Origin of the sequence: Mycobacterium europaeum, assembly GCF_034555895.2 — a bacterium.
In the GTDB taxonomy this organism is placed as follows: domain Bacteria; phylum Actinomycetota; class Actinomycetes; order Mycobacteriales; family Mycobacteriaceae; genus Mycobacterium; species Mycobacterium europaeum.
On the sequence record NZ_CP157315.1, the window covers coordinates 2,862,351 to 2,917,797 of the forward strand.

General features: G+C 66.2%; 58 protein-coding genes, 4 tRNA genes, 1 other RNA gene and 2 pseudogenes (2 of these 65 only partly in view). 32 read left to right on the top strand and 33 right to left on the bottom strand.

Features of this window, described 5'->3' with window-relative positions; translation table 11 throughout:
- The 5 genes from U8D42_RS12675 to U8D42_RS12695 all read left to right on the top strand — a co-directional run.
- Nucleotides 1-753 carry the 3' portion of a DUF1942 domain-containing protein gene (locus U8D42_RS12675; protein WP_348636952.1) on the top strand. Its footprint begins 534 nt before the window's first position, so the window shows 753 of its 1,287 coding nt (coding positions 535-1,287); its start codon lies off the left edge, out of view; its stop codon occupies nt 751-753.
- Between the two features lie 589 nt (nt 754-1,342).
- Entirely contained in the window at nt 1,343-1,597 is a 255-nt protein-coding gene (locus tag U8D42_RS12680; protein WP_348636953.1) for an MMPL family transporter, read from the top strand.
- Complete coding sequence (locus tag U8D42_RS12685; protein ID WP_322860119.1) at nt 1,576-2,886, top strand: ATP-grasp domain-containing protein; 1,311 nt, start codon at nt 1,576-1,578, stop codon at nt 2,884-2,886. Before U8D42_RS12680 ends, U8D42_RS12685 begins: the two co-directional genes overlap by 22 nt.
- A 148-nt stretch (nt 2,887-3,034) precedes the next feature.
- Nucleotides 3,035-4,669, top strand: coding sequence for a DHA2 family efflux MFS transporter permease subunit (locus tag U8D42_RS12690; protein ID WP_431523871.1), 1,635 nt, complete (start codon nt 3,035-3,037; stop codon nt 4,667-4,669).
- 192 nt (nt 4,670-4,861) lie between these two features.
- Nucleotides 4,862-5,674 (top strand): sulfotransferase family protein, encoded by an 813-nt coding sequence (locus tag U8D42_RS12695; protein ID WP_322860117.1) that lies wholly within the window; start codon nt 4,862-4,864, stop codon nt 5,672-5,674.
- Between the two features lie 201 nt (nt 5,675-5,875).
- On the opposite strand, the gene U8D42_RS12700 is transcribed toward U8D42_RS12695, so the two are convergent.
- From U8D42_RS12700 to U8D42_RS12715, 4 genes and pseudogenes are all read right to left on the bottom strand, one after another.
- The gene (locus U8D42_RS12700) at nt 5,876-6,343 is read right to left on the bottom strand and encodes a cupin domain-containing protein (RefSeq protein ID WP_322860116.1); all 468 of its coding nucleotides are present in this window, start codon (nt 6,341-6,343) and stop codon (nt 5,876-5,878) included.
- Nucleotides 6,344-6,474: 131 nt separating this feature from the next.
- Nucleotides 6,475-7,261: pseudogene (locus U8D42_RS12705) on the bottom strand (integrase core domain-containing protein).
- A gap of 79 nt (nt 7,262-7,340) precedes the next feature.
- Nucleotides 7,341-10,610 (bottom strand): protein kinase domain-containing protein, encoded by a 3,270-nt coding sequence (locus U8D42_RS12710; RefSeq protein WP_322860115.1) that lies wholly within the window; start codon nt 10,608-10,610, stop codon nt 7,341-7,343.
- A 134-nt stretch (nt 10,611-10,744) separates the two neighbouring features.
- Nucleotides 10,745-10,819: transfer RNA gene (locus U8D42_RS12715), tRNA-Val, on the bottom strand.
- Between the two features lie 182 nt (nt 10,820-11,001).
- Here U8D42_RS12715 and U8D42_RS12720 point away from each other — a divergent pair.
- The 5 genes from U8D42_RS12720 (at nt 11,002) to U8D42_RS12740 (ending at nt 12,609) form a co-directional block, all read left to right on the top strand.
- A tRNA-Gly gene (locus tag U8D42_RS12720) sits at nt 11,002-11,074 on the top strand.
- Nucleotides 11,075-11,102: 28 nt separating this feature from the next.
- A tRNA-Cys gene (locus U8D42_RS12725) sits at nt 11,103-11,176 on the top strand.
- Between the two features lie 13 nt (nt 11,177-11,189).
- Nucleotides 11,190-11,264 (top strand) — tRNA-Val (locus U8D42_RS12730).
- 116 nt (nt 11,265-11,380) lie between these two features.
- A complete protein-coding gene (locus tag U8D42_RS12735) occupies nt 11,381-11,662 on the top strand; it encodes a hypothetical protein (RefSeq protein ID WP_322860114.1) in 282 nt (93 codons plus the stop codon).
- A gap of 50 nt (nt 11,663-11,712) precedes the next feature.
- Complete coding sequence (locus tag U8D42_RS12740) at nt 11,713-12,609, top strand: hypothetical protein (protein WP_322860113.1); 897 nt, start codon at nt 11,713-11,715, stop codon at nt 12,607-12,609.
- 52 nt (nt 12,610-12,661) lie between these two features.
- Here the strand turns inward: U8D42_RS12740 and U8D42_RS12745 are convergent, their stop codons facing one another.
- The 10 genes from U8D42_RS12745 to U8D42_RS12790 all read right to left on the bottom strand — a co-directional run bounded on the left by U8D42_RS12745 (nt 12,662) and on the right by U8D42_RS12790 (nt 20,979).
- Entirely contained in the window at nt 12,662-13,411 is a 750-nt protein-coding gene (locus U8D42_RS12745) for a hypothetical protein (RefSeq protein ID WP_322860112.1), read from the bottom strand.
- Nucleotides 13,381-13,917, bottom strand: coding sequence for a hypothetical protein (locus tag U8D42_RS12750; RefSeq protein ID WP_322860111.1), 537 nt, complete (start codon nt 13,915-13,917; stop codon nt 13,381-13,383). The genes U8D42_RS12745 and U8D42_RS12750 overlap by 31 nt, the downstream gene beginning before the upstream one ends.
- 270 nt (nt 13,918-14,187) lie before the next feature.
- A complete protein-coding gene (locus U8D42_RS12755) occupies nt 14,188-14,595 on the bottom strand; it encodes a hypothetical protein (RefSeq protein ID WP_322860110.1) in 408 nt (135 codons plus the stop codon).
- A 152-nt stretch (nt 14,596-14,747) separates the two neighbouring features.
- Nucleotides 14,748-14,999: a hypothetical protein gene (locus U8D42_RS12760; RefSeq protein ID WP_322860109.1), complete on the bottom strand. Its 252-nt coding sequence runs from the start codon at nt 14,997-14,999 to the stop codon at nt 14,748-14,750.
- Between the two features lie 21 nt (nt 15,000-15,020).
- Complete coding sequence (locus U8D42_RS12765; protein WP_322860108.1) at nt 15,021-16,202, bottom strand: phage major capsid protein; 1,182 nt, start codon at nt 16,200-16,202, stop codon at nt 15,021-15,023.
- 565 nt (nt 16,203-16,767) lie between these two features.
- On the bottom strand, nt 16,768-17,067 hold the full coding sequence (locus U8D42_RS12770) for a hypothetical protein (RefSeq protein WP_322860107.1): 300 nt from the start codon (nt 17,065-17,067) through the stop codon (nt 16,768-16,770).
- Between the two features lie 537 nt (nt 17,068-17,604).
- A complete protein-coding gene (locus U8D42_RS12775) occupies nt 17,605-18,741 on the bottom strand; it encodes an AAA family ATPase (protein ID WP_322860106.1) in 1,137 nt (378 codons plus the stop codon).
- Between the two features lie 403 nt (nt 18,742-19,144).
- Nucleotides 19,145-19,342, bottom strand: a complete 198-nt coding sequence (locus tag U8D42_RS12780) for an excisionase family DNA-binding protein (protein WP_322860105.1) — start codon at nt 19,340-19,342, stop codon at nt 19,145-19,147.
- Between the two features lie 63 nt (nt 19,343-19,405).
- Complete coding sequence (locus U8D42_RS12785; RefSeq protein ID WP_322860104.1) at nt 19,406-19,855, bottom strand: hypothetical protein; 450 nt, start codon at nt 19,853-19,855, stop codon at nt 19,406-19,408.
- A complete protein-coding gene (locus U8D42_RS12790; protein ID WP_322860103.1) occupies nt 19,855-20,979 on the bottom strand; it encodes a tyrosine-type recombinase/integrase in 1,125 nt (374 codons plus the stop codon). The genes U8D42_RS12785 and U8D42_RS12790 overlap by 1 nt, the downstream gene beginning before the upstream one ends.
- Nucleotides 20,980-21,233: 254 nt before the next feature.
- Between U8D42_RS12790 and U8D42_RS12795 the strand changes: the two genes are divergently transcribed.
- The 5 genes from U8D42_RS12795 (at nt 21,234) to U8D42_RS12815 (ending at nt 24,239) form a co-directional block, all read left to right on the top strand.
- Entirely contained in the window at nt 21,234-21,632 is a 399-nt protein-coding gene (locus U8D42_RS12795; protein WP_322860102.1) for a hypothetical protein, read from the top strand.
- 234 nt (nt 21,633-21,866) lie between these two features.
- Nucleotides 21,867-21,930: hammerhead ribozyme type II (locus U8D42_RS12800), an RNA gene on the top strand.
- A gap of 344 nt (nt 21,931-22,274) precedes the next feature.
- Entirely contained in the window at nt 22,275-22,571 is a 297-nt protein-coding gene (locus U8D42_RS12805) for a hypothetical protein (RefSeq protein ID WP_322860101.1), read from the top strand.
- Complete coding sequence (locus U8D42_RS12810; RefSeq protein ID WP_322860100.1) at nt 22,571-23,782, top strand: hypothetical protein; 1,212 nt, start codon at nt 22,571-22,573, stop codon at nt 23,780-23,782. The genes U8D42_RS12805 and U8D42_RS12810 overlap by 1 nt, the downstream gene beginning before the upstream one ends.
- A gap of 31 nt (nt 23,783-23,813) precedes the next feature.
- Nucleotides 23,814-24,239 carry a hypothetical protein gene (locus tag U8D42_RS12815; RefSeq protein ID WP_322860192.1) on the top strand — a complete coding sequence of 142 codons (426 nt, stop codon included), beginning with the start codon at nt 23,814-23,816 and terminating at the stop codon, nt 24,237-24,239.
- Between the two features lie 1,437 nt (nt 24,240-25,676).
- On the opposite strand, the pseudogene U8D42_RS12820 reads toward U8D42_RS12815, so the two are convergent.
- Nucleotides 25,677-26,096: pseudogene (locus U8D42_RS12820) on the bottom strand (alpha/beta hydrolase); the annotation flags it as partial.
- A 348-nt stretch (nt 26,097-26,444) separates the two neighbouring features.
- Between U8D42_RS12820 and U8D42_RS12825 the strand changes: the two are divergent.
- Both U8D42_RS12825 and U8D42_RS12830 read left to right on the top strand, forming a co-directional pair.
- Nucleotides 26,445-28,214: an alpha/beta hydrolase gene (locus U8D42_RS12825; protein ID WP_322860099.1), complete on the top strand. Its 1,770-nt coding sequence runs from the start codon at nt 26,445-26,447 to the stop codon at nt 28,212-28,214.
- A 163-nt stretch (nt 28,215-28,377) separates the two neighbouring features.
- A complete protein-coding gene (locus U8D42_RS12830; protein ID WP_249025845.1) occupies nt 28,378-28,869 on the top strand; it encodes a hypothetical protein in 492 nt (163 codons plus the stop codon).
- Between the two features lie 278 nt (nt 28,870-29,147).
- Here the strand turns inward: U8D42_RS12830 and U8D42_RS12835 are convergent, their stop codons facing one another.
- The 8 genes from U8D42_RS12835 to U8D42_RS12870 all read right to left on the bottom strand — a co-directional run bounded on the left by U8D42_RS12835 (nt 29,148) and on the right by U8D42_RS12870 (nt 33,447).
- Complete coding sequence (locus tag U8D42_RS12835) at nt 29,148-30,026, bottom strand: FkbM family methyltransferase (protein WP_348636955.1); 879 nt, start codon at nt 30,024-30,026, stop codon at nt 29,148-29,150.
- A 192-nt stretch (nt 30,027-30,218) separates the two neighbouring features.
- Nucleotides 30,219-30,827 (bottom strand): hypothetical protein, encoded by a 609-nt coding sequence (locus U8D42_RS12840; protein ID WP_244275430.1) that lies wholly within the window; start codon nt 30,825-30,827, stop codon nt 30,219-30,221.
- Entirely contained in the window at nt 30,796-30,987 is a 192-nt protein-coding gene (locus U8D42_RS12845) for a hypothetical protein (RefSeq protein ID WP_322860098.1), read from the bottom strand. Before U8D42_RS12845 ends, U8D42_RS12840 begins: the two co-directional genes overlap by 32 nt.
- 121 nt (nt 30,988-31,108) lie before the next feature.
- Entirely contained in the window at nt 31,109-31,441 is a 333-nt protein-coding gene (locus U8D42_RS12850; RefSeq protein ID WP_085240057.1) for a hypothetical protein, read from the bottom strand.
- Nucleotides 31,442-31,592: 151 nt separating this feature from the next.
- A complete protein-coding gene (locus U8D42_RS12855) occupies nt 31,593-31,871 on the bottom strand; it encodes a hypothetical protein (RefSeq protein ID WP_085240056.1) in 279 nt (92 codons plus the stop codon).
- Nucleotides 31,872-31,995: 124 nt separating this feature from the next.
- The gene (locus U8D42_RS12860; protein ID WP_085240055.1) at nt 31,996-32,226 is read right to left on the bottom strand and encodes a hypothetical protein; all 231 of its coding nucleotides are present in this window, start codon (nt 32,224-32,226) and stop codon (nt 31,996-31,998) included.
- A gap of 33 nt (nt 32,227-32,259) precedes the next feature.
- Nucleotides 32,260-33,003 (bottom strand): hypothetical protein, encoded by a 744-nt coding sequence (locus tag U8D42_RS12865; RefSeq protein ID WP_322860097.1) that lies wholly within the window; start codon nt 33,001-33,003, stop codon nt 32,260-32,262.
- A 96-nt stretch (nt 33,004-33,099) separates the two neighbouring features.
- Nucleotides 33,100-33,447: a DUF732 domain-containing protein gene (locus tag U8D42_RS12870; RefSeq protein WP_090423095.1), complete on the bottom strand. Its 348-nt coding sequence runs from the start codon at nt 33,445-33,447 to the stop codon at nt 33,100-33,102.
- A 390-nt stretch (nt 33,448-33,837) separates the two neighbouring features.
- Between U8D42_RS12870 and U8D42_RS12875 the strand changes: the two genes are divergently transcribed.
- Both U8D42_RS12875 and U8D42_RS12880 read left to right on the top strand, forming a co-directional pair.
- On the top strand, nt 33,838-34,050 hold the full coding sequence (locus U8D42_RS12875; RefSeq protein WP_085240052.1) for a hypothetical protein: 213 nt from the start codon (nt 33,838-33,840) through the stop codon (nt 34,048-34,050).
- Nucleotides 34,051-34,171: 121 nt separating this feature from the next.
- Nucleotides 34,172-35,092 carry a cation diffusion facilitator family transporter gene (locus U8D42_RS12880; RefSeq protein WP_322860096.1) on the top strand — a complete coding sequence of 307 codons (921 nt, stop codon included), beginning with the start codon at nt 34,172-34,174 and terminating at the stop codon, nt 35,090-35,092.
- 15 nt (nt 35,093-35,107) lie between these two features.
- Here U8D42_RS12880 and U8D42_RS12885 read toward each other — a convergent pair whose 3' ends face one another.
- From U8D42_RS12885 to U8D42_RS12900, 4 genes are all read right to left on the bottom strand, one after another.
- Nucleotides 35,108-36,046 (bottom strand): cytochrome c oxidase assembly protein, encoded by a 939-nt coding sequence (locus U8D42_RS12885; protein WP_322860095.1) that lies wholly within the window; start codon nt 36,044-36,046, stop codon nt 35,108-35,110.
- A 42-nt stretch (nt 36,047-36,088) separates the two neighbouring features.
- The gene (locus U8D42_RS12890; protein ID WP_085240049.1) at nt 36,089-36,433 is read right to left on the bottom strand and encodes a DUF732 domain-containing protein; all 345 of its coding nucleotides are present in this window, start codon (nt 36,431-36,433) and stop codon (nt 36,089-36,091) included.
- Nucleotides 36,434-36,509: 76 nt separating this feature from the next.
- On the bottom strand, nt 36,510-38,018 hold the full coding sequence (locus tag U8D42_RS12895; RefSeq protein ID WP_322860094.1) for an alanine/glycine:cation symporter family protein: 1,509 nt from the start codon (nt 38,016-38,018) through the stop codon (nt 36,510-36,512).
- 252 nt (nt 38,019-38,270) lie between these two features.
- Nucleotides 38,271-38,654, bottom strand: a complete 384-nt coding sequence (locus tag U8D42_RS12900) for a DUF732 domain-containing protein (RefSeq protein ID WP_322860093.1) — start codon at nt 38,652-38,654, stop codon at nt 38,271-38,273.
- Nucleotides 38,655-38,714: 60 nt separating this feature from the next.
- Here U8D42_RS12900 and U8D42_RS12905 point away from each other — a divergent pair, with 60 nt between their 5' ends.
- From U8D42_RS12905 to U8D42_RS12915, 3 genes are all read left to right on the top strand, one after another.
- Nucleotides 38,715-39,461, top strand: a complete 747-nt coding sequence (locus tag U8D42_RS12905) for a Clp protease N-terminal domain-containing protein (protein ID WP_090423093.1) — start codon at nt 38,715-38,717, stop codon at nt 39,459-39,461.
- A gap of 87 nt (nt 39,462-39,548) precedes the next feature.
- On the top strand, nt 39,549-40,082 hold the full coding sequence (locus tag U8D42_RS12910; protein ID WP_322860092.1) for a hypothetical protein: 534 nt from the start codon (nt 39,549-39,551) through the stop codon (nt 40,080-40,082).
- Nucleotides 40,070-40,585 carry a GNAT family N-acetyltransferase gene (locus tag U8D42_RS12915; RefSeq protein WP_322860091.1) on the top strand — a complete coding sequence of 172 codons (516 nt, stop codon included), beginning with the start codon at nt 40,070-40,072 and terminating at the stop codon, nt 40,583-40,585. Before U8D42_RS12910 ends, U8D42_RS12915 begins: the two co-directional genes overlap by 13 nt.
- Here the strand turns inward: U8D42_RS12915 and zapE are convergent.
- Entirely contained in the window at nt 40,563-41,654 is a 1,092-nt protein-coding gene (gene zapE / locus U8D42_RS12920; protein ID WP_322860090.1) for a cell division protein ZapE, read from the bottom strand. The genes U8D42_RS12915 and zapE overlap by 23 nt on opposite strands.
- Here zapE and U8D42_RS12925 point away from each other — a divergent pair.
- From U8D42_RS12925 to msrB, 4 genes are all read left to right on the top strand, one after another.
- A complete protein-coding gene (locus U8D42_RS12925; protein ID WP_085240043.1) occupies nt 41,653-42,414 on the top strand; it encodes a pyrimidine reductase family protein in 762 nt (253 codons plus the stop codon). The two genes, zapE and U8D42_RS12925, sit on opposite strands and share 2 nt — an antisense overlap.
- 14 nt (nt 42,415-42,428) lie before the next feature.
- Entirely contained in the window at nt 42,429-43,988 is a 1,560-nt protein-coding gene (locus tag U8D42_RS12930; protein WP_322860089.1) for an alpha/beta hydrolase, read from the top strand.
- Between the two features lie 18 nt (nt 43,989-44,006).
- Nucleotides 44,007-45,308: an arabinofuranan 3-O-arabinosyltransferase gene (aftC, locus tag U8D42_RS12935; protein ID WP_085240041.1), complete on the top strand. Its 1,302-nt coding sequence runs from the start codon at nt 44,007-44,009 to the stop codon at nt 45,306-45,308.
- 82 nt (nt 45,309-45,390) lie between these two features.
- Nucleotides 45,391-45,801: a peptide-methionine (R)-S-oxide reductase MsrB gene (gene msrB / locus U8D42_RS12940; protein WP_085240040.1), complete on the top strand. Its 411-nt coding sequence runs from the start codon at nt 45,391-45,393 to the stop codon at nt 45,799-45,801.
- A gap of 19 nt (nt 45,802-45,820) precedes the next feature.
- Here the strand turns inward: msrB and U8D42_RS12945 are convergent, their stop codons facing one another.
- From U8D42_RS12945 to hemE, 4 genes are read right to left on the bottom strand one after another with little or no spacing between them, the layout of a single operon-like run.
- Nucleotides 45,821-46,591 (bottom strand): class I SAM-dependent methyltransferase, encoded by a 771-nt coding sequence (locus U8D42_RS12945; RefSeq protein ID WP_322860088.1) that lies wholly within the window; start codon nt 46,589-46,591, stop codon nt 45,821-45,823.
- Nucleotides 46,588-47,283 (bottom strand): hydrogen peroxide-dependent heme synthase, encoded by a 696-nt coding sequence (hemQ, locus tag U8D42_RS12950; protein WP_085240037.1) that lies wholly within the window; start codon nt 47,281-47,283, stop codon nt 46,588-46,590. Before hemQ ends, U8D42_RS12945 begins: the two co-directional genes overlap by 4 nt.
- Nucleotides 47,284-47,288: 5 nt before the next feature.
- On the bottom strand, nt 47,289-48,644 hold the full coding sequence (locus tag U8D42_RS12955) for a protoporphyrinogen oxidase (RefSeq protein WP_322860087.1): 1,356 nt from the start codon (nt 48,642-48,644) through the stop codon (nt 47,289-47,291).
- Entirely contained in the window at nt 48,641-49,690 is a 1,050-nt protein-coding gene (gene hemE, locus U8D42_RS12960) for a uroporphyrinogen decarboxylase (RefSeq protein ID WP_090423087.1), read from the bottom strand. Before hemE ends, U8D42_RS12955 begins: the two co-directional genes overlap by 4 nt.
- A gap of 47 nt (nt 49,691-49,737) precedes the next feature.
- Between hemE and U8D42_RS12965 the strand changes: the two genes are divergently transcribed.
- From U8D42_RS12965 to U8D42_RS12990, 6 genes are all read left to right on the top strand, one after another.
- Nucleotides 49,738-50,571, top strand: a complete 834-nt coding sequence (locus tag U8D42_RS12965; RefSeq protein ID WP_322860086.1) for an enoyl-CoA hydratase/isomerase family protein — start codon at nt 49,738-49,740, stop codon at nt 50,569-50,571.
- A gap of 161 nt (nt 50,572-50,732) precedes the next feature.
- Nucleotides 50,733-51,368 (top strand): DUF3000 domain-containing protein, encoded by a 636-nt coding sequence (locus tag U8D42_RS12970; RefSeq protein ID WP_322860085.1) that lies wholly within the window; start codon nt 50,733-50,735, stop codon nt 51,366-51,368.
- A 1-nt stretch (nt 51,369) separates the two neighbouring features.
- On the top strand, nt 51,370-52,656 hold the full coding sequence (locus tag U8D42_RS12975) for a ribonuclease D (RefSeq protein WP_322860084.1): 1,287 nt from the start codon (nt 51,370-51,372) through the stop codon (nt 52,654-52,656).
- 184 nt (nt 52,657-52,840) lie between these two features.
- Nucleotides 52,841-54,100: an EspA/EspE family type VII secretion system effector gene (locus tag U8D42_RS12980; protein ID WP_322860083.1), complete on the top strand. Its 1,260-nt coding sequence runs from the start codon at nt 52,841-52,843 to the stop codon at nt 54,098-54,100.
- 56 nt (nt 54,101-54,156) lie between these two features.
- Complete coding sequence (locus tag U8D42_RS12985; protein WP_085240030.1) at nt 54,157-54,474, top strand: type VII secretion target; 318 nt, start codon at nt 54,157-54,159, stop codon at nt 54,472-54,474.
- Nucleotides 54,475-54,570: 96 nt separating this feature from the next.
- Complete coding sequence (locus U8D42_RS12990) at nt 54,571-55,104, top strand: hypothetical protein (protein ID WP_322860082.1); 534 nt, start codon at nt 54,571-54,573, stop codon at nt 55,102-55,104.
- 47 nt (nt 55,105-55,151) lie between these two features.
- On the opposite strand, the gene U8D42_RS12995 is transcribed toward U8D42_RS12990, so the two are convergent.
- On the bottom strand, nt 55,152-55,447 hold the 3' portion of the coding sequence (locus tag U8D42_RS12995; RefSeq protein ID WP_322860081.1) for a YbaB/EbfC family nucleoid-associated protein. The gene runs 52 nt beyond the window's last position; only the last 296 of its 348 coding nucleotides appear in the window; the start codon falls outside the window, past its right edge — the gene reads right to left on this strand; the stop codon is at nt 55,152-55,154.

A 55,447-nucleotide genomic window follows, 5' to 3' on the forward strand; every position in this document is an offset into this window, starting at 1 on the left:
GTCGTCAAGCCAGCGACACCCGCCCCCGTGGCCGACCAAGGGACACCCGCTACTGGTAGGCAGGGGATACCTATGCCGGTGAACAGCCCGACACCCGCCCCAGAGGCCGGTCCGGCGACGCCCCCGCCTGCGGGCGGTCCGGAGACGGCCGCCCCTGCAAGTCCCCCGGCGGCCACCGGTCCCGCAAACAGCCAAGGATCAGCCGGCAGCCCGGCAACACCCGCACCCGACGCCGGCCCCGCGACACCCACTCCCGCGAGCCCCCCGCCAGCCACCGGTCCCGCAAACAGCCAAGGATCAGCCGGCAGCCCGGCAACACCCGCACCCGACGCCGGCCCCGCGACACCCGCACCCGCGAGCCCCCCGCCAGCCACCGGTCCCGCAAACAGCCAAGGATCAGCCGGCAGCCCGGCAACACCCGCACCCGACGCCGGCCCCGCGACACCCGCACCCGCGAGCCCCCCGCCAGCCACCGGTCCCGCAAACAGCCAAGGATCAGCCGGCAGCCCGGCAACACCCGCACCCGACGCCGGCCCCGCGACACCCACTCCCGCGAGCCCCCCGCCAGCCACCGGTCCCGCAAACAGCCAAGGATCAGCCGGCAGCCCGGCAACACCCGCACCCGACGCCGGCCCCGCGACACCCACTCCCGCGAGCCCCCCGCCAGCCACCGGTCCCGCAAACAGCCAAGGATCAGCCGGCAGCCCGGCGACACCCGCACCCGACGCCGGCCCGGCCACACCTAACCCTTAAGGTCCCCGTCACGGCGCAAATGGGTGCCATCGAGACGCGCTGTCGCTATGCGCACATGATGTTCAACCATTCCACCATGGCCACCGCCGCCGTCCCGTGACGAGCTTCACCGGACTTCCACGGCACCGGTGAACAGCCGGCGCCACGATCCACGTGGATCGAATTCCAGATTCCGCAACGCTTTCGGCACAAACCGTTGCTTCGCCCCGCCCTCGCGCCGCGCATCATAGCCTCGCGCTGTGGACGTCTCGCTTCAACGCCGGGCAACCGTGCTGTACCGCAGCTCTTTTGGTGCACATCGGCGGAACGCTGGGAAATGGCCGCCCATTCGGGTCTAACCGCTGTCGGGCTGCCCGCGGTCGACCAGCAACACTTTCGTCGAATGTCGCTCCGTCAAGGCGCGGCCGCCACTTCGGATTACAACATCGGATTACTGCTTCGGTAAAGTTCACGAACTCGCAATAGCACGTATCCCATCGCTTACCGCGCGGCCGGATAAAGTACCTAATCCGCAGCGATACTAGCTGTATCATCGCGAGGACAAAGAAGCACACCGGGACGGGGCAGCGATGGATGGGCTACCGCGATCGTGAATGTTGCTTTGTCAGGAACGCGGTCCACGGAAGAAATCGGGGCCGGTTTGAAGACACGCGTCATCAGATCCTTTGGGGGCACGAACGGAGTCGTCACGACCGGGGGCCTGATGTTCGCCTTCACTATGGCGCCGTTGGGCGTCAATGGCCTGCGCCCGATTGCCCAGGGCGACAACGCCCCCGGCTGCCTGCGCCTGCTGATCCGAGATCGGCCAGATGGGTGGCGCACATGGTCAAGGCCGCGCCGATGAAGACCTGCGCCATCGTCGATGGAGTGTCATCGGGCAGCCTGCTGGCAGCGGAGTTCAGTCGGCGAGGATTCCGGGTCATTAACGTGCGCAGCCATGAGTACGCGTCGCTCGTGGCGCACAGCTTTCACCGCGAGGATTACGTTTTCGACATCCCCGCAATGGCTCTCGAGCACCAGGCTCGGATTCTTCGCGACCATGGCGTGCGTTTCATCATCGCCGGCGCCGAGTGCGGGGTGGAGCGGGCTGACCTCCTCAACGCTCGGCTGGGCCGGCCAGGAAATGACGCGAACTCCTGGGCGGACCGCCGCCACAAGTACGAGATGGTGGAGGCAGTACGGCGCGCGGGGCTACCCGCCCCACGGCAAATCAAGACGGCCGACGTTCGCGAAGCGCTCGCCTTCGCGGCGGGTCTGTCGCATCATCGGGTGATTCTCAAACCGCAACGCAGCTCGGGATCCCACCTGGTGTTCGCCGCCGACACCGCCACCCGGATACGCGATGCCTTTGCCCAAATTCTTTCGCGAACCACCATGTTCGGTGAGCACAACAGCGAAGTGTGTGTCCAGGAGTTTATTGAAGGGCGCGAGTACATAATCGATACCGTTTCGCGAGACGGTGCAGTGGTGGTCACCGATATGTGGGAGTACCACTTTGCCGATCGTAACGGTGTACCGTTCCTCTACGATCGCACCGAGCTTCTGGCTTCCGATCATCCGCATGGGGGCGAGCTCGAGGACTACGCGATGCGGGTCGTCGACGCATTGGGAATCCGCTGGGGCCCAGCGCATTGCGAAGTGATGCTGACTGATGCCGGACCCAAAGTTATCGAAGTGGGCGCGAGGCTTGCCGGTGCTGCGATTCCCAGGTATGCACACGCCGCCGGCGAAATGAGTCAAGCCGCCGTGACCGCCGACGCCTACACCGATTCGGCGGCCTTTGCCGCGGCGCGGTCATATCGTCCTCCTCATGACCAGACGTGCTATGTGGTTCAGCTGACTTCACCGACGAATGGTGTCTTCTTCGGCCATTCCCGATTATCGGAAATCGAGCGGCTCCCCTCCTTCTTCGCTGCCGACCTCTGGCTGGAGGACGGGGACCCTGTCTGCCGCACAGTCGATCTCGTCACCTCCCCGGGGCACATCGCGCTCATCCACCCCGATCCGAACGTTCTCGTGGAGGACTACGCGGCGATACGGCGCTGGGAGATGTCAGGCGTCTATGGCACTGTTGATGACCGCTCCCCCACGGCGGACTTGAGTCTCACGGCGTTGGAGCACAATAGATCATGAAGATATCGCACGCGTTTGGTTTGCTCGTGCATTGTCAGACCCGTGCATCGGCGTCGGGGTTTAGAAGCTGATGGCGTTGCTGCGCCGTATGGGCGGTCACCCACGAGAATTGGCGATGGAGATGCCGATCGATCGAAAGCCCGCCAGGATGGAATCGGCGACGTCACCCGGCTTCCCTAGCCCGCAGTTGAGCTCAAAACAATGCAGCGATCCGGACAAGCTCGACGCCTCGATACTGCGAATCACCGCCGTATGTGTCCTGAGCATGATGATGCCCTTATGCGACGTCACCGTTGTCATTGTCGCCCAACGCACTTGGATCACTGCGTTCGACACCACCCCGGCGGTCGTCGCCTGGACGATGACCGGCTACACGCTGGCGTTGGCCGCGGTGATCCCCCTGGCCGGATGGGCAGCCGACCGATTCGGCACCAAACGGCTTTTCATGGGCTCGGTCGTCGCATTCACACTCGGATCGCTATTGTGCGCGATAGCGCCCAACATCGCACTGCTGATCGCGTTTCGGCTGGTCCAGGGCCTCGGCAGCGGCATGCTGATACCGCTGGTCACCATCATCTTGACCCGCGAGGCAGGTGCGAAGCGGCTGGGCCGGATCCTGTCTGTGCTGGGTGTGCCGACGCTGCTGGCCCCGCTCTTCGGTCTCGTACTGGGCGGATGGCTCATCGACACCAACGGCTGGCCGTCGATCTTTTGGATCAACCTGCCGATCGGGCTGATCGCCTGCATCCTCGCCGCGATCGTGTTCCCCAACGATCATCCGGCGCCCTCAGAAACCTTCGACTTCAAAGGCATGATGCTGCTGCTGCCCGGGCTGGCAGCATTCCTCTACGGGGTTTCGCTCATCCCCAGCTGTGGCAGCCTCGCGAAGCCCCGCGTGTGGATACCGGTGATCATCGGCTTGGTGTTGATCACGGCGTTCGCCTTTCACGCTCTTGGCCGCACGCAACATCCGCTGATCGATCTGCGGCTGTTCACTAACCGGGTGGTTGTGCTGGCCAATGCGGCGACGCTTTTGTTCTACCCCTCGTGCGTGGGCGTATTGGTCCTCCTTCCCAGCTATTTCCAAGAGGTGCTGCACGAAACACCTTCACAGGCCGGGATGAGCATGGCTCCCCGTGCGCTCGGTGCCATGCTGACCATGGCGCTGGCCGGAGCGTTGATTGACAAACGCGGGCCGGGCAAGGTCCTGCTGTTGGGTAACGCGCTGCTGGCTGCGGGCTTGGCCATCTTCGCCTATGGGGTGGCGGAGCGGGCCGACTACCTGCCCACCTTGTTGGGGGGGCTCACCATCATGGGCCTGGGCGCCGGCTGCGCCATACCGTCGTTGTCTGCATCGGCGATGTATGCCCTGACCCCGCATCAGATCGCGCGTGGCTCAACGCTTTTCAACGTGAATCAGCATGTAGCCGCCTCGCTGGGTACCGTGCTGATGTCGGTGATCCTGACCAGCCAGTTCAACCGCACGAGCATGTTCGCCAACGAAAAGATCGCGAGCCTGCAACACGAAGCGGCCCGGCACGGGGCGTCGATCGACACCGCGGCGGTACGGCAACGGAGCCTTCACCCCGATTTCCCCGTCAATCCGCTGCACGCCCTTGCGCACGCGTACACCGTCGCGCTGGGCGTTGCGGTCGTGTTGATGGTGTTGGCTATCCTGCCCTCGGTATTTCTGCCGTACAGGCCGTCGGCGTCAGCGAGGAATGCGGGCAGCGACGAGCGCCAGACCGCGAACTTTGGACGAGAAGTATCGCCGCGCAGATGATACAGTTTGTATCGGCGCGGCTGTTTACGACGAATCAGTGGTGAGCGAAGTGGAAGCACTCGGCGTACGCGAACCTGAAACGACGTCAGTTGCGGCGATCGCCGCGATTCAGAGCCGTGAGGGTCAAGACAAACCAACGCACGTGACTGCTTAAGATCTAAGAGTTTTCTCGCATTCCTGAGAGGGAATCCCGTGCCGCCTCGCTTCCATTTCATCTCCGGGTTGCCGCGCTCTGGATCGACGTTGCTGGGCGCGATCCTCACGCAGAACCCGCGCTTTCACGCTGGAATGAGCAGTCCGCTTGGGGGGATGTTCGAGCGAATGCTCGAAGAGATGAGTGCGAAGAATGAGTTCTCGGTCGGTTTCGATGACGGTGCCCGCCAACGTGTGCTGCGCGGCTTGTTCGAGAACTACTACGCCGACCGCCACGCCGAGATAGTTTTCGACACGAACCGAATTTGGTGCGCTCAGATGCCCGCGCTGGCGGAAATATTTCCGGAGAGCTGCGTGATCGCCTGCGTGCGCGATCTGCCGTGGGTGCTAGACAGCATTGAACGGGTGGTCACACGAAACAGCCTTAGCCCGTCATCGATCTTCAACTATGTGGCCCAAGGCACCGTATATACCCGCGCGACCGGGTTGATGAGCAGTAGTGGCTTGATCGGCTACGCCTACGATGCATTGAAGCAGGCCTATTTCGGCGAACAGGCGCACCGGCTGATCCTTGTGCAGTACGAGACGTTGGTCCGCGACCCGGCCCACAGCCTCAGGGCGATTTACGACTTCCTCGATGAGGAGTACTTCGGGCACGACTTCCAACACGTCGAGTTCGACGACCACGGCTTCGACGTGAACATCGGCACGCCGGGTCTGCATCGCGTACGACCACGCGTGTCCCCTCATACGCGTCCAACATTGCTGCCTCCTGACTTGTTCGATCTTTTCGAAAACCGGTCGTTCTGGCGCGATCCACAAAGCAATCGGGGCAGCGTGCGCATCGTTTGAGTCCACATCGGGGCGCCTTCTTGCCATCTTGAACCGTCCCGGGTTTGATGCCGGCTTCATTGTTGTAGACATCGCCGGCTGGGACGTCTGAGCTTGAGCGTAGTAGGCGGCTTCGTATTCGTCGGGCGTGACGTGGGTGCTTTGGCTGCGTTGCGGAAATCCGGTCACGTTTTGAAGGTTCTGCCGAAGCCATTGGGTCGGTCAGCGCGGTGGACCGAGGATAATTTGCCCGTACTGTCGTGATGCTTCGGTGAGACGTTCCGGCGGGATCTCAAAGCCTTCCGGGCGCGGTGCTGACTTATCACGACCCGCGTAGCGGAACATGCCTTCGATTCCCGCCGGGGTATTAATCATCAGCAGATCAGCCTTACGAGAAGTGATGCGGTACGCGTGTGGAATATCCTTGGGTAAGTAAATGATTCCGCCCTCGGACAGCTCCATTTCCTGGTCATCGCACCAGACCAGAGCGGTGCCTTTGATCAGCATGAACACCTCATCCTCGCGCGTGTGCTTGTGGTAGGGCGGCGCTTCGCCCTCGCTGACATCGAAGCGTCCGATCATCAACTGGCCATTGGTTGCCTTGCCGTCGAGAAGGATCGCGAGTGTGCTGCCATCGAGCCATTCCAGTTGTTGCTGCTGCGCTGGTTGCGCGAGATAGGCCATGCTCATAGTCGTTCTCTTTTCGTGTTCGAGGTCGGCGTTCTTGAGTCTGCCGTGTCGAGGACGACGATGCGCGGCACCCTAGAAACACTTGACCTCGCCGTGCGCCGATGATGCTGGCTTCATTGAGGCGTCGCCCACTAGGACCTCAGGTGGTGAGCGTAGTGGGCGGCCTCGTGTTCATCGGGTGGGATGTAGTTGAGCTGGCTGTGTAGGCGGCGGTTGTTGTACCAGTCGACCCATTCCATGGTCACGTATTCGACGTCGTCGATCGTTTTCAGCGGCCCGGTGAGGAATGGGCTGTGCCGGCCGACGGCTTCGGGTTTGAACAGGCCGATCGTTGTCTCAGCCAAGGCGTTATCGTAGGCATCGCCGATGCTGCCAATTGATGCCGCAATCCTTTCGAGCACAAGGGTTTCCGCGAAGGCGATCGACGTGTACTGCGCGCCGGCGCACGTCGGTCAGATGGGCGTCAGCCATCGTACGTGCCGACGGGGCGGCGGTCTTCCCGTTGCGGTACGTGCGTGGGGCGACCTGCACACCCTGCTCACAGAGCAACGTGGCAGACCGACTCCCGAAAACCGCGGGCCCGCATCTGGTCGATGAATCCGCAGATCAGCGGTGGCGCGGGTCGAGTTCCCGCGCGAAGAAAATCGAGGTTGCCTTCAGGATCTCGTTGGCCTCCTTGAGATCTCGAACCTCGCGTTCGAGGTCTTTGATCCGCTGCTGCTCAGCACTCGTGACGCCCGGGCGCTGGCTGGCATCCACCTGGGCCTGCAGCACCCACCGGCGCAGCGACTCCGCACCAACCCCGACTTTCGGCCCAATCACCCGGCAGGCCGCATACACCGATCGATACTCACCAAGGTGATCAAGGACCATCTTCACCGCGCGCTCACGGTGCTCCACCGGGTAGTGCTTCGTCATGATCCGCATCCTTCTGACAGAAGGAAGCGGCATCAAACCCAGGACGGTTCATCTTCACCATCCTGGGCGCGTTCCGCCCTCAACCGAGGCCGGCGTCGATCAGCAGCCGCGGCAAGCCGTGTTCGGTGCACAGGGCGCGAACCGCCGCGATGTCGTCGTGCGCGTCGGCGGCGCGTCGCGCGGCGGTGAGCGTTTCGACGAGCAGCAGGCGGGCCTGCAGGGCGGCCAACGACCGGGTGGCCGGGTCAATTCCGGCTAGCAGGGCGCCGGCACGCCGGCACGCCTCGTCCCGGTCTTCGCTGGCGTGGCTGCGGGCGAGCAGCCGGATGCCCGAGGCGGCGTCGAGCTCGGCGGTGAGGATCGCGATGCCGTCGGCGCCGTGGGGAATATCGCCTCCGGCCCGCAGCCGGTCGGCCTCCGCGGGGTCGATGGGTAGCCCCAGCCTGATCCGCTCGTGGGTGATGGCGGCCGCCAGGCGCGGCAACCGCAGCCTGTCGGCCACCGCCATGCCCGCGTCGAGGCGGTCGACCGCCGCCTCTCGATCGCCCTGCACGGCTTTGATTTTGGCGCCGACGACGTAGCGCGCCACCAGGTAGTCGACCCCGCCGCCCTCGGGCCCCAGGTGATAGCTCTCCTCGAGCAGTTCGGCGGCCTCGTCCAACTCGTCCGTCTCGTAAAGCATTTCGCCGAGCACCGCCCCGGCGATGCGCGCTGCATACGAGTGCGCTCCCGCCGCGGTGCCGGTCTCGAAGGCCTCGCGGAACCTGCGCAACGCGTGCGGGATGTCGAGCTGCTGGCGGGCGGCGATGCCCGCCCAGCTGCGGGCGTAGACGGCGCCGACCGCGCCGACCTGCTCGTTGAAGGGCTCGGCCCATTCCAAAAGTCTTTGCGCGGTGGGGAAGTCGAAGCGGTGTATCGCCGCGAACGCCAGGGCGGTGGCGGCCGCCTGCGGCAGCACCGGACGCAGTTCGTGCGCCCGCGACATCACCTCGGCCAGCAGGTCCTCGAGGCCTTCGATCCGGTCGGCGTAGATCTCGGCCACCGCCCGCACCACGCTGGATTCCAGGCTCAGCTCCGCGCGGCGCGCCTCCGGCAGGTCGGCCTTGGCGATGGCGGCGGCGAAGCGGTCGAGCGCCACCTCGGTGGCCTGGGTGCGGTGCAGGAGAATATTGGCCCACGACATCGCCAGTTGCAGCAGCGGTCTGGTGGTCACCAGCTGTGGGGGCAGCTTCTCGACCAGGCCGAGAAAGGTCGTCATGCGCGACTGGTTGATCAGGGACCTGGTCTCGATGTCCTCGACCAGGTCGACCGCCCGGGCGGTCTCCCCCGCCGCCAGGGCGTGGTCGACGGCCTCGCTGATGTAGCCGTGTTCGGCGAACCACACCGACGCGGCGCGGTGCAGGTCGTGGTGGCGGCCGGGGTTGTCGCGTTCGAGCCGGCGCCCGAGGAATCCGGCGAACATCTGGTGGTAGCGAAACCACTGCGGCTCATGGTCGATGTGGCGCAGGAACAGGCCGCGGCGCTCGATGTCTTCCAGCATGGCGTGTCCGCCGTCGACGCCGGCCAACACCGATGCCAGCTCGCCGCAGATGCGCTCGGTGATCGAGGTCGCCATCATGAAGTCGACCAGCTGCGGGTCGAGGATGTCGAGGACGTTCTCGGCCAGGAATTCGCCGACCTCCTCGCTCTCGCCCGACATCCGACTCACCAAAGCGCCCGGATCACCGCCGCCGCGCAGGGACAGCTTGGCCATCTGCAGGCCGGCGACCCACCCGTCCGTCGACGCGGTCAGGGCCGCCACATCGCTGCCCGCCAACTGCAGCCCGACGGTCTCGTTGAGCAGCGACCGCGCCTCGTCGGCGTCGAACCGCAGCTTCTCGCAATCGATTTCGACCAGCTCATCGCGAACTCGTAACTTGCTCACCGGCAATCCAGCGCGCGACCAGCTGGTCACGATGATCTGCAGGTGATCGCCACCATGGCCGATCAAAAACCGCAGGGCATCGCCGGTTTGGGCATCCGAGACCCGCTGCCAGTCGTCGATGACCAGCGTGACGGGTTCGCCGGCCTCGTCGATCGCGTCGATCAGCGAGGTCAACACGTAGCGGGTTGCCTCGTCGCCGCGCTGCTCGACGATCTGCTCGAGCGGTTCGGCGAGGGCGGGACGCACCCGCCGGATGGCCGCGAGCAGGTGGGCCAGGAACCACACCACGTTGTTGTCGTCGTCGTCGACGGTCAGCCAGGCCACCGCCACGCCGGAGGCGGTCAGTTCCGCGCGCCATTGGGCCACCAGGGTGGTCTTGCCGTACCCCGACGGCGCGTACAACAGGATCAACCGCCGCCGCCCGGCCGCGCGCAGCAGCGCCATCAACCGGTCGCGTGGGACCAGCGATTGAATCGACGCGGGGGGACGGTATTTCGTCGACGGCGCCGGGGGTGTCGTGGTGGCCTCGCGCCGGTGATCCGAGGACGCTGCTGGCGGCGAGCCCGCCCGCTTGAGCTCGACCGGCACCACCATGTCGTCGACCGGCAGGTGGTGGCGGCGCTGGACCTCGCGCAGCTGCTCGCCGTATTCGAGAGCCGAGGTCGGCCGGCGGGAGGGATCGCGGGTCATGGCGGTTTCGATGACGGCGATGACGTCGTCGGGCACGCCGCGCTGGGCCAGCATCTCGTGGACCGACCGGCCCATCGGCGGGTTGCCGGTCAGTCCGCAGAACAGCGTCGCTCCCAGCGAGTAGACGTCGGATCCGGTTGTGGGCGTTGCGCCTTCGAGCAGTTCGGGGGCGATGAACGCCGGTGAACCGATGACCACACCCGAGCGGGTCTCGAAGCTGCCGGAGATGCGGGCCAGCCCGAAGTCGGTCAGCTGCGGTTCCCCGTAATCGGTCAGCAGGACGTTGCCCGGTTTGACATCGCGGTGCAGGATGCCGGCCCGATGCGCGGCCTCCAGCGCACCGGCGAGCTTGACGCCGATGCTGAGCGCCTCGCGCCAATCCAGGGGCCCCTGCCCGCTGACCAGCCCCCACAGCGACCCTTTGCCGTGGTAGGGCATCACGATGAAGGGCCGGCCGCCGCGGGTGGTGCCGACCTGCAGGACGGTGACGATGTGCGGGTGTCCGGAGAGCCGGCCCATCGCGCGCTGCTCGCGCAGGAATCGGTCCAGGTTTTCGGGGTCGAGGTCGTTGGTCAGGACCTTGACGGCCACCCTGCGGTCCAGCTGAGGCTGCGCGCACCGGTAGACCACCCCGAACCCGCCGCGCCCGATCTGCTCGACGCCCGCGAAGTCGAGTGCCGCGGCGACCCCGGCGATCAGATCCTGCTGGATCGCCTCTGCATCCACGTCGGCCATCGACGGTCACTGTCCTCGCGCGTAAAGAGGGTGGCCAACCCACCGGTCGTGTCACCATAGCGCGGAATGACCTGGGCCGATGGCGGTATTTTCTTGCATCCGGGCTAGTCGACGGATGCTTGGCTGCCACGATGTGGTGGTCCCGGCTGGGATCGAACCAGCGACCTTCCGCGTGTGAAGCGGACGCTCTCCCACTGAGCCACGGGACCGGCGCCGAGAGGCGAACGACGTCGAAGACTAGCACGAGCCTGGCCTCGACAGTACCGGCCGCCTGCGGGTCGCCGATACGCCGCGCTAGCCTGGACACGGCTCGTACCGAGAAATTTGTATGTGCCCGCTCACGTGGACTATCGTCGTGCTTCGCACCGGGCGACGATCTCGTCCGAGGCGCGCGGATGTAGCGCAGTTGGTAGCGCATCACCTTGCCAAGGTGAGGGTCGCGGGTTCGAATCCCGTCATCCGCTCGAAGGTGCAAGTGGCATCAATCCCAGCGGTGGAGTGGCCGAGTGGTGAGGCAACGGCCTGCAAAGCCGTGCACACGGGTTCGATTCCCGTCTCCACCTCCAGCTTTGGACCCCGGCGCGATTAGCTCAGCGGGAGAGCGCTTCCCTGACACGGAAGAGGTCACTGGTTCAATCCCAGTATCGCGCACCAGAGTTATTCCAGCTCAGAGGCTATTTTTTAGAATCTGAGCGGGCCTCGTGCCCAATACGTGCCCAACTGGTCAGGCAGCTCGGCATCGCGAATCGCGATACGAAAGGTTTGCCAGCATGGCTGCACCCATTCCCCCTGACTGCCCCATACCCGCCGGCGCCGTCGCCGGCGACTGGTTCGACGTCGGTGATCCCGACGCCCACCGTATGCTCACCTGGTCGCGCCATGACGTCATTCAGGTGCGCATCACCGTCGAAGGCACCCAGTACGTTGACGGCCGGGTCGAGCGCCGAGTAACGCTCTACCCCAACAGCTCTGACGTCGACCTCACCGCAGCCGGCGCCCGCCAGCTGGCCGCCGCCTTGCTCAACGCCGCCGACGCCCTCGACATGCTGTAATGCTCGCTGCACCATAAGGTAGCGGCTCGCCATCAAGTACTGTCGCGGCGGTGAACGACCAGCCATCCGACGGCCCTCGCCCCCATCCTGTGTCGCCTGAGCCGCCCACTTTCCTCCGATACCGCGCCTTTCAGGCCTTTAAAAACGTGCTTGAAGCCGAGCCCTGCATGGCTGTGTTCGCTGACCTCGAGGGATTGCTTCGGCTGCTCGACTCCGGCCTCGCCGCGACCTACGGTAGCCCGCCCCACCATTGGTTCCCGAACAATTTCGCAGCGACCGGCCTCTTCACTCGGGCATACCAAGGGCTCCAAGCTGCCGCTAACCTGTGCGCACTTGGCTTCTATGTAGAAGCGAAGGCGACCTTGCGTGGCGTTTACGAGTCAGCAGGGCTGGCGCGAACACTCGCCCACAAGCCGGACCTGGCCGAGCGATGGCTGCACCAGAATGAATGGTTCAAGGACAACGTTTCGAGGCAATTCGTGCAGGGCGCCAGCCAGCAGCGCGTCCCCCACTCGGACCTTTATAGGCATATGAGCCAGCACGCACACCCGAAGGCTGTCAGCACCTTCGATTTCGTCTTCACACGCGACCTCGAATATCGTCCATCTCCCTATCCCGATTTCGACGCAGAATCGTTCGAAGAGTGCGCGAGATACATCACTGCCGTGGCGCTGTTCGTCGCGTGGGCTTTCCGCAATGCTGCGGCACATGTGGACAACATTCCTAGCTGGTGGCGTCAGCAGTTGACCGAGCTCTCGGAGAAAATCACCGGAGAGCCTCACAACCATCTTGATAAGGACTGGGACGCCCAGCAGAAGCGCTACGAGACATTGGCCGCTCAAGTTCGTCACGCCGACGAACTCGATGACGCACTCGACGCAGACCCGAATAGCACCCGAAACAAGCTCAGGCGACTAGCAGCGGATTCAGATTCTGCTGATGGGTAGCGCGCGGCTCACGCCGTGACTCGCTCGGCTAAGCCGGCCAGCCCCGCTGGTTTCAGTAATGCGGCTGGGGTGGTTCCTCGGCTGCACCGAGCCCGTGCCGCCGCCGGTAATACTCGCCGAGGCGGCGACGCGCGCCGCGCCGCTTCCACGGGTTTGTGAAAGTCTCTGCTGGTGACACCCGAAATTGCGCAGCACGGACCAGCGCGCCGACGCTCTTGTTGAACGCTTCCGCGCAGTTAGCCAGGTCCGCGATGTATTGCTCGATTTCGTCGAGGGATCGCATTTCAGTTGCGCCGCCGTAGCGTAGCGAGCGGCTCACCGCATCGAACTCGATGTAGGCCGCTCCCATCGCTTCCCAGCATGGCGGATCGACGATAGTCAACGTTCCGATCGAAAACGCGCAGTCGACGTCGAGCAGCGCGGCGCCCATCGCGGCCATAGCAGTTTGAAGGCGCTCACCCATTGCCTTGGTGGCCTCAATGACTTGCTCCGAGTCTGCCGCTTGTCCTTGCGTCATCAGATGGCGAATGTGCTGGGCCAACTCGGTCATGGCCGTGCGCGTATCGAGCTCACGCAACATAAACGAGTTCGTGGCGGTGCGGATTTGACCGATGGCTTCGCGCTGGGGCGCCCGGTATGCGTCGCGGGTGCGTCGGCGTTCGCGCGCCCAGGTCAGCAAGTAAGCACCGATTGCGCCGCTGCCGATGTACTTGACGGCGTCTGGAACGTGCTCGAGGGCCTCGTGGAGCCATGTCATCAGCAGGCGAGCCTTTATAGCCTTGGCGGTTTGTTGCCGCGCCATCGCCGCGGCTCGTCTGACAAGTCTGCGCGGCGGTACCAGGTGACCAGGACGTCATTACTTGCTCCCATGTGCCTGGTGGCGAAGAACTCCGCCGAGCTGCGACCGTCAATGCGGTCGACGGTCTTGGGTTGCAGCACACCTCCGCCCTCTATGCGCACGCCGAATTTCGTTGTCTCCGTTATGTTCCACAAGTCACATAGGTCACCTTCGCGGTGCCTGATCTGCCACGGCACACCCTCGGCTTGCTCGGCCCGCTGCTCGGCCACGCGGTTCTGTTCCTCGATGGCCTTGGCAACACGGCCGGCCTCGGTTGCCGTCTGGCGCTGCGCGGTGGCGGCCTCCTCGGCCGCTTGCGTAGCCCGTTCTGCGTTCTGCTCGGCCCTAGCCTGGTAGTGCGCGGCCGCGTCCTGGGACGCCTTGGCGCGCCGCGCCTGCAAGAACGCCACGAATGCCGATACTGCGGCCGCAACGAAACTGCCCAGGCTGATCCATTCGGCTGCTTTCACAACGCAGAGACTAGAACGCTGTAGCGCGTCAGCCGCTCATTGTGTGGACACCTAGGCGGCTGGTGTCGCGTCCGGTGTGGCGCCCAGGGCGACAGGGCACGTTATGAGCGGGGGTACACTCGCGGTTGCGGGAGGGGCACTACCACGCTCCATATGGCCGGCAATCTCTTTTGGGCGCGCAGCTCGTGTGCGTCGAACGGAGGTGGTCAAATGCACATCTATTTGTGCGCCGGCCGGAGCCGCGCCCCTTCCATTATCCAATTCCCACCACTAGGCCGAGGTGTCGCGCAGCGCGACCGCGCAGGCGATGACGCGCTCGGCCAAGCCAGGCCGTTCGGCCCGCGGGGCGGCGTAGATGCGGGCGGCCAGGCCGAGCAGCTCGGCCGCCGGCTCGAGGTCGTCCCCGGCGGCATCGTCTGGCGCCGGCGGCGGGTCAACGGGCAGGGAGAACGATGCGCCCACAACCTGGTACACCCTCGCGCCGGCGCCGTCGATGCTCGCCTCAAGGTCGACGTTCGCGAACGACACCACCCGTTGAGTGACAAGTGTTTTGACGTACTCACCCATCGGAGTCGTCGACCATAGCCCGCGTATCCGCGGGTTGCCCTTGTGGTCGATGAACGCGCGCCCCCACCCGACCACATGCGAGACGCCACCGCGGTCCACGGTGACGGGCACACGATCCGGGCATTTCCATTGCCCTGGGCCGATTGTCAGGCCGCCGCGCTCACGGTGGTGCTCGTTGAGGACGACGTCGAACGCGGGAGCGCCTTTGACCGGCTGGCACCGGCCCCGACGTGTCGAGCTCGCCGGCGCCGGCGCCGACACCCCTACTCGCCCGCGGCGAGCGTGGGCGCCTGGTCGCCGACCTCGTCGGGTGACGGGGTCGGCTGGCCCCGGTTGGCGCGAGCCTCGATCGCGGCGGCGATGTCGGCTTTGGCCCGCTTGGCGGCCGTGTCGGCCGGCTCTACCCATTCCGAGCGCAGCCAGTGCGTGCCGATGTGGTCGGGCACCTCGGCGGTCTCTCCTGGCCGGTAAATGGTGCCGTCGTGGCTGACCTGGAACGGTTGCAGCACTTTCACTTTCATAAGCTTGCGCTCCTGTCAGCTCGTGGGTAAGCCGGTGATGGCCAGGAGCGCCGCCGGCCGCTCGACGGCCAGCGCCAGGCGCTCCTCGCCGACGAACCGCACCAGGTTTCTGGTGAAGTCGTCGTTGTTGGTGCCCGTCATCAGCGACAGGCCCTCGCGCACCAGCACCTTGCCGAACTTGAGAGTGTCGATCAGCAGGCCGGTGCCGGCGGTCTGCTCGGTGGTGACCAGCACCTCGACGCCCCACAGTTGATTCGCCTCGTCTTTGGTCGGGTCGGCCGCAACCAGGTAGCGCCCGTAGCCGTCTTTGGTTCGGCGCATCGCCGACCAGGTGTTCGGATGCAGGACAAACAGATTCGGTTCAGCCAGGGCCGCGCCGGTGCGCATGATGGCGATGGACTGCTCGACGTCGTCGAGGGTGTTGGTCGTGCCGTTGGCCACCGCGTGGGTCAGGATGCCGCTGGTGTGCAACAGCCCGGTCAGGTGCCCGCTGGTCCCGTCGCCGGTGGTGCCGAGCAGCTCGGCGTTCTCGACGTCGATGATCTGGCGGAACAGCTCGCCCTGGACGTAGCCGACCCAGTTGGCCCAGTCGTTGAGGGCCTCCCAGCTCGTCGCGGTGTGGGCCGCGATCTTCTGCGCGGTGGCGGTCAGCGTGTCGGTGTTCAGCACGAGCTCGGGCTTCGGAGCGCCTTCGGCGACAACCGCGGCCGCGCCGGTCGTCGAGTTATGCCGGATGTACTCGTAACTCGGCGAGCCGATGGCCTGGGTGGGCAGCCGATCCAGCAGCCGGTTCTCGTGGACCGGACCGATGACCTGTGGCGACAGCTGAGCCGGCAGCTGTGTGTCGGGGCTGCTGAAAGCCTTGATCCGCAGCTGCTGGCGGTTGGACATCGCCTGGTGCATCAGCTGCAAGTCGGACTCGGCGAACGCCAGCGGCGCCGTTTCCCGTCCCTTGGGCAGCGCTGCCTTGGTGATCACCTGGGCGCCAGCACCGCCGCCGGCGGCGAGGTCGCGCATCCAGCCGGCGCCGCCGGCGGCTTTGGCCGTGGGCAGCAGTTCCTCGAGCGCGTCGATAGCCGCGTGCTTCTCCGAATCGCTGAGCGACTTGTCGATGAGCACGCCGGCGGCGGCGCTGCGGTACACATGTGGGGTCTTGCCCTGGCCAAAGTGCTTTACCCAGAAAAATTTGTCTTTCACTGAAATGGCCTCCAAACGCCGTGCGCGACAACATAATCCGCGCAGCAAAAATAGGAATGCCCGAAAACGGGCGATTCGGCGGCGGCGACGTCGCTGGGGCGGCGGCCGATTCCCCGGCGGCGGCCTTTCGGCGGCGGGCGGTCCTCGGCGGCAGGCCAGTTCAGTGGCGGGCACCTCACCGCGGTGATGGCGGCCGATCACTCGGCCGGCGTCACCACGGCTGCCACCAAAATTACACTGCTGGCATTCACGCCGGCAAGATGCTAGGCGCCACCAATGTCCGGGAGCGCGTTTTTCGATTTCGCTCTATTTTCGACTTCGTATGCAGTACGTTTGCGGCAGCTGGCGCAGGTTGAACGCCCTGGTAAAGCAGGCGCTTTTGATTGCGCGCTCGTTTCGTCGATTGGAGGCGAACTGAAATGCCATGTCGTCGTAATCGTCCCGGCTGTAACGGTTTTAAGATTTGCGGGAGCTGCATGGGATTCGGCTACCACTACGGGAACAAACCCGGTGTGCGCGATCAAGCGTGTGTCGGGTGCGGGACGAGTGGTCGGGTCCCCTGCGGTCACTGATCCGCATTAAACTCGGCCGCCAGTGTGTCGCAGTGGGCGCGCCGCGCCGCCAGGAACCGCAGAATCAGCAGCGGGTTGGTCGAGTCCCAGCACCACTGGTCGACGACGTCGGTCAGCTCGAGCAGCGCCAACGATTCGGCGTCGGTCTCGTCGATCAACTCGACGGCCAACATGCGCGCCAACCGCAGCAGCTCGTCGATTTTGTACAGCGGCAAGCCCGTTGGCTCGTTGAGCTTGATTTCGCCGACCGCGGCCAGGAACGCATCGGCCACCCACCGCTGCCCCGACCTCATGAGGCACACTCGCATTCAGCGACTTTCACGAACATAACCGCAGCTACCTCCCTTTTCTGACGTTTTGGGCCGAATCCCACAAAAAATCTGCGCATTTTGCCGAAACTCGAGACCGCTTGGCAGAACGGTCGGCAGTGCCGATCGGTCGGGATTGAACCCTCCCCCGCCCCCTCATGGCAGGGGACTCTCAAGGCATCGCACGCGCGGACGGCCGCGCGTGCGGGGTGGCTCGAGGTCTACGGCCACGACGCTGTGGACGCCGATGCACTGATGTCCGCATGTCGGTGTTGCGAGTTGCGCGAGGGGCAGAAGCCGCCTCGTCGCGGTCACGCCAGTAGGTGAACTCCGATGTGGCAGTGAGGCGGAAGCAGACCAGTGCGGCGCACGCGGCGCGGCGCCCTTCGCCCCGCGGGTGTCTCTTAAGAGACACACCCGCTGGGGCAGGTTTGGGCGCGCCCGCAGCCGCAAGCTGCCCCGACCTGCCCCCAGCGCGTTGAACTGCACTGATGTCGGTGCCCCCGAATTTTGTTGGGGCAGTCACGAAAACAGCCCTCCAAAGCTGCCCCCATCGGCTTCGGGGCAGTTTTTCGCTGCCTTGCGCGCCTTCACCGCGGCCATAACGGTGTCGCTGCGAACTTTGTAGCCGGCCTCTCGCAATGCCTTGAGCGCCTTCGGCCGGCCGACGTCAGCCGGCAAGCCAAGTAGCTTCATTGCCTCGATGCACTCGCCCACGCGCTGCTGTTCGCTGGCGGCCAGCGGCGCATCCTTGGCGACGTGTCGGAGCCGCGGCGTAACGTCGCGCAACACGTTGATTTGCTCAGGGTGTGCACTTCCGCGCTGACGCTCGAGTCGCAGCGTCACATACGCTTCGCCGTCCGGTCCAGGCGATTGGTTGAGCTGCCAGACGACGTCAACGTCGTCGTTTTTCGCCGATGAGCCACGCGCGCCGGCGTTGACGCCCTTACCGCGGTGATCCAGCCGCACCACGGCACGCTGTTGAGCCTTGAGCGGCTGCAATGTGTAGCGGTACAGGTTGCGGTAGGTATCGGCGGAGTTTTCTTCGCCAGCGACCACTCTGGCGATCGTGTCGATGACGACGAGCGCGACGTCGTGGTGCTCGGCCAGCGCCGCGGCTTCGGCGCCGCCGGCGGGGCTGTCCAGTGCCGGCAGCGACGGAAAGGACAGGTAGCGAAGCGCGGCCAGGTCGTGGGGTCCGTAGCCCATGTCGCGTAGTCGTTCGACGAGGTCATCGCGGGAGTTCTCGCAGTCGACGTAGAGCACGCGCACCGGCGGTTGTGCTGGATGGCCAAGCGGTGAGCGTCCAGCGGCGATCGCGGCGGCGACGTCGAGCATCAACAGCGATTTGCCGGCCTTCGCGGGTGAAACCAGCGAGTAGGACTGGCCGCGGGCGATGAAATCGGGCACTAGCCAGTCGATGTCATCTGGTGCGCCGTCGAATACCCGTTGCCAGTCCAGCGCCGGGTAACGCAGATGCGCGGCTGGCGCGCTGGGTCGGGCAGTCTCGCGCGGTGCCTCGTAATCGTCGGGCTCAGACGGGCCGGGGTCCTCGGGGTCTGCCTCGTCTAGTGCAGCGAGGCGAAGGTCGCGCCGGCCCTGGCGGTCTGCGCGTTCCACTTTCGCGGCCATGTCGGAGGGTTTGTCGGCGAGAGTCACTATGCTGCCTCTCCCCCGCAAGCGTCGTGGAGCAGTTCTGCGAGTACGCGGTCGGCACCGCCGCGCCGCCACAGGGCGCGGCGAACTTCTAACGGCACCAGGGGAATTAGCTCAGCTCGGAGCAGTGTCATTGCGGCGTCTCGCCAGCCGTCTAGAGCGCGTTCGGATAGCGGTGGCTCGGTGCAGCGGCACGGCCAGGGGTCGGGGCAGCCGCAGTCGAGCGGTACCAGGCGCCGCGCGGCGTCGCGCCGGCGGCCGAGCTGCGCGAGCAATGTCGCGGCTTGGCCTACGCAGTTTCGCCAGCCAACTCCGATAGGGTTGCTGTCAGCGATCTGGCTGGTCGTGTTGGGAGCCGCTCCGTTGCCCGCGGGGCGGCTTCTGTCATTCGGGGTCATGCTCGCGCTCATGCCGCGCCACCGAACGGCTTCATGGCGGCATCGATTTCGTTGAGGTCGACGCGCACCAGGCGGTAGCTTGCGCGGTAGCCGGTGAGCCGGCCGTCGGCGATCATCTGGCGGATGGTGCGCGCGGTTACGCCTAGATATTCGGCAGCTTCGGCGAGCGTGACGTAGCGGCGTCGATGTGTTGGAGCGTCGGACATTCCGGGCCTCTTTTCGGCATCAAAACGATGCCGCACACCCGGTTGGAAGCGACGCCAGCGAGATTACCCGACGCCAGACCCCAAGCGGCGTATTAACACACCAAGAGGAAGAAAATGCCGTTGCTCGATCATCGACGGGTCGGTGGGGTCTGGCGTAGGCACGTAGGGCAGCTGGTCGCGGGCCGTGACGAGCTCGTCGGCGATGCCCGACAGTGTTGAGTCACTGAGTTGCGCCCGGTCGGGACAGTGTGGGCAGTTGATTGCCCAGCCGGAACGCCCAGTGTCCCAGTGTGTTTCGCTAACGGTGCTATCGGCCCACGCTGCTGCAACCGTCTCGTGAGTCGGTGCTGGCAAGTCATCCATCATCCGGTTGCCGATAATCACCTGACCGGCGTTTGGGGCCGACCTGACGGTCACCTGCCCACCGGCCGGCCGCTCGTCGTCGACCCACGCCAGCGGTTCGGCCTCGCCTGTGCAGGTGCACACGACCACGTAGCGGATCGGTTCGGCCATCATGCGTCGTTCGCGGCGAGTTTGGACAGCAGCGCAGCTATCTCGCGGTCGCGGCCCTGGGCGGCGTGTTGGTAGCGCATCGCTGCGGTGGGTGTCGAATGACCGAGTCGGCCCATGAGCTCGGCCAGGCTGGCGCCGGTCGCGGCGGCCAGCACGGCGCCGCTGTGACGCAGATCGTGCCAGCGGAGATCCTCGCGGCCGGCCGCTTTGCGCGCCCGGTACCAATGGCGCATCAGCGTCGACGGCTGTAGATGGCCGCCGTTCTGGGCGGCGAACAGAAGCGAATCACGAGGTTTAGCAACGTATTTCGCTAGATGTTCCTCGATCTGCGGGATGAGGTGAGGTGGTATCGCGACGTCGCGGACGCCGGCGTCAGACTTCGGCGTGGTGGTCAGGTAGCCGCCGTTGGTTCTGACGGCCGCCCGGCGCACGCGAATTACCTCGTCGGACAGGTCGATATCGCTGCGGCGTAGTTCGACGGTTTCGCCGAACCGCAGTGCGCACCAGGACGCCAGAGTGACCATCAGGCGCAGCCGTTCGGGCATCTCAGCGGTCAGCGTGGCCAGCTCGGCGACCGAGGCCGGCCGGATTTTATGCACGCGCTTGGCGCGGCCGGCGCCGACGATGCGACACGGGTTGGCGTCGATCAGCTCGTCGTTGACAGCGCTGCCCATGATGGTGCGCAGCAGCGAATAGGCGTGACTGCGCATCGTGGGTCGGTCGACGAGCGTAGCGGCGTGCCACTCGCGCACGTCTTTCGGCGTGATTGCGCCGAGCAGACGCGCGCCGAACGTATCGAGTAGGTGGTCGTCGAGGATCGACTGGTAGTGCTCGCGGGTGCGTTCCTTGATCGGCCGGCCGGCGACCTGGCGCCCCTCGAGCCACGACACCGCATACACACCGAACGTGACAGCATCGCGCTTGACCTCCGCGGTGGCATCCCACACGCCGCGGTCGATCTCGCGGCGCTTGGCAACAATGAACGCCTCGGCGTCAATACGGGCGCCGAACGTCGACGGCGCGTTGTGTCGCACACCGTCGGGCCCTGTGTAGCGCACTTGGTAGCGGCCAGACGGCAGCCGCCGGATGGTGGCGAATGAGCGCTTGTCGCGCGTGCGTGCCATGGCTCTCCGTGGTGGTTAGTATCGCGGCCGGCGTGCCCAATACATGCCCAATGAGGCTACAACATGTTCCGCTTGCTTCCGCGTCACTCACGCGATACTGTCCCACATGTCGCCAGCTCAGAGGCTTTCTGTGCAGGTCAGACACCGATCCGCGATAGCCGCACTTCGCCTACTTCAATCCCAGTATCGCGCACCAGAGTTCTAGTAGCTCAGAGTTAGTTTTCAGAGCCTCAGCTGATTTTCGTGGACTCCCCGTGGACTCCCGCGCGGCGCAACCATCGGCCGCAACAGAGGGGAACCTGCCTGACACCGACAACCTCCATGCTGTGTTGCGACGAGTGACCGCCCATGAACGGCGGCGGGGGCTAGCTTGGGGCATGGTAGGCGAAGACTACGTCAGGGGAGTCGTAACGACGGTGCTGCAAGACTATGTAGTTCCAATCGGCGGCAACGTGTGGAGCGTTAAAGCCGGCGACGGCAAGCCTGTGATTATCAAGTCATCCTTCGACATCCCGAACAAACTCAAGCAGAAGATCATCGACGCCTTGGCGAAGACAGCGTCTCCTGCCGAGCCAAACGGTGTCACCGACGTGAGGTTTGAACAGGAGATCCTCTACCGCAACGGAGTCCCTGACGCCAGGTACGAACCGTAGACCCTCTATCGCACCCCCGACGCCTCACGGCGCTCGCCAAAGAGCGTTATCGATCTATGGTCTCAGCCCTCCTGCGGCCTCAGATACGGGAGACCTTGCAGGTCAAACCCATAAAGCCGTGAAACACTCTTTGTCTTCGACGCGTGGCGATTCGCGGGGACGGGGCCTTTCCAGCGCCGTCGATCAAGCCGCGCGTGCACGCGAGGATTAGGTAAAATTTGGCCCACAACGACAAGCCGAAACACGACGGACGTGTCCGCTGCGACTGGCGTCACAGCGCTGACGATGGCAGCCATCGTTAACCAGTGGATGGACCACGAGGGTTTCCTCGCGGTCTTCGTGATCACGGAGATGATTCACCTGCTGTCAGCATCGGCTAGGAAGGGAGGTGGGGTTATGGCAAGAGTCGCACGCACCCTGAAGAACCTCGCCATCACAGCCTGGGACGCTGCCGCACCGTACAGGGTCACCCTGCTGATGTGTCCGTGAATTCGGGCGAAACGGCGTTGATCTCGGCGCATCTTGCCACCATGGCGCCGAGATCGACGGCGATCTTTGTCGGCCGGCCGCAACAACTCGGGGGACGCCAATCAAAGTCGTGAGTGAATAGTGTCCCTCCGGGGATCGGCTTACGATCGTCAGATGGGATCGGACGGACTGCAGGTCGTTCTGGACCAACTAGCCGCGACGGCGGGGCAATGGCAGGGACTGGGCGCCCAGCTCATCGCGACCACGCCACCGTCGCCAGGGCAACCATTTCAACCCACCGCCGCCGCGGTCAGCAGTATCAACGCAATGATCAGCACTGACGCAGCAGCGTTCGCGTCACGTACCCAGGAGACTGCGGGACAGGTGACTAACGCCGCCGGCGGCTACGGCAGCCAGGAGGCTAAATCTGCAGGGGAAATGGCTAACGTGCCAAAAGTGACGATGGTCTGATGGCCGCCGCAACCCTCTCACAAATCCGTGCATGGAGCACCGCGCACTTGACTGATGCGGCCAGCTATTGGAGCAAGACCGCCGACCAGTGGGAAGACATATTTCTGACAATGCGCAACCAGTCCCACTCCATCGCGTGGAAAGGCGCCGGGGGTGATGCGTTGCGGCAACGCACCGCAGCCGACCTATCCACCGTCAGCAGTAAAGCTGACCAGCTCCGCCAGGCAGCCGGAATAGCGCGCGACGGGGCGAGCGACATCAGCGCAGCCCAGCGAAGTGTGTTGAATGCCGTCGCGGACGCCGAGAATGCGGGATTTGATGTCGGAGAAGACCTGTCGGTCTCTTACACCGACCATGGCGGCGCACCGGCACAGCAGGCCGCTCGTCAGGCGCAAGCAGAAACGATGGCTAGTGAAATCTGGTCTCGAGCGAAACAACTCGACGGAACCGAAGTCAAGGTCGCCGGTCAACTCACCGCCGCCACGACCGGTCTGGGGAACGCCACCTTTGCACATAACGGAAAAGGCACCGGTATCCGACTCGTGGACAACACCCAAGGCGGCGACAACTCGAACGGTGACATTCCGCAACTGCCACGGCGCGATCCGCCCGCCGGCAGGTGGGACGGACCGCCGCCACCCGGCTGGCACCCCGGCACCGGCTACTGGGCGCTGGACCCAGATCATCCATCGGATAGCCCTAACGGGTTGCCAGACCCCTCGCTGTATCAATCGGACCCACCCTGCGTGCGGCCCGATCTGCTGACCGGCCCATCGACCGGCGTGACTTCAATCGGCGGCGGGTCTGACAATCCGCAGAGGGCGAAGGCCTGGGGACTAGATCTCCAGGGCACATCAAAGGTGCGGATTAGTGGTACTGAATTCAACGGCATCACTAAGGCGGTTCAAATCAACGGCCGCTGGTATCAGGCGCAATGGCAGGAATACCAGTACGAACTCAACACCATTCCGGTCTGGCAAGGTGTTGGAGGACCGTTCGGCGATTTGACACTTCCAGATATGAGCGAAGCCCACACTTGGAAGCCCGTTACCCTGGGACAACTCATGCAAACGTCTTCAGTATATCCAGAAGCGACCATCCACCTACCCGACCTCAACGGCGGCAGCATCGACATCAAAAACGGCTGGTGGGCCGGCGGCCTACCGTCGACCGGCATCCCCAGCCCACCAGTGATGACCCGTGGCAACTAGGCGCACCGTCATCACCACGGCGGCCGCTGCCGTGCTGGTCTTGGCCATAGCCGGGATTTCGGTGTGGCTGTATCTGAGGCCAAGTCCGAACTCGGATTGCGCGGTCGTCAACGACATGCTCAAGTACTCGAGATCCGAGAGCGCGCGAATGCGCGATCTCATCCCGACCAGCATCGACGACCCGCAGAAACTAGTGGATGCGTACCAAACTCGCGAAACCCGACTGCGAGAGTACGCCGAGCAGATCCACGATCCTGGTTTGCGTGAAAAGGCTTACGCTTTAGTCAATCTCGATGACAGGATGCTCGCAGTGTGGCGCCAGACGATTCCGGGACAGTCACAGAACGGATCGGACGACAGCTCAGCAGCAAGTCAGAACTTCCAGCGCGCTTACACCGACTACGCCGCACAGAGCCAAAACGTCGGCAAAGCCCTACAAGCGGCGTGCCCAGCATGATGACCGCGATTCTCGGATTGGTCGCGATGGTGGCCTTGATGGCTCTTTTCACCATCTTCTTCTACTGGTATTGCCGCTGGATCCGAGACCGCCGAATCGACCTGTATACGGACCCGGAATGGACGTCGGTCACGGGGCCGGCGTCACCGCGTCCCTTGGTTGATCCCAACAGGATCATGGGGAGTCGCCCAGAGTGCGACGGCGACCACGTCCACTACCGACCGGAAGAGTGAACCCGCGCGACGCGAAGCGACATGGCAGTTCGAGCCAGCAAGCAAGGGATAACAATGAAGTACGCCAAGGGATACGGCCCTCGCAAGCTGAGTTGGAGCCGCGACAAATGGCTCCGCCGACCCTCCCAAGCGTTGGTTGACAACTACGACCCGCGAGTCCCTCGGACCGTCGACGGCGCTAAAAAGCAGCGCCGCACGTGGCTGCTAATCCTCAGCCACGCGACCATCAAGCAGGGCTACCACCGCCGCGAAATGGACCCGAATACAGCAAGAGCGGCGTTTCGGGTGGCGTCATGAATCTGGGCGATGACGGGTCGAGGTGAGGCATTACCAGCTTGGCGGGGTCAACCCGGTGATGGTGCAGGCCGAGGCCGGGTACCGGACGGCGATCGCGCATTAGCTCCACAATTGGATGAGGACAGTCAACGTCGAGGCCAGCGGCTCCGGAAGCACCCGCACACGCGGCCCGCTGCGGTACAAAACGATGTCCTGCGCTCGAAGCACGAGAATCTGATCTCCGGAACGCAGCATCGTTGATGGAATCCGCGCCGTACCGTGCCCCCAGCCACGCTCCCGTTTGACCCGAGGGTCTCCGGTTCGGGCCGAACAGGTGCGGGATCAACTCCAGGCTGGAGCCGACGCGCTGGGTGATGCCGTGTTCTTTGAACTCTGCTGGTGTTGAGATCGTGCAACGAGCAGCGGCTAGCGAAAGGAGCGCAACGATGACATCCGCATTTATTGCTGCGGCGTTGGTGTTGGCGCCGTTATCGCCGGCGCCGGGGGATCAGTGTCCGTTGGGGGCGCCTCCCACGACGGATGGGCAGGGCAAGACGATGGTGTGTGTACATCACCATGAGTTGAACCATACGAACATTTGGGAATACCCCGCTGAGTAACCATTCAGGTGTACCGCCCGCGCGGCTAGCAGCCCTTTAACCAAGTCACGAAATAGCGCTTGGATCCGCGCTTTGGCTTTACACATCATCCGCACGAAGTGCTCAGGATCTGCGAACTTGAAGAACGCCATGCACCGCCGGACCTGCGTGTGAATCACCCCAGCATCCAGCACATCGACGCTTTCGCTGCCTTCGCCGTGGGAGTAGCGATTGTGGATGCTTAGAGTTCGGTCGCCGGCATCTGTTGGGTGGCGGCCCACGACGCTAGTAGCGCTAGACCGTCGGCGGTCGGCGTGCCTGCGGCAGCGGTGGTGTTGAGCATCGAACACATGGTTGTCGGTGATAGATCCTGGCGACCGCTCCCATTCCGGGTCAATGACCGCCGGCGTGTGCGGACCGATGGTGACCGGGGGCAGGCCCGGGATTCTGACCTGTACACCCCCGAACGAATGGCGCTGTTCGGCTGTCATGCCGTCGGGTTGGAGCTGGTCGCCGTGGCCGGAAACGATGTCGGCCATGCCATAGAGGGCTTCGCTGCCGCGGTGGTAGTAGTACGAGTGGTCGTGCGGGTTGATGCCGTCGGACCCAGGAACCTCGGCGCGGAAGCGCACCGAACCGAACCCGTCCACGGCGGGGTCGACACCCAGGCTGGGGTTGGTGCCAAAGAAGTTCTCGCCGAACAACTTCTTGCTCGCCCCATCGAGGTGACCGAGCATGCCGACCGGATCGCGGAATCAGCCCTGACCAGCCATGAGCGTCAATCACCGCCCTCGAATCGCTCAGATACTCTGTGCGGCAACGGCCTTCGTCCTGCGGAAGCGAGGTCGGCGAAAACGCCAGACCCGTACAGTACCCGAGCCACGTCCGCGGACAAGCTCGAGCCAAGCCGAGACGTCACCGCCCGACAAAACCCAGACGTTCACCTCTGGGCCATTTCGGGGTTCGATACCGCGCCTTTTGCATGTGAATTGACGGTGCGATCGGCGGTAGTAGCGTTACACCCGCTCAGAAGGGGTGGCGATGTCTGTTGACGGTGATCGAACGCGGATCGGCAGTCGCGGACAGCTCGCGGTGCGATGCAGCTCAAGTACATAAGTATCCCGGCGTTGATCGCCTTCGCTGGCGGTGATCCGTGGGCGATCGATCGGAGCTTGCAAGCCGGCAGCCCGCTGCAGATTTCCAACCTGGCGAATGCGTTTAAAGCCGCGGGCCATTCGACCGCCGAAGCTGACCATGCCTTCGAGCAAGCGCGCTCCCGCTTCGATGCCGCCTGGAATCACCAGGACGGCGATCATCCGATCAACGCCTCCGCTGAAGTGCAGCGGGTGACGAAATCCCTTGGGGCGCAGTCCGTGCAACTCCCCAAAATCGGCGCGGACCTGGAAAACATCGCCGCATCCTTGGCCGAGGCGCAAAAAACGGCCGCCGGCCAGATAGCCTCGCTGGAAGCGCAGCTGAAGGGGCTCGACGACATGATCGCCGAGGCCGTCGAGTTGGAAAACGAGCACCCCAACCTCAGCACGGCCGACCGAAATGCGCTCAATGGCTACATCACCTCACTCGAAGACGACGCCATTCGCGACACGAAGGCCGCACTGGGCCAGCTGCAAGCAACACGCGACGGCTACTCGAACACGTTGCAGAACGCGCTGGGCACCCTGAAGAGTGATGGATACGACCCGGCAGGTATCAGGGCGCAGGAGGGGCCGCTGTCGCCGGCGCCCCCGCTGCCGGATGACCCCAATCAGTTTGCGCAGGTATGGAATTCGCTCACCCAAGAGCAAAAAGACGCGGAATACGACCGCGATCATTTCATCGGCAACCACGGCGGCATGCCCTTCACCGACCGTGACCACTACAACCGCATGCATCTCGACGAATTACAGAGGTCCAATCAAGCCGATTTGGACCGCCTGCGTGCCGAGCATCCAGACTGGGCCAGCGGCTTCACGCCCGGAATCATGACCAGTACCTACCGCGACTGGAGGAAACAGTGGGACGCCGCCAACCGGACACACGACGGGTATGCGGATGTGAAGAATTCACTCGGGCCACCGCCGGACCAAGTTGCGCCAGGGGGCAAAGTCGACCCACGCAACCCGCCCAAGTATCTCGGGATCATCGACGACAAGGGCCACGCCGCGGTCTCCATCAACAATCCCGATACCGCCAAACGCGACGCCACCTTTGTGCCCGGAACGGGTCAGGATACGACACGATTCAGCGGCAGCCAGGATAAATCTCTGCGGATGTATCAGGCCGCGAGGGACGCCGACGGCAGGCTTGCGCCCGGTGACGTTTCTGTGACGACCTGGATGGGTTATGACCGGCCAATGGACGTGTTCCAAGCTGCGTCAACCAGCTACGCCCACAATGGCGCCGCCGCATTAGATGACTTCCAAGCCGGGTTGCGGGCGTCTCACAACGACGCTCTTACCGGCGGGCCATCGGTCAACACGGTCATCGGACATAGCTACGGCTCGACTGAGGTCGGGGCGGCGGCGCTCGGGGGCCACCACCTCGACGCCAACAACGTCATCGCGGTAGCCAGTCCCGGCGTGCTCACCGACCATGCCGGCGACCTCAACCTCGCCCCCGGTGCCCACGTGTACGCGACGAAAGCACAAAACGACATCATCGGCGTCGCGACCGGATGGACACTCGGCCCAGACCCGACGGGCGCAGATTTTGGCGCTACGACTTTCCAGGCCGCACCCGGACCCACCTGGCCGTTCGGGCTGCCCTCGATAGCAGCACACAGCAGCTACTGGGACAGTGGCAACCCTGCGCTCGATAACATGGGACGCATTATCGCCGGACGAACCGATGTGACACCACCGAAGTGACGGCAAAAGGATGACGAAGACAAAGACTCGCGAATTGCTCGACGTGTTCGCTGTTCTGTTGGCAGCGGCTGCACTTGCAGCGTGCTCATCGACCAATCCAACTAAGCACACAGGGTCGGGGCCATCAGCTCCGTCCGGCGCGACAATCATTCCAGGAGGGCCCATGGAACCCACACCCATTGCGCCGTCACCGAAGATCCCGAAAAGCCAACAAGAGGCCCAGGACTCAGTGCTCCAGTACCTCCAGAAAACGGTCGACGGGTTGCCGCCGGGCACCGTCCTCGACACGAGCGACACCATCGGCGGCAGCAACCTCGGGTGCGACGACAACTACACCGGCCCCGGCCCCGGCCCCACCGAGTTTTCGTTGTTCGCCAAAGTGATCGCGCCCGCCGGAACGAAGTCTGCAGATCTCGTAGCGCGCGCCGGAGAGCTTTGGCGAAGCTGGGGTATCACGGTGATGGAGCGCGACGGATTTGAAAAGCCGAACCAATTCGGTTACTTCCCGGACGGATACCGCATACAAATCAAGGCGGCATATCCCCCCGACTATCCACCGACCATCGTCGCAACGTCACCATGCTTCCCCGGCGAGCTACGTCGAGATGGCCTACCGGTTCCCAAGGTCATTCGCCAAAGTGCACCGGGAAGCTAGTTGATGCTCGAGCCGGATCAATTTCGCATCACCAGCGTCTGAGGTAGTCACTCAGCTCCCCTCGCCACCCGGACCTGTCGCCGCGGGAACATCGTCAGCCGGGTCGATCGACTCAGACCGGACGGCCGGGGACGACAGCACCCGGTGCGACGAAGATGCGAATCGTGACCGGCTCGCGCAATCGCGAAGCGCGGGTCCCACACGCTGCGGGCAGGCACCTGTGCGCAGCGTTTCCGGGTTGACCCCACGAGGCTTTTCATGCCGGCATCGCGCAAGGCTCAGAAGAACGGCGCCTTGGGCCATAGGCTGGATTCGCGGCGCAGGAAGATCCCGTCCACTTGGAGCAGCGCGCCGGTCGTCGGGATGCGTGAGACCGGAAACACGTCGAATAGCGAGAAACCCTGCTCGCCAAGCCATCTCATCACCTCCGCGATCAGCGGGGCGCCTCTGTTGTATTCGAGCAGGGACAACTCGATGACAATGGCCTCGACGCCCGCAAGCGTCTGTGCGCCGCCGCGCAGCACGTCGATTTCCGCGCCCTGCACATCGATTTTCAGCAGGTCGAATTCGCGGCCAGGCAGCTCGGTCAGCACGTCGTCCAATCTGCGCATGGGCAGCGAGATTGTGTCGCGCGGATAGGAGGTCTGCTCCTCGTAGAGCGATGAGCCGGAGGAGTTGATCGCAGCATTCACCTGATGGAAAGCGACATGCTCGTGGTTTTCCGCTCCTAGCAACACGATGCGATAGTCCACATCCGGTAGCTGCGCGGCGACAGCTTTGAGTTGCATCTCCTTGCTGGGCTGAGCTTCGAGCATCAGGATCGGAGATTGCCCGAAGAAATACCGCGCCGTTCGCGCGAAAGTCCCCTCGAATGCGCCGATATCGAGGATGCCCCTGGGCCGAAAACCTAGGACGTGCAGCACGTGCAATCCGAAGGGAGTTTGTGTCGGCACCAGGTTGCCGTGCAGCCATTCCACGGCCGACTGGTAGGCGGCAAGCGCTTCGGCCGCCCGGCCTTGCGCGGACAGCGCCGCCGCCAACACGTGCAGCGCCTGGGGATTCGCTGGTTGCGCGTTCAGAATTTCGCCGGCGATGGTTTCGGCCCGCGCCATGTCGTTTGCAGCCAGCGCGGCGGCGGCTTCATCCAGTGCTGTCACGGCGCGGATGTGTGTCCGCTGAAGCGCGGCGACGTGGTTGTCGTGCGATGCATCTTCAGCACTGTACGGCTTCGATACCGGGACGCTGAACGGTCTCAGATAGCGTGCGGGCGCACGGACATTGCTTCATTGAGATCTGGTGCTGGTCCAGCACCTCATGTTTGACCGTCCGGCGGTGCCGTCGGGACACATTCAGACGCGCTCGGCCTTCATGTCCATGTCGATGGTTCCCTGGCACGCGCCGCTCAAGATGTCGGTGTGCATGAGGCCGTCAAGCGACCCGTCGGGCTGGGGCGTGTAGCGCACGGTGGCTCGGGCCGGATTCCACTCGATCGAGGTGTCGGGCATCATGCAGTCCCACTGGAAATCGTTGGTTTGCGACCAGGATTTCCCGTCCCAGGTGAACTGCACCGGCTGCGGAACCGTCGGGTTAGTCGGCGGCGGGCCACTGACGATCGTGGCGACGCACTTCCCGTTCGTGCAGCTCGAGCGGAAACCGTAGACCTCGGTGTGCTGCACCTCGGGATTGCCGACCGCCATGCTGGTGCCGGCCTTCGGACCCACCATGAACGTGATCGCGTACTGGCCGTTCCACGACGGATTGTCGGCAAAGGCGGTCGAGGGATGCGACATGGCAATCGGCAGCGACGCGGCGCACAATCCGACGAAGCATTTCACGCGGTGCGACATCATCAATTCTCCTCTGAGGCCGTACCCGTTCAATGGTGATATGCCGATCGCCTCGCGGGCAAGAGTCTGGCGGGATGCCTCACCAACCCCACTCGTCATCGTCGAGGACATCCACGGTGAGAGCATTATCGGCCGCGTGTTTCGTTCCATAGAAAAAGGTCAGCATGGTGCGCTCGTCATCGAGGGGTTCAGTCGCTACGACGGTGGCATGCCCGATCTTCATGCGGATCTTGTCACCGGGCTTCAATTCGTCAACACGTTTAAGGGGCACGCTTTACCCATCAGCAGCACTGAAATTGCCAATGCTACCCACGGTGTGCTGATTCATCGCCGTCCTGTAGGGCCGGTTATGAGGCCCCCAACTTTCCTTTCGACCACGGCCGAGCAGCGAACTACTCCGAGGGGCTGCGGGCTTCCTCGTAGCGGGCCGAGGCCACCAACGCGACGCCGAGCAGGACCAGCAAGGGCACGAACACCAGTGGGTAGGTGGCGACCGCGGCGATGGCGATGATTGCGCTGGGCACGATCAACGCCACCGCGGCCGTCGGATGCCGCTCGCCCAGGCTGACGATCCGTGCCGGCGCCGCGAACGCCGCCGCCGCCTGCGGACGCCAATCTGGCCGATCACCATATGAGCGGTGGGTTGGCAGACCGCACCCCATGCAGGCGCGCCCGTAGGAGTAGCGAGTTTGCAGCCCGCAACCCAAGCAGGTGTGGGTGGTCATCCGCCCATGATCTCATCGCGCCGAGCGGCCGTCGCGGCTGGCGCGTCCGCGCGCCCGCCGCGTCCCCATTCCTCGACGCCCGCGGGGACGGTGCGCGTGTCGGCTACTTCACCGTCCGACGCGACGACGCCCTGTTTCGGTGCCCACCAACCTAATCCGAGTCCTCGTCGTCGTCTTCGTCGTGTCCGTCGTGTTCGTCGTCGTCGGCGTCTTCGTCGTCTTCGTCCTCGTCGGAATCCCCGGACTCCTTGGATTTCTCGGAGTGATCGAGCCTGTGGGCGAACTTCGTCAGAAGCTCAGCTAAGTCGCGCGCCTCGTCAGACGTCAGCGCCTCGTCGAATAACCGCTCGTCGTCCTCCGATACCCGCTCGAGGTAAACCGCGTTGTCCTTGATGCTGACGTCCCACCGGCCGCCCTGCTCACGAACCATCCGATGCCGCCTTCCGAGTAGTGACCTGATCGCTCAACCGACGCGTCCCGGCGCGTTACCGGCTTGGTTACCCACTTGAGCGGGTCGCGCCTCAGCGAAGTTTCACGCCGGCGCCGCGGCCCGGTTACGGCGCGATCGGCCGCTTGAAGAAGCATGCGACGGAAAAGGCTCCCCGGTGGTCGGCGTCGAGCCCGACCATCTCCCACCCCTGGCGGCCCAGTTCATCCGCCTTCAGCTTCATCTCGTCCATGGCGGTGTCCCCCTCGCGGTAATCCCACGTGTATTCCCACTGCTGCGGATACCACTTGCCGTCTGAGGCCAGCCACCAACCCGGGCCCGGTGAAGGATTGTCCATGTGGTCGTGAGTACCACAGATTGCCCAGGCCACCTACGGCGCGTAGGCCCACCCGAGAAAGATGTTCTGCGAATCGTACGGACTTGGTCGTATTTCCCGGATATGCGGCGGCGTGAAGTAGTTGGCGGTGAGGTATTGGCCGTTGCCCTCGCTGAGCATCACGTGCCCAGTGCCGTGATCGAATCCCGGATTGCTCGTAAAGACGAGTGCCCCCTCCGGAATGTTCTCGGCGTTGGTATGAATCAGGCCTTTGCGGTTGAAATCGTTGAAAGCGTCCATCGCCGACGGATATCTGAACGCGTGGTTGTAGGCCTGCTCGACGAACGCCTCGCACTGGACCGTGTTGTCCGGATCCGCGGCCATCTGGCCACGCGCCCAGGCCATCGCACGTGCCGCCTTGTCTTCCACGGTCGCCGCCGCGGGGGCCGCTCCCCCACCGCCGCAGTCCGGGCCCAGGGCATCGAGGGTGCGCGTATCGACGTCGACGTCGGCGACGTAGTGACCGTCAGATGTCTTGTACCACAGGCTGTCCCAACCGCCGTCGGCGATCTGGTAGCTGAAGAAGCCCTTGACCGGCTCACCCGCGGCGTGGCACACCAGGGTCAGGACCTGGCCGGCGTCGTACACCCCGTCCTGGCCCGACTTCAGGTTGGCGCCATTCATGCGCGGGGTGGTCGGCGCTTTGACGGTGCCGGTCGTGTCGGCGCGGGCCGGCGCGGCAGTCGGCAGACCTAACGCAAAAACGGCTGCCGCCGCGACCGCGATTGCTGCTTTCATTGCCCGGTCTTTCTGCCACGCCCGCTATGAAATTGATCGGGACGCTACACCGGAAACAATGGCCGTGTCTCAGAAATGGTCCTAAGAATTCACGGGTCAGCAGTGGTCGGTCCAGCACCGCTGCAGCGGGCAATAGGTCGCGTGCGCCAGCGTCACCATGGAATGGACGTCCCCGAACGTCACATTCCTGGGGTCCAGGTTGGCGTGGACGCTCTGGGCAATTTGGTCGTACGTCCAGCCCCACCCGAGATCGTCACAGATGAGGCGCCCCATGCCGGTCAGGGCGGCGTCGTGGTCCGGCGGCCAATTGAAGCCCGCAGCCCGGAGTTGAGCGAGGTAGGCGTCGTCCGCCGCGTCAGCGCTCGCGGTCGCCGGACCGGTGAGAAGGGCGGCGCCGGCAATGACGGGGACGGCCAGTCGCGCCAGCCAGCGAGATGGGGGCATTTGCTCCGCTTCCTTTCCTCGTGCCGTTGACGACGCCCGCAGGATGCGGCTCTAATGCGGCAGGATACGAAGAATAGGAAAACCAGGGAAAATGGAACTTATCGAGAGTTGAATAATCCGCTTCGCTGGCGACGATTGCTCAATCCGGTGACGGCCACCGCACGGGCGGGGGTGTCGGACCCGGCGACGGCGGGTCGGCGTGAGCGGCGGCCCCGCTGAGCATTACGGATGCCGGGGCCCCGCCGACGACGGGATCGCTCCGGACGCAGTCGATTTGCAGCGGGTCAGTACCGGCTGACCGTTTGCCCGCGGCTATGGCCAAGTAGACCCGCAGTTCTGCAAATTTTTCTGCCCCGCAATGAATTTCGCCACACGGGTAGAGTCGCGGGCATGAATTTCATCGAGTGGCTGAGAACCCCGCACTATCTGCGGACCCGTTTGATGATGGAACGGCAGCCGATCAGGAACATCGAGATCGAGACCGTGTTCCTCGAAATCTCCCACCGCGACGCGCTGCTGCGGTTCCCGGTGATGCTCATGTTTCTCCCGAGGCGCGCTCGCCCCACGCGCGACCGCACCCCGCGCCCCGATCAGGACAAGTGACCGCGCACGTCAGGTAGCCCGGCGATGTCGATTCCGCCCGGCCCGCGCCAGTGCCCGCCCACGGCCGTCCCGGGCGCGCAACCGGGTTGGGTGCCGGCGACCGATGGGGCATGCTTGCCCTATGCACATCGTCAACGGCGTCCGTGATCCCGCGGCAAGTTTCCCTCTCGACACCGTCACCGACGATGCGGGCGAGCGTCGGCAGGCCAACCGGGCCGTCGCCGTCAGCGCCATCGGACTGGCGCTGACCGGGCTCGTCGAATTGGCCATCGCCTTGCTCTCCGGCTCGGTGGCCCTGCTCGGCGACGCTTTACACAATCTCTCCGACGTCTCCACCAGCGTCCTGGTTTTCGTCGGGTTCCGGGCTTCGCGCAAGGTCCCCACCGAGCGCTATCCCTATGGTTACGAACGCGCCGAGGACCTGGCCGGCATCGGTGTGGCACTGGTGATTTGGGGTAGCGCCGCCGTCGCCGCCTACGAGAGCGTCGAGAAGCTGCTCCGGCACGGCGGCACCGGATATGTGGGCTGGGGCATCGCCGCGGCGATCGTGGGAATCGCGGGCAACCAGCTGGTGGCCCGCTACAAGTTGGTGGTGGGCAAGCGAATTCGCTCGGCGACCATGGTGGCCGACGCCAAGCACTCCTGGCTGGACGCGTTGTCGTCGGCGGGGGCGATGCTCGGGCTGGTCGGCGTGGCGCTCGGCTGGGGTTGGGCCGACGCCGTCGCCGGGATCGTCGTCACCGGGTTCATCTGCCACGTCGGCTGGGAGGTGACCGCCGACATCGCTCACCGCCTGCTCGACGGCGTCGACCCCGAGATCGTCACGACCGCGGAGGCCGTCGCCGCCACCGTGCCGGGCGTCACGCACGCGCACGCCCGGGCCCGGTGGACGGGCCGGACCTTGCGCGTCGAGGTAGAGGGTTTCCTCGATCCCGACACTCCCCTGGCCGCGGCCGACCGGATCGGCCGCCTGGTCGCCGCCGCGCTGGCGCCACGGATCCCCGAGATGCACAACTTCGCCTGGACGGCACGGGCCGCCTGAGCCACGGCCTGGGCGTCAGCCCCGGCGGAACCGCTCGCGCAGCTCCGGATCGTTCTCCCACCACAGTCCCGACGGCGCGGCGCTTCCGTCCTGGCCCCCCTCCGCCGTGTCGAGCTCGGCGTCGACCCGCACCGCATGCGCCTTCTCGTCGCGGGACAGGGCGCGCATCAACAGCAGCACGAACGGCCATCCGACCAAGTCCCCGAGAATCCACAAGACGCCGGCGCCGATCGTTTGGTCAAGCCGCTGATCGGGACCCCAGGATCGGTGCAGATCCGCGTAATACGCCGAGCCGATCAATGCGCCCTGCCAGATGACCAACCCCAGAATGCCGTCGCCGAGGGCCTCGCCGACGGTGATCAGCAGCGAGATCGACTGCGGGTACCTGCGGGGCACCGGGTCTTCCTGCAGTCGAGCATAGAAATACCCAAAGCCGATGGCCACCAGCGCGATTCGAGTCGGGGTGCCCACCCATTCGTTTTCCAGGGCCGCGGTGTACCAGGAAGTCAGGTAGAGCAGCCACGGCGTGGCCAGCATCGCCACCGACGTGGTTGCGGGGTGCGCGACCACCCGGGCCAGGCGCGTCGCCAGCAGCCGATCCACCCGGTCGCGACCGCCCGGCCCCAGCGCGGCGCGCAGGACGGTGATCGGCTTGCCTTGGGCGATCAACAGCGGCACGACGTAGAGGAGCAGCACCACCTGCAAGGCCCGCACCCAGAACAGGACGTACGCGTAGGCGCCGATCGCGCTCGTCGTCGCCAGCAACCATACGACCGCACCCGCGGCGAACCACGCGGCTTGAGCGTGCCGGGCCGACTGCTCGGTGTCCCGCGCCCGTCGGTAGCACCAGACGTATACGGCGACGAGCAGGGCGATCACCGCGACGGAGACCGGGTCGGGTCGCCACTCCTGGACTGCGGCGCCCCACGTCAACGGTCCGGGATCGGCACGCACAGCTACCAGCGTAGTGCCGGGCACAACTGGGGCGATCGGCGCTCAGTTGCCCGTCGCGCCCTCGGGCTTCGGCCCGCGGTCTTCGCCGGTGATGTACTTCGGGCAGTAGTGCGCTGCCGAGAGGTAGGTGAACTTGGCGGCGCTGGCCCCGTGAAAATCCGGATTCTGGTTGCGCAGGTCGGTCACGATCTTCGCATCCGACTGCCCGTCGTCGAGCAGGTCGCACACCGCCTTGCCGATCGTGATCGCGTTGCCGCCGTCCTGGTAGGTGATGCCGGCATCGCGCAGGTCTTTGAGGAAGTCCTGATCGTTGTCGATGTCGGCGTGCGCGGGCGCGGCCAGGCCGATCGCGGCGGCGGCGCTCGCCAGAACCAGTAGGGATCGCATAACGCAGCGATTCTCGCAGACCCGCCGGCGAATGGCATCTCGTCGGGCAAACGGTGGGTGAACTCTTGCCGGCCGGCTATGCCGCCGGCGCCCGGGAGAATCGCGGCGCCGGGCGGCGCATCGTCAACGATTCCGGCAGCGCGCCGACCTGCCGGCGCTCCGCGGGTTCCCAGATGTCGCCGTCGAGCACACCCGGCAGGGCCGCCTCGCTGGCGACGAACACGGGCGCCCGGCCCTGCGCGAACTGCCGGTGATAGTCCTTGAGCGCCGCGAACGCCCACTTGCCCAGCAAGCAGATCGTAACCAGGTTCGCGATGGCCATCACCGCCATCGTCAGGTCGGCGAGCGCCCACACCAGCGTCAGCTTGGCCAACGCGCCGAAGACGATGGACACCAGCGTGACCACCTTCAGCACGTTGGCCGCCAGGCGCCGCCCGCCCAGGTAGAACAGATTGGCCTCCGCGACCACGTAGTTGCTCAGGACCGACGCGAACGCGAAGACGAACACGACAGCGGTCACCAGCAACGTGGTCCACGAGCCGAGGTCGGCCGCGATCGCGGACTCGGTCAGGCTGGCGCCGGCGACCGCCCCCAAGCGGGCCGGGTTATAGGTTCCGGGTCCCGACAGCAGCACGATGAACGCCGTCGCCGTGCAGATCACCATGGTGTCGACGAACACGGCGAGCGACTGAATCAGGCCCTGTTCCACCGGATGCCTCACGGTCGCGGCGCCGGCGATGTTGGGCGAGCTGCCCATCCCGGCCTCGCAGGCGAACAGCCCCCGTTTGACACCGGTGAACATCGCGGCGAGCACACCACCCGCGAAACCGCCTGCCATTTGGCGGATTCCGAAGGCCCCGCCAATGATCTCCCTGATCACCATCGGCAGCTCGGTGATGTTGACGGCCACGATTCCCAGCGCCAGCAGCGTGTACGCCAGCGCGACCACCGGAAGCACCGATCCGGCGAATTGGGCGACCCGGCGCACGCCGCCGAACAGCACGGGCGCCGCCAGCACCGCCAAAACGACTGTGGTCCAACCGACTCCGACGCCGTGCGACGACTGCAGCACCCCGCTGATCGCGTTGGTCTCCACCATGTTGAACGCGGTGGAGAACGTGACAACCAACAGCATGGCGAAGGCGATGCCGCCCGCCCGTGACCGCAGCCCGCGTTCGATGTAGAACGCGGGACCGCCACGGAACGCGCCGTCGTCCGACCGGACTTTGAAGATCTGGGCCAGGGTGGCCTCGATCAACGCGGTGGCCATGCCGACCGCCGCCACCACCCACATCCAGAAGACGGCACCGGGCCCGCCGACCGTCAGCGCGATGGCGACGCCCGCGATGTTGCCGGTGCCCACCCGCGACGCCAGACCCACGCAGAACGCCTGGAACGACGAGATACCGCCGTCGTCATGGTGCGCCCGCCGCAGCTGCCGAAGCATACGCCCGAAGTAGCGGATCTGAATGAAGCGGGTGCGCACCGTGAAATAGGCACCGCCACCGATCAGCAAATAGATCAAAACGTGTGTACTGAGGAGGTTGCTCAGGGGTTCGACCAATTGCTGCTGAAGGAAGTCCAAACCCTGCTCGCTTTCGACTACGGCCGCTGTCCGTCGCCGAAATGGTATGGAGCAATTGTTGATTACACGTTTCGTTCACCCGCCGTTAGGGCGCGGATATGTAAAAAGCGGATCACATCATCACCGCGGCGCCGCCGCCGGGAGGCGGCGTCGGGCACCCAAAGCGCCTGGGGGCAATACGAGTTGGCCGCGGTCGGCAAACCGGTTGGCGACGTCCCGCTGACGGCCCGCCACCGGGGCCGTCCCGGGCGGCTAGGAGCTGGCGGTGGTGGTCGCCGGGGTGGACGACGAAATCGCGTCCGGGCAGTAGGCACTGGCCGCGATAGCGGTGAACTTCTCCGCTTTCTCCTCCGTCAGCGCGGCGGCCTTCGATGTCATCGCCTTCGCGATGTCCGGCATCGCCGTGCCACCGCCGGCCGCCGAGCACACGTAGTGAGCGGCCTGGATGACTTGGCCCGGATCGGTATAGGTGAAGCCGGCCGAATCCAGCGACGCAAGGAAGGCGTCGTCGGTGTCATCGGCGTGCGCGGGCACAGCCAGGCCGATCGCGGCCGCAACGCTGGCAATTGTCAGAACGAGCTTCATAAATTCGAAATCGTTCCAGACCCGGCCGCAGGTCCGCAGCCGGCGAAACAATTCTTAACGATCGTCAACCCTTGGTTGACACCTGCGCGGCGTCAACCTATCGTTGACGACATGTCCGACCCGACCCGCATCGCCTACCCGGTCCGCCTCGACGAACTGATCACCGCCATCAAATCGGTGCACACCGACGCGCTGGACCAACTGGCCGACGCCGTGCTCGCCGCCGAGCACCTGGGCGAGGTCGCCGACCACCTGATCGGGCACTTCGTGGATCAGGCCCGCCGCTCCGGGGCGTCGTGGACCGACATCGGCAAGAGCATGGGCGTCACCAAACAGGCGGCGCAGAAGCGCTTCGTGCCGCGCGCCGAGCCGACCACCCTGGACCCCGAACAGGGCTTCAGCCGCTTCACCCCGCGGGCGCGGGGCGCGGTGGTGGCCGCCCAGAACGCCGCGCACGACGCGGCCAACGACGAGATCACCCCCGACCACCTGCTGCTCGGCGTGCTCAGCGATCCTTCCGCCCTGGCCACGGTGTTGCTGCACCTGCAAAAGATCGACACCGAGGCGTTGCGCGCCGCCGTGCAGCTACCCCCGGCGGGCCCCACGACCCCCGACCTGATCCCGTTCAGCGGACCCGCACGCAAGGCACTCGAGCTGACCTTCCGGGAAGCACTTCGCTTGGGCCACAACTACATCGGGACCGAGCACCTGCTGCTGGCGCTGCTCGAGCTCGAGGACTCGTCGCCCGACGAAGGCCCGCTGCGCCGATGCGGCGTGGACAAGGGCCGTGTCGAAAGCGATTTGATCAAGGCGCTGGAATCGCTCGGGGCGGGAACAAGCGCCCGCGCGCAGCGCTGACCGGGGTGTGGTCGACCCCTCCCGACCGCTCGACCGGGTGTGCGATCATTCGAAGGTCCCCTTCCCAGGGTGCCTAGGAGGCAAGACATGGCGAAGACGCACCGGTGGTTGATCGTCTGGTCCGCGTTCCTCGTCGCCGCGGCGAGCGTCACCGCCGTCGCCGTTCTTCCCGCTCCCCGCGCCTGGGCCGGCGACGCCCCGATCGGCCACATCGGTGACACGCTGCGGGTGGACACCGGCACCTACGTCGCCGACGTCACGGTCGCCGGGGTGTCACCCTGCGACCCGCCGCCCGGCTTCGGCTACACCCGCGAAGGCACCTACAAGGGCTTCCCCGGCAGCACCGTCGAACGCGCCGACGTGGTCGTTCATGCCGTCCGGGTGCCCAATCCGTTCATCATGGCGACGAACTTCAGCTTCGACGGGGTGACGCCGTTCGCCGACGCCTACAAGCCGCGGGCCTCCGATGCGCCCGACGCGCTGGACAACGTGCTCACCAACGCGCCCAACGGTGCGGTGGTGCGCGGCGAAGTGTATTGGGACGCCTACCGCGATCCCGTCTCCACCGTGGTGCTGCTGGACAAGAAGACGGGCTACCACCTCGCGCAGTGGAACCTCTGACAAGCACCGTACGCGTCGTCACGACGGATTCCGTCGACGTCCGGCAGCTGGCCGATATCGCCGCGCGCACCTTCGCATTGGCCTGCCCGGCGTCCGTGCCGCGCGAGAACGTCGCGGCGTTCGTTGACGCCAATTTGTCGGCCGCGCGCTTCACCGAGTACCTGACCGACCCGCGACGCGCGATCCTGGCGGCGACGATCGACGATCGAATCATCGGTTACGCCATGCTAATTCGCGATGCCGGCAACGACACGGCGGAACTGTCCAAGATCTACGTCGCGGCCGAGCACCACGGGACCGGGGTGGCGGCCGCGCTGATGGACCTAGCGCTGGCCACCGCCGCAGAATGGGGAGCGGCCCGCGTGTGGCTGGGCGTCAACCAGGCCAACCAACGCGCACAACGCTTCTACGCCAAGAGCGGCTTCACCGTCACCGGCACCCGGACCTTCCAGGTGGGCGACAGCGTCGAAGACGACTTCGTCATGACCCGTGCGGTTCGTTGACCGTCAGCGCCACAAGCCGAGACATGGCCCGCAGATACTTCTTTCGATAGCCGCCGGCGAGCATCTCCTCGCTGAAGACGCAGTCCAACCTGTCGCCGGAGGCGACCACCGGAATGCCGGCGTCATACAACCGGTCGGTCAGCGCCACCAGCCGCAACGCCACGTTCTGGTCGTCGATGCCGTGCACGGCGGTCAAGAACACTGCGGTCACCCCTTCGATCAGGGTGAGGTACCGCGACGGGTGCATGGTGGCCAAATGCGCGCACAGCGCGTCGAAATCGTCGAGCGTCGCCCCGTCGACCCGCGCGGCGCGCGCGGCGACCGCTTCGTCCGACAACGGCCGCGGCGCGGGCGGCAGCCCCCGGTGCCGATAGTCGGGACCGTCGATCCGCACGGTCGTGAAAATGCTTGCCAGGGTGTTGATCTCACGCAGGAAGTCCTGGGCGGCGAACCGGCCCTCGCCGAGCTTCTCGGGCAGCGTGTTGGAGGTCGCGGCCACCGACACCCCCCGCTCGACCAGCGACGAGAGCAGCCGCGCGATCAGCGTGGTGTTGCCGGGGTCGTCCAGCTCGAACTCGTCGATGCACACCGCCGTGTAGTCGGCGAGCAGGTCCACGCATTCGGCGAAGCCGAACACTCCGGCCAGCTGCGTCAGCTCTGCAAATGTCGCGAACGCCTTGGGAGTTGACGACTCCGGCCCGTCGCCGGGCAGCTCGTAGTAGGCCGACGCCAGCAGATGGGTCTTGCCCACACCGAACCCGCCGTCCAGATACAACCCGACACCGGGCAGCACCGCCCGCCGGCCCGACAACTTTCGCCGACCGGCGCGGCGTTGCACCGCCTGGCGGCAGAAGTCCCGGCACGCCGCGACCGCGGCCGACTGCGTCGGCTCGGCCGGATCGGGCCGGTAGGTCGCGAAGCTCACGTCGGCGAACGTTGGGGGCGGCCTCAATTGGGCGATCAGCCGCTCCGGCGACACGGTCGGATGCCGGTCCACCAGCCGCGCCACCCGGCGCGAAAGGGACCCGTGCATGCCAGAACTGTAGCGGCGTGTTGCAATCAACCTCATGGGCCTTCCCGAGACGCCGCTGTCGCTGCTCGGATCGCAACGCGAACTCACCGACGGTGAACTCCGCCGGTTTTACGACTATCCCGAAGGCGACGGGAGGTGGGTGCGGGCCAATTTCATCGCCAGCGTGGACGGCGGGGCCACCTCCGGCGGCAGCAGCGGAACGATGGGCGGCCCCGGCGACCGGTTGGTGTTCAACCTGCTGCGCGAGCTCGCCGACGTCATCGTCGTCGGGGCGGGCACCGTGCGGGTCGAGGGCTACTCGGGCGCGCAGCTCAGCGCGGCCCAGCGTCAGCGACGCCAGGCCCGCGGGCAAAGCGAGGTCCCGCAGCTGGCGATCGTCACCAAGTCGGGTCGCCTGGACCGCGACATGACGGTGTTCACCCGGACCGAGGTGCCGCCGCTGGTGCTCACCTGCGCGGCGGCGGCGGCCCCGGCGCGCCAAGTGCTCACCGACCTGTGCGAGGTCATCGACTGCTCGGGCAGTGACGCCGGCGAGGTCGACGAGGCCGCCATGCTGGGTGTCCTCGGCGATCGCGGACTGCGCCGCATCCTGACCGAGGGCGGACCGATGCTGCTCGATTCGCTGATCCAGCGCGACATGCTCGACGAGCTCTGCCTGACCATCGCGCCGTACCTCGTCGGCGGGCTGGCCCGACGCATCGCGACGGGACCCAGCCAGCTGCTGACCCGGATGCGCTGTGCCCACGTTTTGACCGACGACGCCGGTTACCTGTACACCCGCTACGTCAAGGCCTAGCTACTGTGGTCGACATGAGTCGGCAGATCACGCTCGCCACGGTCTTGGTTGCGGTGACCACCGTGATCGCCGGCTGCGTCCCGGGGCTGGCCGCCGACCCGCGCTTCGCCACCAATTCCGGTGCCCGGCCCCAAGGGGCGACCACCGCCAAGCCGCCCCCCAAGGGCCCGCCGCCGCTGGCCGCCCCCAAGAACGACCTGCCGTGGCACGACTGCACGTCGAAGGTGTTCGGCGACGCCGCAGTCCCGCCCGCCGCCGGCGTCCAGCTGGACTGCGCGAACTACGACGCGGACCTGGACCCGAACGGCGGTGGGACCGGCAACGTGAGCGTCGGCGTGGTCCGGGCGCGCTCGAACCAGACGCCCCGCGACGCCGGCCCGCTGGTGTTCACCACCGGCTCGGACCTGCCGTCCTCGGCGCAGCTGCCGGTCTGGCTGTCGCGCGGCGGCGCCGACGTGCTGCAGACCCACCCGATCGTGGCCGTCGACCGTCGCGGCATGGGCATGTCGAACCCGATCGACTGCCGGGACACCTCCGACCGCCAGATCATGCGCGACCAGGCGCAGTTCCAAACCGGCGACGATCCCGTCGCCAACCTGTCCGAGGTCGCGAACACGGCCACCACCAACTGCACCGACGCCATCGCGCCCGGAGCGTCCGCCTACGACAACGCCCACGCCGCCTCGGACATCGAGCGGCTGCGGACGCTGTGGGACGTCCCCGCCGTCGCGCTGGTCGGGATCGGCAACGGCGCCCAGGTGGCGCTGGCCTACGCCGCGGCGCGCCCCGACAAGGTCGCCCGGCTGATCCTTGACTCGCCGGTTGCGTTGGGCGTCAGCGCCGAAGCCGGCGCCGAACAACAGGTCAAGGGCCAGCAGGCCGCGCTCGACGCGTTCGCCGCCCAGTGCCTGGCGGTCAATTGCGCGCTGGGCCCCGACCCCAAGGGCGCCGTCAGCGGGTTGCTGGCCGACGCCCGCGCCGGCAAGGGGCCCGGCGGTGCGTCGGTGGCACAGCTGGCCGACGCCATCACCGTCGCGCTGGGCTTCCCCGCGGGCGGCCGCGTCAACGCCACCACCAACCTGGCCAACGCCCTGGCGGCCGCCCGGTCCGGCGACACCAACCAGCTGACCAACCTGATCAACCACGCCGACGCCACCCGGGACACCGACGGCCAATTCGTCAACACCTGCAGCGACGCCGTCAACCGCCCCACCCCGGACCGGGTGCGCGAGCTGGTCGTCGCGTGGGGCAAGCTGTACCCCCAGTTCGGCACCGTCGCGGCGCTCAACTTGGTCAAGTGCGTGCACTGGCCCACCGGCTCGCCGCCGGCGCCGCCGAAATCGTTGAAGGTCGACGTCCTGCTGCTGGGCGTGCAGAACGACCCGATCGTTGGCACCGAAGGGGTCGCCGCGACGGCGGCCACCATCATCAACGCCAACGCGGCCAGCAAGCGGGTGATGTGGCAGGGCATCGGCCACGGCGCCAGCATCTACTCGAATTGCGCGGTCGCCCCGCTGATCGGCTACCTCAACAGCGGCAAACTGCCCGGCACCGACACCTACTGTCCCGCCTGACTTTCCGGGCCGGCCCCGGTGTACGGTGCGCTGGTGACCGCAGCTGAATCGACCCGAGCCGGCTTGCGCGACTGGATCCTGGCCGCCTTCCGCCCCCGCAGCGGCCCGCCGAGCACCGCCACGATATTGCGGTCCGCGCTGTGGCCGATCGCCATCTTCTCGGTACTGCACCGCAGCATCATCCTGCCCCTCAACGGCAACATCACCGACGACTTCAAGCCGGTCTACCGGGCGGTGCTCAACTTCCGGCACGGCTGGGACATCTACAACGAGCACTTCGACTACGTCGACCCGCACTACCTGTATCCGCCCGGCGGCACGCTGCTGATGGCTCCGTTCGGGTACCTGTCCTTCACGCCGTCGCGGTACCTGTTCATCCTGATCAACACCATCGCCATCCTGGTCGCCTGGTACCTGCTGCTGCGGCTGTTCAAGTTCACGCTGTCCTCGGTCGCCGCGCCCGCGCTGTTGCTGGCCATGTTCTGCACCGAGAGCGTGACCAGCACGCTGGTCTTCACGAACATCAACGGCTGCGTCCTGTTGGCGGAGGTGCTGTATCTGCGGTGGTTGCTGGACGGCCGGCCCAGCCGCCAGTGGTGGGCCGGATTGGCGATCGGCCTGACGCTGACACTCAAACCCGTCCTCGGGCCGTTGCTGCTGCTGCCCCTGCTCAACCGCCAGTGGCGTGCCCTAGTTCCGGCCGTCGCCGTGCCCGTCGCCGTCAATGTGGCCGCGTGGCCCCTGGTCAGCGACCCGATGGACTTCGTCACCAAGACGCTGCCCTACATCCTGGGCACGCGCGACTACTTCAACAGCTCGATCGAGGGCAACGGCGTCTACTTCGGCCTGCCCACCTGGTTGATCGTGTTCCTGCGGGTGCTGTTCACGCTGCTGGCGATCGGTGCCCTGTGGCTGCTGTACCGCTACTACCGCACCCGCGATCCGCTGTTCTGGTTCACCGGATCGTCGGGGGTGCTGCTCCTGTGGTCGTGGCTGGTGCTGTCGCTGGCCCAGGGCTACTACTCGATGATGCTGTTCCCGTTCCTGATGACCGTGGTGCTGCCGAACTCGCTGATCCGCAACTGGCCGGCGTGGCTGGGCATCTACGGCTTCATGACGCTGGACGACTGGCTGATCTACCGGTGGATGAGATACGGCCGCGCGCTGCACTACCTGAAGATCACCTACGGCTGGTCGCTGCTGTTGATCGTGGTGTTCACTGTGCTGCTGTTCCGTTACCTGGATGCCAAAGCCGAGAACCGGCTGGAAGACGGCATCGATCCGGCGTGGCTGACGCGCGAGCGTGAGGGCGTGCGGTGATCGTAAGCGCGGCGGACCCGGCGCCGGGGGTACCTCCCGCTCGCGGGGGGCGGGGCACCGCGACTTTCGCTAGCGTGGATGCATGACAACCCCGAAGCTGCGGCTGACCGAGGACGAGTGGCGGCAGAAGCTCACGCCCGAGGAGTTTCATGTGCTGCGTCAGGCCGGCACCGAGCGGCCCTTCACCGGTGAGTACACCGACACCAAGACCGAAGGCGTCTACCAGTGCCGGGCCTGTGGCGCCGAATTGTTCCGCAGCACAGAGAAGTTCGAGTCGCACTGCGGCTGGCCGTCGTTCTTCGACCCGGCGAACTCCGACGCGGTGATCCTGCGGTCCGACCGCTCGCTGGGGATGACGCGCACTGAGGTGCTGTGCGCGAACTGCCACAGCCACCTGGGCCACGTCTTCACCGGCGAGGGCTACCCCACCCCCACGGATCAGCGCTACTGCATCAACTCCATCTCGCTGCGCCTGGTGCCGTCGGGTTCGTAGCCGCCGGGTTCGCTGGCCTTCACGACGGCGCGCCTTGCTCCCGCGACACGCGGGTGGCGTGCACTTCCCAGAACGGGGCGTGCACCCGGCCGTCGACCAGCCACGGCTCCATCAAGCGGAACTGCTCCAGCAGTTCCTGGACTTGATCGGCCATATCCGGGTTTCGCGCGGCCATCATCTCCAGCGACTCGGTGCTCATGTTGACCAGATAGGTGGTCGGGCCCAGGTAGGTGATCTCCCAGCCGCAACGGGGAAGCACGTCACGAAAAGCCTTGTCGGACAACGTCCGCAGCATTTTGAAGCCGTTGACGTTGTGTTCGCCGAACTCGAACATGTACAGCCGCGCACCGGGTTTCGTCGCACGGTGCAACGCGTGCAGGTAGGAGTGCTGCAGGTCGGGGTCGGTGCTGAAGGTGTGGTAGAAGGCGCAGTCGACGACGGTGTCGAACCGGCCGTCCATGCCGTCCAGCTTGGTGGCGTCGGCCAGTTCGAAGTTGACCGAAACCCCGGCCTTACGGGCGTTTTCGCGGGCCCGCTCCAGCGCGCCCGCCGACCCGTCGATGCCGGTGGCCGAGTAGCCCTGAGCGGCGTAGTAGATCGCGTGGTGGCCCGGCCCGGTGCCCGGGTCGAGCACCTCGCCCTTGATCGCGCCGAGCGCGACCAGCCGCTGGACCACCGGTTGCGGCCCGCCGATGTCCCACGGCGTGGCGGCGGGCAATCCGTGCGACGTCCGCTCGTCGCGGTACATCTCCTCGAAGCGGGCGGGATCGGTGACGTCCGGCTGGCTCATGGCAGGGAGTTCACCAGCTGCTCGACCGCCACCCGCGGGCCGGTGAAGAACGGCGTCTCCTCACGGGTGTGGCGGCGGGCGTCGGTGGCGCGCAGCTCCCGCATCAGGTCGACGATGCGGTGCAGTTCGGGGGCCTCGAAGGCCAGGATCCACTCGTAGTCGCCGAGCGCGAAGGCCGGCACGGTGTTGGCGCGGACGTCCTTGTATTCGCGCGCGGCCATGCCGTGTTCGGCGAGCATGCGGCGGCGCTCCTCGTCGGGCAGCAGGTACCACTCGTAGGACCGCACGAACGGATAGACGCAGATGTAGTTGCCGGGCTCCTCACCGGCCAGAAACGCCGGGATGTGGCTCTTGTTGAACTCGGCCGGCCGGTGCAGCGCCACGCTGCTCCACACCGGCGAGCTGGCCTGCCCCAGCGCGGTGGTGCGCCGGAAGTCGGCGTAGGTGGCCTGCAGCGCCTCGACCCGTTCGGCGTGGGTCCAGATCATGAAGTCGGCGTCGGCCCGCAGGCCCGCGACGTCGTAGAGGCCGCGCACCACGACGCCGCGCTCCTCCTGCTGCTTGAAGAACGTCGACGCCTCGTCGATGACGTCGTCGCGCTGGTCACCGAGTTCACCGGGCTCCACGGAGAACACCGAGAACATGAGGTAGCGGATCGTGGAGTTGAGCGTGTCGTAGTCGAGCTTGGCCATGGAACCTATCGTGCCACTTCCGCCGCGAGGGCCTCGACCGCGCGGCCGGCCGCCCCGACGCATGCCGGCACGCCGATGCCGTCGAGGTAGCTGCCCGCCACGGCGAGCGTCGGCGGCAGGCCCGCCCGAATCTCGGCGACCAGCTCGGCGTGGCCGGGACCGTACTGCGGCATCGCCTCGATCCAGCGCTGCACGCGGGCATCCACCAGCTTGACGTCCAGACCGAAGACGGTGGCCAAATCGTCCACCGCCCACTCCAGCAGCTCGTCATCCAGCGCCGTCTCGGCCAGGGCGTCGCCGCACCGACCGAACGACAGCCGCAGCAGTTGCGTGTCCCCCCGCGCGCCCCACTTGCGCGACGACAGGGTGATCGCCTTGCTGTGCAAGGCTTCCCCGCTGGCCACCAGCACGCCGGAGCACTGCGGCAGGGCGGTGTCGCCCGGCACCGCCAACGCCACCACCACCGACGATGCGCTGGTGATCCGGCCGGCGGCGGTCGCGCTCGCGGGCGCGACGTCGGCGATCAGGCGCACCAGCCGCGGGGCGGGGAGGGCGAGGATGACCGCGTCGGCGTGCCAGCGGGTGCCGGCGTCGTCCAGCAGCGACCATCCCGGCCGGGCCGGCTCCAGCCGCTGCACCGCGGCCCGTACCCGGCGCGGCCGGGCGCGCTCGACGAGCGCGTCGAGCAGGACCTGGTAGCCACCGTCCAACGCCCCGAACAGCGGGCCGCCGGTCGCCGGGGGCAGCGCCTGCCGGACCGCCTCGGTCAGGCTGGTGGCGCCGCGGTCCAAGGCCGCCGCGACGCCCGGGGCCGCCGCGCGCAGGCCGATCGTGGCCGCCGAACCCGCGTACACCCCGCTCAGCAGCGGGTCCACCGACCGGGCGACGACCTGCTCGCCGAACCGCTCGCCCACCAGGTCGGCCGTCGCGGGATCGCTGCCGGGCCGCCAGTCCAGCGGGCGGCCGGGCTCGGCTTCGATGCGCGCGACGGTCGCGTCGTCGACCAGCCCGGCCATCGAGGCGGCCGACGACGGAATCCCGACCACCGTGCCGGTGGGCAGCGGATGCAACGTCCGCCGGCTGTAGATCAGCGGCCGGGCGCCGGTGGACTCCAGCCGGCGCTCCGACAGACCCAGCTCGGCCAGCAGCGCCGGCATCTCGGGCCGGCGCAGGATGAACGCCTCGGCGCCGACGTCCATGGTCTGCCCGCCGACCCGCTCGGTGCGCAGGATCCCGCCCAGCCGGTCGCCGGGTTCGAACAGCATGATGGCCGCGTCGTCGCCCACCGCCGCCCGCAGCCGGTACGCCGCCGTCAACCCCGAAATTCCGCCCCCGACAACGCAATACGAGGGCGACGTCATAGCGAGTGGACCAGCGACACCAGGTCGGTCAGCACGCCGGGGTCGGTCTCGGGCAGCACGCCGTGGCCGAGGTTGAAGACGTGACCGATCGCGCCCGCGTCGACCGCGCGGCGCCCGTCCTCGACCACCGCCCGGGCCGAGCGTTCCACGGCCGGCCACCCCGCCATCAGCACCACCGGGTCGAGGTTGCCCTGTAGCGCCGTCCCCGGCGCGACGCGGGCGGCCGCGTCGGTGAGCGACGTCCGCCAGTCCACGCCCACCACCGTCGCGCCGACGGCCGACATGGCGCCCAGCAGCTCGGCGGTGCCGACCCCGAAGTGCGTCATCGGCACGCCGTGCTCGGCCAGCGCGCCGAACACCCGGGCGCTGTGCGGCTGCACGTAGGTGCGGTAGTCGGCGAGCGACAGCGCGCCCGCCCACGAGTCGAAGACCTGCACGGCGTCCACCCCGGCCTCCAGCTGCGCCCGCAAAAAGCCGACGGTGATGTCGGTGAGCTTTTCCATCAGCGCGTGCCAGGTGGCCGGCTCGGCCAGCATCATCGCCTTGGTGCGGGCGTGGTGTCGGCTGGGGCCGCCCTCGATCAGATAGGACGCCAGGGTGAACGGCGCACCCGCGAACCCGATCAGCGGGACGTCGCCGAGCGCCGCCACCAGCAGCGTGACGGCCTCGGACACCGGCTGGATCCGTTGCCGGTCAAGGGGTTTCATCGCGTCGACGTCGGCGGCGGTGCGCACCGGCGACGCGATGACCGGCCCGACCCCCGCGACGATGTCGAGGTCGACGCCCGCGCCGAGCAGCGGCACCACGATGTCGGAGAACAGGATCGCCGCGTCGACGTCGTGGCGGCGCACCGGCTGCAGGGTGATCTCGCAGACCAGCTCTGCGTCGAAGCAGGCCGCCAGCATGTCGGTCTGGGCCCGCAGCGCCCGGTATTCGGGCAGCGAGCGACCCGCCTGCCGCATGAACCAGACCGGGATTCGGTTGGGTTTCCCACCGGTGACGGCGGCCAGATACGGCGACTCGGGAAGGTCGCGGCGAGTACTCATTGTCCTCAATGCTGCCATGACGGTGCCGCTGCGTAATATCGACGACCGTGCCAGTCAGCCAGCCGCCGGTCAGCTACGACGAGTTCCCCAGTCTGCGCTGTGAGGTGGGCGACGACGGCATCCTGACGCTGGTGCTCGATGCGCCCGGCCTCAACTCGGTCGGGCCGCAGATGCATCGCGACCTCGCCGACGTCTGGCCGGTGATCGCCCGCGATCCGGCCGTGCGGGTCGTGCTGGTCCGCGGCGAGGGCAAGGCCTTCTCCTCCGGCGGCAGCTTCGACCTGATCGCCGAGACCATCGGCGATTACGAGGGCCGCATCCGCATCATGCGGGAGGCCCGCGACCTGGTGCTCAACCTGGTCAACTTCGACAAGCCCGTGGTCTCGGCGATTCGCGGCCCGGCCGTCGGGGCGGGCCTGGTGGTGGCCCTGCTCGCCGACATCTCCGTGGCGGGCCGCACCGCCAGACTCATCGACGGGCACACCAAGCTGGGCGTGGCCGCGGGTGACCACGCCGCGATCTGCTGGCCGCTGCTGGCCGGCATGGCCAAGGCCAAGTACTACCTGCTCACCTGCGAGACGTTGCTCGGTGAGGAAGCCGAGCGCATCGGCCTGGTGTCCACCTGCGTCGACGACGACGACGTGCTGGCGACGGCGACGCGCATCGCGGAGGATCTGGCCCGCGGCGCCCAGAACGCGATCCGCTGGACCAAGCACAGCCTCAACTACTGGTACCGCATGTTCGCGCCCGCCTTCGACACCTCGCTCGGCCTGGAGTTCCTCAGCTTCAGCGGCCCCGACGTGCAGGAAGGCCTCGCCGCGCATCGGGAGAAGCGGCCCGCCCGATTTACCGCGGAACAGGGTCCTGAGCTGGGTCGATAGGCTGCCATGGGGTCTTATAACGGCTTGATCGCGGTCGGCGCGCCTGATGCCGCGCGTCCGCCGATGGGTCTACCGTCGGACCCTGTGACCCGTGCCGTGACGACGCAGGACTGCGCAGATGGGGCGGGGGCACCACCCGCTTGCGGGGGAGAGTGGCGCTCATGACCTACGCCGCGCCGCCGCGAAGTGGCCTGGATGAACAGGAGCGGCGCCAAGTGACCTCAGCTGAACCGGAGCCCTTCCGCGAGGCGGTCGCGGCCATGAACGGCGTCACCGTGCGGCCGGAGATCGAGCTGGGCCCGATCCGCCCGCCGCAACGCCTCGCGCCCTACAGCTACGCGCTGGGAGCCGAGGTCAAACATCCCGACCGCGAAATCGTCCCCGAGCGATCCGACGGCGACGCCTTCGGCCGCCTGATCCTGCTGTACGACCCGGAAGGCGCCGACGCGTGGGACGGCACCATCCGCCTGGTCGCCTACATCCAGGCCGACCTGGACCCCAGCGAGGCCGTCGACCCCCTGCTGCCCGAGGTGGCGTGGAGCTGGCTGGTCGACGCGCTGGAATCCCGGATGGAGCAGGTCACCGCGCTGGGCGGCACCGTCACGGCCACCACATCGGTGCGCTACGGCGACATCTCCGGGCCGCCGCGCGCCCACCAGCTGGAGCTGCGGGCGTCGTGGACGGCGACCACGCCGCAAGTCGGCGTCCACGTCGAGGCGTTCTGCGAGGTCCTCGAACACGCGGCGGGGCTCCCGCCGACGGGCGTGACCGACCTGAGCTCGAGGTCGCGCGCCTGACATGTCCGAACCGGCCGCCGACGGGCAAGGCAGCACCGAGCCCGGCAGCAGCGAACCCCAGCCCACCCCGCTGCTGCGCCCGGCCGAAGGGATCCCCAACCTCTCCGTGACCGTCCGCCAGATCGAGGCGGCGGCCGAACTGCTGGAGCGTGGGCGTGGACCGTTCGCGGTGGACGCCGAGCGCGCGTCCGGTTTCCGGTACTCCAACCGGGCCTACCTGATCCAGATCCGGCGGGCCGGCGCCGGCACCGTGCTCATCGACCCGGTGAGCCACGAGGCCGACCCGCTCGAGGCACTGCGGCCGGTCGCCGAGGTGCTGCGCGACGACGAATGGATCCTGCATTCGGCCGACCAGGACCTGCCCTGCCTGGCCGAGGTCGGCTTGCAGCCGCCGGCGCTCTACGACACCGAGCTCGCCGGCCGGCTGGCCGGGTTCGAGCGGGTGAACCTGGCGACCATGGTGGAGCGGCTGCTGGGGTCCGGTTTGGCCAAGGGCCACGGCGCGGCGGACTGGTCCAAACGCCCCCTGCCCGAGGAATGGCTCAATTACGCGGCGCTGGATGTGGAACTGCTCATCGAGCTGCGCACCGCGATCGCCGACGTCCTGGCCCAGCAAGGCAAAACGGATTGGGCCGCAGAGGAATTCGACTATCTGCGGGCGGCGGGCACGAAGGAGCCCGCGATGCGGCCGGACCGGTGGCGGCGCACGTCGGGGATCCACCGGGTCCGCGACCGGCGCGGCCTGGCCGCGGTCCGCGAGCTGTGGTTGACGCGCGACCGCATCGCCCAGCGCCGCGACATCGCGCCGCGGCGCATCCTGCCGGACTCGGCCATCATCGAGGCCGCCCTGGCCGACCCGAAGACGGTCGAGGAGCTCACCGCGTTGCCGGTGTTCGGCGGGCGCAATCAGCGTCGCAGTGCCGCCACGTGGCTGGGGGCGCTGGAGGCGGCCAGGCAAACCAAGAATCCGCCCGTGGACGCCGAACAGTCGAACGGGCCGCCGCCGGCGGCGCGGTGGAGCCGGCGCAAACCGGAGGCCGCCGCACGGCTGGAGGCGGCGCGGGCGGCACTGTCCCAGGTGTCGGAGCGGGTCAACGTCCCCACCGAGAACCTGGTCTCCCCGGATCTGGTGCGACGGCTGTGCTGGGACTGGGAGCCCGCGCCCGATCCGCTCGAGGCGGTCGACGCGTTTCTGCGCGCCGGTCAGGCGCGGCAGTGGCAGCGGGAACTGGTGGATCCCCCGCTGGCCCGGGCGTTGCAGCCGCCCGCCGCACCCGAGGAGACCTAGGGCGGAGCGGAGCTATTCACTCGGCGGCACGGGTGATCTTCGCTGCCGCCATTTCCTCGATGAGAGGCGGTCGGTAGCAAACCGCGACTAACGCCTGGATTGCCACAAAATTGGTGCTCTAGCCACCGTCTGGCAGCTGTTAGGCTCGACGCAAGGCGCGAACTCCCTACTCGCAGAAGGGATCATGGAAATGGTCGTTGCCGCATCCGAAATCGGCGGTCTGGTAGGGAGCCTGGCCGGCATAGGAAAGAACGCCGCCGCAAAGGACTGGGTTGCGACCGGAATCGGCGCCGGCGCATTCGGCATGGAAACGACCAAAATTGTCGTCAAGGGGATCGCTGAGCGACGCATAAAGGCCGAGATAGAACGCGGTCTCGAGGAGCGAACAAATCCCTGGGCGGCGGAGGTGCCGATCATCGAATGGGGCATCGTCGCCATCACGGTTTTCGAGTATTTCCTTGGCCTTGGCGACGCCACCAAGGGAGCGGAGTTCGACAACGCCCGTTCCAAGCTCGATTCGCCCAAGAAAGACCTGGAGTCCGCCTTCCCCGACAGCAGATGGGAGGGCTCAGCGTCGGAAGAGTACGCCAAACAGAACCAAACCCAGCTGGACCGCGTGACCCTGATGCGAAATCAGGACCAGGCAATGATGAAAATCCTGGAGGCCGAAGTCGATCAGCTCACCGAGGTCCGCCGTGCCATCGCCGGAATAAAGGACGGCCTCACCGGCTGCATCTTTGTCGCCCTCCTGATCAAAGCCCAAGGGAGTGAAGCCTCGTCCCTGGTGTTTCAGAAAGCCGTCACCATCGTGGCGATCACCGCGACGGTGAGCGCCATTGGCTTCATGGAAATCTTCTCTGGCACGGAGACCCGGCCGAAGGTGCAGGAAGTAGTCCGGGAGTACGAGAAGATCATCGCGGAGATGAAAGAATATCTGTCGACTTCTCGGATTGCGCCGTCCGCTCACATGGCGTCCTCGGCGACGTCCACCATCTCCGATTTCTCCACCGAGTTCACGTCGTCCGAGGCTCCCGGCACATCCCTGCCGGCCGGTGCGGCCGCACCCGCCAGCCCGGCAACGGCTCCTCGCCTGAGCGAACTGATCCAGATGTCGGGCCAGCAGGTGAGGGGCATGCCCGCCCCGACTCAGCCGGCGGGGGCGCCCAGTCAAGCCGGCCAACCTGCAGGACAAACCTCGGCCCTGACCGGCCCCGGCTACCCGCAACGGTCGGCCTCCACCGCCCGGGAGCGCAAGGGGCCCGCCACCGCCGCCGACGGGACCCCGATAGCGGGTGCCGTCCCCGAGGACGTCACCGCGAGCGACGGCGCCGCAGTGGCGGGCGCGGCCGCGGGCGCCGCGGCGACCGAGCGCGCACCCGCCGCCGTCGCGGCGCTCGAAGCCGACCAGGCGGGAGAGCCGCGCCGGCCGCAGTCCGCCGTGTAAAGCACATTGACAACCCGATCTCTCTGCGGCGCAATCGAATCCAACGAGGAGGTTCCATGGCGAACTTGAGCGTCACGTCGAAGTACCTTGACGAAGTGCTGGCGCGCGCGCAGGACGCGACCAAGGAGGATTTCAAGTCGTCCGCCGGGGCGGTCGACGGAGTCGGCGTCAACGTGTGGGTCAACCATGGTCTGGCCTGCGGACCCGGCAATGATGCCGTCGTGGGAGTCGAGGTCCGCCGCGCGGAGGCGATCGGACTCATGATCGAGGTCGCCACCGACCTCGCCGCCAACCTGCGTGCCGCCGCCAAAGCGTACGACGGCATCGACCACGATGCCGCCCGAAACCTTGACAAACAGGTGCTTCCCGGCTGAGCTACCGGCTAGCCGAACAGGGGATGAATGCGAGAGAGGGACGTCGTGGCGCAGCTTCCGAATGGTAACGAAGACCCCACCGATCTTTTCGCCGCAATGAACTTCGCGCCCACCGGCGACACCGCGGCCGACCGCGAACCCGACGCGCTGACTGCCCTCAGCTTCGCCGCCGCCGAGGACGGTGGCGACGACTCCCCGCTCGAGCCGGCGCCGGAGTACGCGGCCGCCGAGCCCGTAGACACCGCGACCGTACTCGCCGCACAGGCTGGGGCTCCCGAGGAGGACGACGAGGAGGACGTCATCCCGCTGTTCACCGTGACCAACCCGCCCGGGACGGTATCGGTGTCGGCGCTCGGCGACGGCGGAATCGAGCAAGTCGCCCTCTCGGAGAAGGTGGCCAGCATGACCGAAGCCGAACTGGCCGAGGAGATTATTGTGATCGCGCACCTGGCCACCCAGAAGGGGCAGGCGGCCCAGCACGACTTCCTGCTGCAAAACATGCGCGAATTGGGGGCGGATGATCCCGATGCCGTGCGCGACCTCCTGGAGTACGGCATGGAACTCACGTCGCCGGAGCGGGCCGCCGAGACCCAGGCCCACGTGTTCGCCACCCGATACGCGACCGAATGACGGTTTTGGCCCCGGCAGCGGAACCGTTGCCGCCGTTGGGAGCTCGGCTACGCCAGGCCCAGTGACTCCGTCATCAGCGTGGCGATGCCCGCCAGTGACTCGACGAGCTGCCGATGCTGGGCTTCGTTGGCCGCGTTCACCTCAGCCGCCGCGTTGCGCAGGGCCTCGTTGACGCGTTGCTCGACCGTTTCGGCGCCCAGCCGCAACAGGCCATCCTCGATATGGAGATCGGTGATCCCGCGGCGCCCGTTCAGCGTCACCTCGACGGTCTTGCCTTCGTCTGTCGCGGTGAAGGTTTCGGTGTTGGTTCGGTGCATCTGATCTTCGAGGGCGGACTGGAACC

Excerpts from the sequence above, each read along its gene's own strand:
- U8D42_RS12685 (WP_322860119.1), top strand. The coding sequence starts at position 1,576 with ATGGTCAAGGCCGCGCCGATGAAGACCTGCGCCATCGTCGATGGAGTG.
- U8D42_RS12690 (WP_431523871.1), top strand. The coding sequence starts at position 3,035 with ATGGAATCGGCGACGTCACCCGGCTTCCCTAGCCCGCAGTTGAGCTCA.
- U8D42_RS12700 (WP_322860116.1), bottom strand. The coding sequence starts at position 6,343 with ATGAGCATGGCCTATCTCGCGCAACCAGCGCAGCAGCAACAACTGGAA.
- U8D42_RS12710 (WP_322860115.1), bottom strand. The coding sequence starts at position 10,610 with ATGGCCGACGTGGATGCAGAGGCGATCCAGCAGGATCTGATCGCCGGG.
- U8D42_RS12735 (WP_322860114.1), top strand. The coding sequence starts at position 11,381 with ATGGCTGCACCCATTCCCCCTGACTGCCCCATACCCGCCGGCGCCGTC.
- U8D42_RS12745 (WP_322860112.1), bottom strand. The coding sequence starts at position 13,411 with ATGGCGCGGCAACAAACCGCCAAGGCTATAAAGGCTCGCCTGCTGATG.
- U8D42_RS12770 (WP_322860107.1), bottom strand. The coding sequence starts at position 17,067 with ATGAGGTCGGGGCAGCGGTGGGTGGCCGATGCGTTCCTGGCCGCGGTC.
- U8D42_RS12780 (WP_322860105.1), bottom strand. The coding sequence starts at position 19,342 with ATGTCCGACGCTCCAACACATCGACGCCGCTACGTCACGCTCGCCGAA.
- U8D42_RS12785 (WP_322860104.1), bottom strand. The coding sequence starts at position 19,855 with ATGGCCGAACCGATCCGCTACGTGGTCGTGTGCACCTGCACAGGCGAG.
- U8D42_RS12790 (WP_322860103.1), bottom strand. The coding sequence starts at position 20,979 with ATGGCACGCACGCGCGACAAGCGCTCATTCGCCACCATCCGGCGGCTG.
- U8D42_RS12805 (WP_322860101.1), top strand. The coding sequence starts at position 22,275 with ATGGGATCGGACGGACTGCAGGTCGTTCTGGACCAACTAGCCGCGACG.
- U8D42_RS12810 (WP_322860100.1), top strand. The coding sequence starts at position 22,571 with ATGGCCGCCGCAACCCTCTCACAAATCCGTGCATGGAGCACCGCGCAC.
- U8D42_RS12825 (WP_322860099.1), top strand. The coding sequence starts at position 26,445 with ATGCAGCTCAAGTACATAAGTATCCCGGCGTTGATCGCCTTCGCTGGC.
- U8D42_RS12830 (WP_249025845.1), top strand. The coding sequence starts at position 28,378 with ATGGAACCCACACCCATTGCGCCGTCACCGAAGATCCCGAAAAGCCAA.
- U8D42_RS12840 (WP_244275430.1), bottom strand. The coding sequence starts at position 30,827 with ATGTCCTCGACGATGACGAGTGGGGTTGGTGAGGCATCCCGCCAGACT.
- U8D42_RS12850 (WP_085240057.1), bottom strand. The coding sequence starts at position 31,441 with ATGACCACCCACACCTGCTTGGGTTGCGGGCTGCAAACTCGCTACTCC.
- U8D42_RS12855 (WP_085240056.1), bottom strand. The coding sequence starts at position 31,871 with ATGGTTCGTGAGCAGGGCGGCCGGTGGGACGTCAGCATCAAGGACAAC.
- U8D42_RS12860 (WP_085240055.1), bottom strand. The coding sequence starts at position 32,226 with ATGGACAATCCTTCACCGGGCCCGGGTTGGTGGCTGGCCTCAGACGGC.
- U8D42_RS12865 (WP_322860097.1), bottom strand. The coding sequence starts at position 33,003 with ATGAAAGCAGCAATCGCGGTCGCGGCGGCAGCCGTTTTTGCGTTAGGT.
- U8D42_RS12870 (WP_090423095.1), bottom strand. The coding sequence starts at position 33,447 with ATGCCCCCATCTCGCTGGCTGGCGCGACTGGCCGTCCCCGTCATTGCC.
- U8D42_RS12875 (WP_085240052.1), top strand. The coding sequence starts at position 33,838 with ATGAATTTCATCGAGTGGCTGAGAACCCCGCACTATCTGCGGACCCGT.
- U8D42_RS12880 (WP_322860096.1), top strand. The coding sequence starts at position 34,172 with ATGCACATCGTCAACGGCGTCCGTGATCCCGCGGCAAGTTTCCCTCTC.
- U8D42_RS12890 (WP_085240049.1), bottom strand. The coding sequence starts at position 36,433 with ATGCGATCCCTACTGGTTCTGGCGAGCGCCGCCGCCGCGATCGGCCTG.
- U8D42_RS12905 (WP_090423093.1), top strand. The coding sequence starts at position 38,715 with ATGTCCGACCCGACCCGCATCGCCTACCCGGTCCGCCTCGACGAACTG.
- U8D42_RS12910 (WP_322860092.1), top strand. The coding sequence starts at position 39,549 with ATGGCGAAGACGCACCGGTGGTTGATCGTCTGGTCCGCGTTCCTCGTC.
- U8D42_RS12925 (WP_085240043.1), top strand. The coding sequence starts at position 41,653 with ATGGGCCTTCCCGAGACGCCGCTGTCGCTGCTCGGATCGCAACGCGAA.
- zapE (WP_322860090.1), bottom strand. The coding sequence starts at position 41,654 with ATGAGGTTGATTGCAACACGCCGCTACAGTTCTGGCATGCACGGGTCC.
- U8D42_RS12930 (WP_322860089.1), top strand. The coding sequence starts at position 42,429 with ATGAGTCGGCAGATCACGCTCGCCACGGTCTTGGTTGCGGTGACCACC.
- msrB (WP_085240040.1), top strand. The coding sequence starts at position 45,391 with ATGACAACCCCGAAGCTGCGGCTGACCGAGGACGAGTGGCGGCAGAAG.
- U8D42_RS12945 (WP_322860088.1), bottom strand. The coding sequence starts at position 46,591 with ATGAGCCAGCCGGACGTCACCGATCCCGCCCGCTTCGAGGAGATGTAC.
- hemQ (WP_085240037.1), bottom strand. The coding sequence starts at position 47,283 with ATGGCCAAGCTCGACTACGACACGCTCAACTCCACGATCCGCTACCTC.
- U8D42_RS12955 (WP_322860087.1), bottom strand. The coding sequence starts at position 48,644 with ATGACGTCGCCCTCGTATTGCGTTGTCGGGGGCGGAATTTCGGGGTTG.
- hemE (WP_090423087.1), bottom strand. The coding sequence starts at position 49,690 with ATGAGTACTCGCCGCGACCTTCCCGAGTCGCCGTATCTGGCCGCCGTC.
- U8D42_RS12970 (WP_322860085.1), top strand. The coding sequence starts at position 50,733 with ATGACCTACGCCGCGCCGCCGCGAAGTGGCCTGGATGAACAGGAGCGG.
- U8D42_RS12975 (WP_322860084.1), top strand. The coding sequence starts at position 51,370 with ATGTCCGAACCGGCCGCCGACGGGCAAGGCAGCACCGAGCCCGGCAGC.
- U8D42_RS12980 (WP_322860083.1), top strand. The coding sequence starts at position 52,841 with ATGGAAATGGTCGTTGCCGCATCCGAAATCGGCGGTCTGGTAGGGAGC.
- U8D42_RS12985 (WP_085240030.1), top strand. The coding sequence starts at position 54,157 with ATGGCGAACTTGAGCGTCACGTCGAAGTACCTTGACGAAGTGCTGGCG.
- U8D42_RS12990 (WP_322860082.1), top strand. The coding sequence starts at position 54,571 with ATGAACTTCGCGCCCACCGGCGACACCGCGGCCGACCGCGAACCCGAC.